General features: G+C 69.3%; 14 protein-coding genes, 1 tRNA gene and 1 pseudogene. 6 read left to right on the top strand and 10 right to left on the bottom strand.

Annotation, left to right across the window (positions count from 1 at the left end):
- Positions 1–28250 (top strand): non-ribosomal peptide synthase/polyketide synthase (locus D7Y21_RS15910; protein ID WP_147469296.1); only part of this gene is annotated, 28250 nt, incomplete at its 5' end.
- A 55-nt stretch (positions 28251–28305) separates the two neighbouring features.
- Here D7Y21_RS15910 and D7Y21_RS15905 read toward each other — a convergent pair.
- The 5 genes from D7Y21_RS15905 to D7Y21_RS15885 form a co-directional block, all read right to left on the bottom strand.
- Complete coding sequence (locus D7Y21_RS15905) at positions 28306–29043, bottom strand: SDR family oxidoreductase (RefSeq protein WP_120564167.1); 738 nt, start codon at positions 29041–29043, stop codon at positions 28306–28308.
- Positions 29040–30404, bottom strand: coding sequence for an FAD-binding oxidoreductase (locus D7Y21_RS15900; protein WP_120564166.1), 1365 nt, complete (start codon positions 30402–30404; stop codon positions 29040–29042). The genes D7Y21_RS15905 and D7Y21_RS15900 overlap by 4 nt, the downstream gene beginning before the upstream one ends.
- A gap of 13 nt (positions 30405–30417) precedes the next feature.
- On the bottom strand, positions 30418–31866 hold the full coding sequence (locus D7Y21_RS15895; RefSeq protein WP_120564165.1) for a UbiA family prenyltransferase: 1449 nt from the start codon (positions 31864–31866) through the stop codon (positions 30418–30420).
- 129 nt (positions 31867–31995) lie between these two features.
- Complete coding sequence (locus D7Y21_RS15890) at positions 31996–33378, bottom strand: di-heme oxidoredictase family protein (RefSeq protein ID WP_121714153.1); 1383 nt, start codon at positions 33376–33378, stop codon at positions 31996–31998.
- An 84-nt stretch (positions 33379–33462) separates the two neighbouring features.
- Positions 33463–34248, bottom strand: coding sequence for a hypothetical protein (locus tag D7Y21_RS15885; RefSeq protein ID WP_233612118.1), 786 nt, complete (start codon positions 34246–34248; stop codon positions 33463–33465).
- Between the two features lie 323 nt (positions 34249–34571).
- Between D7Y21_RS15885 and D7Y21_RS15880 the strand changes: the two genes are divergently transcribed.
- Both D7Y21_RS15880 and D7Y21_RS15875 read left to right on the top strand, forming a co-directional pair.
- Positions 34572–37568: a DEAD/DEAH box helicase gene (locus D7Y21_RS15880; protein ID WP_121714149.1), complete on the top strand. Its 2997-nt coding sequence runs from the start codon at positions 34572–34574 to the stop codon at positions 37566–37568.
- 135 nt (positions 37569–37703) lie between these two features.
- Positions 37704–38678 carry an NADP-dependent oxidoreductase gene (locus D7Y21_RS15875; protein ID WP_199724383.1) on the top strand — a complete coding sequence of 325 codons (975 nt, stop codon included), beginning with the start codon at positions 37704–37706 and terminating at the stop codon, positions 38676–38678.
- 3 nt (positions 38679–38681) lie between these two features.
- On the opposite strand, the gene D7Y21_RS15870 is transcribed toward D7Y21_RS15875, so the two are convergent.
- Complete coding sequence (locus tag D7Y21_RS15870) at positions 38682–38987, bottom strand: hypothetical protein (RefSeq protein ID WP_120564160.1); 306 nt, start codon at positions 38985–38987, stop codon at positions 38682–38684.
- A 491-nt stretch (positions 38988–39478) separates the two neighbouring features.
- On the opposite strand from D7Y21_RS15870, the gene D7Y21_RS43640 reads away from it, so the two are divergent.
- Positions 39479–43186 carry a kelch repeat-containing protein gene (locus D7Y21_RS43640; RefSeq protein ID WP_370038698.1) on the top strand — a complete coding sequence of 1236 codons (3708 nt, stop codon included), beginning with the start codon at positions 39479–39481 and terminating at the stop codon, positions 43184–43186.
- Positions 43187–43338: 152 nt separating this feature from the next.
- Positions 43339–43764 (top strand): annotated as a pseudogene (locus D7Y21_RS42705) (tyrosine-type recombinase/integrase); the annotation flags it as partial.
- A gap of 27 nt (positions 43765–43791) precedes the next feature.
- Here D7Y21_RS42705 and D7Y21_RS15855 read toward each other — a convergent pair.
- From D7Y21_RS15855 to D7Y21_RS15840, 4 genes are all read right to left on the bottom strand, one after another.
- Positions 43792–43877: transfer RNA gene (locus D7Y21_RS15855), tRNA-Leu, on the bottom strand.
- Between the two features lie 118 nt (positions 43878–43995).
- A complete protein-coding gene (locus tag D7Y21_RS15850; RefSeq protein ID WP_120564158.1) occupies positions 43996–45246 on the bottom strand; it encodes an Hsp70 family protein in 1251 nt (416 codons plus the stop codon).
- 96 nt (positions 45247–45342) lie between these two features.
- Complete coding sequence (locus D7Y21_RS15845; RefSeq protein ID WP_147443228.1) at positions 45343–45831, bottom strand: hypothetical protein; 489 nt, start codon at positions 45829–45831, stop codon at positions 45343–45345.
- Positions 45832–45877: 46 nt separating this feature from the next.
- Complete coding sequence (locus D7Y21_RS15840) at positions 45878–48751, bottom strand: hypothetical protein (protein WP_121714145.1); 2874 nt, start codon at positions 48749–48751, stop codon at positions 45878–45880.
- A 266-nt stretch (positions 48752–49017) separates the two neighbouring features.
- Between D7Y21_RS15840 and D7Y21_RS15835 the strand changes: the two genes are divergently transcribed.
- Positions 49018–51160: type I polyketide synthase (locus D7Y21_RS15835; protein ID WP_147469295.1), on the top strand; the 2143-nt coding region annotated here is incomplete at its 3' end.

Genomic DNA, 51160 nt, shown 5'->3' with positions numbered 1-51160 from the left:
AGCTCCCCATCGAGCGCCTCGTGGAGGAGTTGAAGCCCGAGCGCATTCCGGGCCGTACGCCCTTCTTCCAGGTGATGCTCACCTACCAGGCCTCCTTCCGCGGCTCCGCCTCCGTCGAGGGCGTCAAACTGGAGGCCCTGGAGCTCGACACCTTCTCCGCCAAGTTCGACCTCACCCTCCAGGTGCTGGAGACGGACGCCGGCCTCAAGGGCTACCTCGAGTACACCACTGACATCTTCACCGCCTCCACCGCCGCACGCATGGCCGAGCACCTGCGGGTGCTTCTCCAGGAGGCCGTCGCGCAGCCGGACCGCCGCGTGTCGTCGTTGCAGTTGCTTGCGGGACAGGAGCGCCAGCAGGTGCTGGTGGAGTGGAATACGACGCATGCGCCGTTCCCCGAAGCGTGCATGCACTCGCTCTTCGAAGCGCAGGTGCGCCGCGCTCCGGAATCGGTGGCCGCGATTTTCGAAGGAGCGCAGCTGACGTACGCGCAGCTGGACGCGCGCGCCAATCAGCTTGCGCATGCGCTGCGCCGTCGCGGCGTGGGGCCGGAAGTTCGAGTTGCTCTCAGCGTCGAGCGCTCTCTCGATATCGTCATCGGGTTGCTTGGCATCCTGAAGGCCGGCGGCGCCTGGGTGCCCGTGGATCCGCTCCTGCCTCGTGAGCGCCTGGCCTTCATGCTGGAGGACAGCGCGGCCCAGGTGCTCGTCACCCAGCAGCCTCTGGTGGACCGGTTCCCCGAAGCGTTGCATGCCCGCGCGCTCTGCCTGGATACGGAGCGCGGCGCTCTCTCCGCTGAGCCGACGGATGCGCCTGTAACGGGCGTGACGCCTGCCAACATGGCGTACCTGCTCTACACCTCGGGCAGCACGGGGACGCCCAAGGGCACGGCGGTGGAGCACCGCAGTGTCGCCAACCTCGTCACCCATGAAGCGGTGGCGTACGGCATCGGCCCTGGCAGCCGCGTGTTGCAGTTCGCCAGCCTCAGCTTCGACCTCTCCGTGGAGGAGATTTTCACCACGCTCTGCAACGGCGCCACGCTGGTGCTCGCACCGTTGGAGAAGCTGATGCCGGGCGCACCGCTGCCCGTGCTGTTGCGTGAGCAGGAGTTGAGCGTCGTCAGTCTTACCCCGGCGGCCCTGGCGGCCACGTCCTCCGAGGGGCTGCCGAAGGTGCGCACCGTCATTTCCGGCGGCGAAGCCCTGCCCGCGGACGTCGTCGCGCGTTGGGCTCCGGGACGGCGATTGCTCAACACCTACGGCCCCACCGAAGCCACCGTCATCGCCACCTTCGGTGAGGTGGTGGCGGATGGGAACGTGCCGTCCATCGGCAAGCCGCTGGCGAACGTGCGTGTCTATGTGTTGGACGCGCACGGGCAGCCCGTCCCCGTGGGTGTACGCGGCGAGCTGCACATTGGCGGCGTAGGCGTGGCGCGTGGGTACGCGGGACGGCCGGGACTCACCGCCGAGCGCTTCGTGCCGGATGCCTTCTCCGGTGAGGAGGGGGCTCGCCTCTATCGCACGGGCGACGTGGTGCGCTGGCGGGCCGACGGCCAGTTGGACTTCGTCGGCCGCATCGACGCCCAGGTGAAGGTGCGTGGCTTCCGCATCGAGCTGGGCGAAGTCGAGAACGCCCTGCGCGCCGCCCCTGCCGTGAAGGACGCCGTCGTGCTCGCCCGCGAGGATTCGCCGGGCGACAAGCGCCTCGTCGCCTACGTCGTGGGTGAAGCTCTCGACATCACGGCCCTTCGCGCGCACCTCAAGCAACTCCTGCCTGAGTACATGGTGCCTGCCGCCTTCGTCCCCCTGGACGCACTGCCTCTGACGTCCAACGGCAAGGTGGACCGCAAGGCCCTCCCTGCTCCGGATGCGAGCCTGCTTCGGGCATCGCACGCCTACGAGGCCCCGGCGACTCCACTGGAGGAGAAGCTCGCGGCACTCTGGAGCGAAGTGCTTCGTGTGCCCACCGTGGGCCGCACGGACAACTTCTTCGAGCTGGGGGGCCACTCCCTTCTCGCCACGCAGTTGGTGGCCCGCGTGCGCGCGGCGCTCGACGTGGAGCTGCCGCTTCGTGCCCTTTTCGAGGCCCCCACCATTGCCGCCCTGGCTGAACGCCTCCAGCGCGCCGCGACCGGCACGCGTCTGCCCTCCCTGACGCGCACGCGCACCGAAGGCCACCTGCCGCTCTCCTTCGCGCAGCAGCGCCTCTGGTTCCTCGACCAGCTGACCCCGGACGACGCCTCCTACAATCTGCCCGTCGCGCTGCGACTCCTGGGTCGCCTGGACGTGGAGGCCCTTCGCCGTGCCTTCGAAGCGCTCGTGGCGCGGCATGAAGCGCTGCGCACCACCTTCTTCGAGGAAGAGGGCCAGCCCTTCCAGCGCATCCATGCCCCGGCCGAATGGTCGCTCCCGGTCGAAGACCTCTCTTCCCAGGAGGAGTCCGCACGAGAGGAGCAGACGTTGCGGCTTGCCACCCGTGAGGCCCGGCAGCCCTTCAACCTCGTCCGTGGGCCGCTGCTGCGCACGGCCCTCCTCAAGCTCTCGGCCGACACCCACGTCCTCCTCGCGACGATGCACCACATCGTCTCCGACGGTTGGTCCATGGGCGTCCTCATCCGTGAACTGGCGAGCCTCTATGAGTCCTTCAGTGGCGGCCGGGCTCCCTCGCTGCCACCACTGCCCGTGCGGTACGCCGACTTCGCCCTCTGGCAGCGCCAGTGGCTCCAGGGCGAGACTCTGGAGTCGCAGCTCGGCTACTGGAAGCGCCAGTTGGCCGGTGCCCCCGCCGCGCTGGAGCTGCCCACGGACCGTCCTCGCCCCGCCGTGCAGTCCCGGCGCGGTGCCACGGTGCCCGTGCACTTCCCCTCGGAGTTGACGGACTCGCTGCGCAGTCTCGCTCAGCGTGAAGGTGCTACGCCCTTCATGCTGCTGCTCTCCGCATTCCAGTTGCTCCTCTCGCGCTACTCCGGCCAGGACGACGTCAGCGTCGGCTCTCCCATCGCCGGACGTACTCACGCCGAGGCCGAGGGCCTCATCGGCTTCTTCGTCAACACGCTCGTGTTGCGCGCCCATGTGCGCCCGGAGGACTCCTTCCGCCAGCTGCTCTCCCAGGTGAAGGCCACCACCCTCGCCGCCTACGAGCACCAGCACGTGCCCTTCGAGAAGCTGGTGGAAGTCCTCCAGCCCTCGCGCGACTTGAGCCGCAGCCCTCTCTTCCAGGTGATGCTCGTCCTGCAGAACGCACCCGCGGAAGCGCTGCGCGTGCCGGGCATGGCCTTCCAGCCCATTCCCCTGGAGGGCAACTCCTCCCGCTTCGATTTGGCCCTCACCCTCTTCGAGGTGCCCCAGGGCCTCACCGGCTTCCTTGAGTACAGCTCCGACCTCTTCGACGCCGCCACCGTCCAACGCCTCATGGGCCACTTCGGCGTCCTCCTCTCCTCCCTCGCCTCCCAGCCGGATACCCGTGTCTCCGCACTGCCCCTCATGACGGCTGCGGAGCAGCAGCAACTGCTCGTCGAATGGAATGAGACGGACGTCTCCTTCCCTCGCGACACCTGCGTCCACCACGTCGTTGCCGAGCACGCCCGACACACGCCTGACGCCGTCGCCGTGCGCATGGGGGAGCGAAGCGTCACCTACTCAGCCCTCGATGCCTGGGCTCACGGGCTGGCCGTCCAACTGCATGCGGCGGGTGTCTCCCGTGGCAGCCGCGTCGCTGTCCTCGCGGAGCGTTCCCCGGAGTTGGTGGCGGGCTTACTGGGCGCCCTCAAGGTGGGTGCCGCCTACGTCCCCATCTCTCCCGGTGTCCCGCCGGAGCGTCTGGCTTTCATGCTGGAGGATTGCGGCGCTTCCGTCCTCCTCACCCAGCAGCACCTGCGTGACTCGCTACCGCCCCTCGCCGCGCGCGTCCTCTCGTTGGAGACGGACTCCACCATGGAGTCCGCGCCGCTGCCGGTGGCTCCCGTGGGCCCGGAGGACCTGGCCTACGTCATCTACACCTCCGGCAGCACCGGCCGTCCCAAGGGCGTCGCCGTCCACCACCGCGCGTTGATGAACCTCGTCTCCTGGCACCAGCGCACCTATTCACTGTCTCCCCAGGACTCCACCGCACTCACCGCCGGCGTCGCCTTCGACGCTTCCACCTGGGAGGTGTGGCCCTCCCTCGCCTCCGGCGCCAGCCTCGTCGTCCCTCCCGACGCCGTGCGCGCGGAGCCCTCCCAGCTGCTTCAGTGGCTGGCCCGCGAAGCCATCACCACCTGCTTCATGCCGACGCCCCTGGCCGAAGCCGTGCTGCGCGAGGAGTGGCCCCGTCCCATGGCCCTCCGCGCCCTGCTGACGGGCGGAGATGCCTTGCACCACGGGCCGCCGCCTTCAGTGCCCGCCGCACTCTTCAACCACTACGGCCCCACTGAGAGCACCGTCGTCGCCACCTTCACCCCCGTCATGCGCGACGACGGTACGCGGCCTCCCATCGGCCGCCCCATCGCCAACACCCGCACCTACGTCCTCGACGCCCACTTGCAGCCGGTGCCCGTGGGCGTCCCCGGTGAGCTCTTCCTCGCCAGTGAAGGCCTTGCCTGGGGCTACCTGGGCCAGCCGGCCCTGAGTGCCGAGCGCTTCATCCCCCACCCCTTCTCCTCCACGCCGGGCGCCCGCCTCTACCGCACCGGCGACGTCGTGCGCTGGCGGGCCGACGGGCAGCTGGACTACCTCCAGCGCCTCGACTTCCAGGTGAAGGTGCGTGGCTTCCGCATCGAGCTGGGTGAAATCGAGGCCTCCCTCCTCGCTCACGCCACCGTGCACGAAGCTGTCGTCCTCGCCCGTGAGGACGCTCCCGGTGACAAGCGGCTCGTCGCCTACGTCGTGCCCGCCCAGGGCCAGCAGTTGGACACCTCGGCGGTGCGCACGTTCCTCAAGGAGCGGCTGCCTGAGTACATGGTGCCCGCCGCCTTCGTCCCCATGGAGGCCCTTCCCCTCAGCCCCAACGGCAAGGTGGACAGGAAGGCACTGCCCGTCCCGGATGCCTCGCCCCTCGCGGACTTCGTCGCTCCTCGCGACGCCACCGAGGAGAAGCTCGCGGACGTCTTCGCCCAGGTCCTGCGCGTGGAGCGCGTGGGCATCCACGACGACTTCTTCTCTCTCGGTGGCCACTCACTGCTGGCCACCCAGCTCGTCTCCCGCATCCGCGCGGCCTTCGGTGCGGAGCTGCCGCTTCGTGCCCTCTTCGAGGCCCCCACCGTCGCCGCCTTCGCCGAGCGTTTGCGCACCGCCTCCGCTGGGTCCCGGCTCCCGCCGTTCCCCGTCGCCACCCATGAGGGCCCGCCGCCCCTGTCCTTCGCGCAGCAGCGGCTGTGGCTGTTGGATCAGCTCCAGCCGGGCAGCGCCGCGTACAACATCCCCGCGGCCCTCCGCCTGAAGGGCCAGGTCGACGTCGAGTCCCTGCGCCGTGCCTTCGAGGCCCTCGTCGCCCGCCACGAGACGCTGCGCACCACGCTCGTCCAACACCAGGGCCAGCCCGCGCAGTGCATCCATGCGCCCGCGACGTGGACGCTGCCCCTGCTCGACGTGTCCTCGCTGCCGGAAGCGCAGCGGGAAGAAGAAGCGCGGCGCCTCGCGAACGTGGAGGCCCGTCGTCCCTTCGACCTGGAAGCCGGCCCGCTCCTCCGCACGTCCCTGGTGCGCCTGGGTGACGTGGAGCACCTGCTGCTGGTGACGATGCACCACATCGTCTCCGACGGCTGGTCCATGAGCGTCCTCGTCCGTGAGCTCACCGCGCTGTACGCGGCGTTCCACACGGATCACCTGCCCACCCTCGCGCCACTGCCCGTGCAGTACGCGGACTTCGCCGTCTGGCAGCGGTCCTGGCTCCAGGGCGAAACGCTGGAGACCCAGCTCGCATACTGGAAGGAGAAGCTCTCCGGAGCGCCCGCCGCGCTGGACCTGCCCACGGACCGTCCGCGTCCGCCCGTGCAGTCGCACCGTGGCGCCACGGTGGACATGCGCGTCCCCGTGCAGCTCTCCGAAGCCCTCAAGGCCCTGGCCCAGCGTGAAGGCGCCACGCCCTTCATGCTGCTGCTCGCCGCCTGGCAGTTGCTCCTGTCGCGCTACTCCACGCAGGACGACATCAGCGTGGGCACGCCCATCGCCGGCCGCACGCAGGCGGAGACCGAGGGCCTCATCGGCTTCTTCGTCAACACGCTCGTCCTGCGCGCCCACGTCCAGCCGCAGACAACCTTCCGCCAGCTGCTGGCCCAGGTGCGCGGGACGACGCTCGCGGCCTACGAGCACCAGCACGTGCCGTTCGAGAAGCTGGTGGAGACCCTCCAGCCCGTGCGCGACCTGAGCCGCAGCGCCCTCTTCCAGGCGATGTTCTCCCTGCAGAACACGCCCATGGAAGCGCTGCGCGTGCCGGGTTTGTCGTTCGAGCAACTGCCGCTCGAATCGAACTCCGCGAAGTTCGACCTGACGCTGACGATGCAGGACTCGCCCCAGGGCTTCGTGGGCGTCCTGGAGTACAGCAGCGATCTCTTCGATGCGTCGACCATGCAGCGCATGGTGGGCCACCTGGGCGTGCTGCTGGAGGCCATCGCCACGCAGCCGGACTCGATGCTCGCGAGCCTGCCCCTGCTCAGCGCTTCGGAACGCCAGCAGTTGCTCGTCGACTGGAATGGCCCCAGCGCGGAGTTCCCCCGCGACCTCTGCCTCCATGACGCCTTCAGCGCCCAGGCCCTTCGCACGCCGGAGTCCCTGGCCGTCATCTGCCGCGAGGAGCAGCTCACCTTCCGTGAGCTGGAAGCCCGCGCCAATCAGCTTGCGCACCGGCTGGTGAAGCTGGGAGTCGGCCCCGACGTGCGCGTCGTCCTCTGCGTGGAGCGCTCCGTGGAGGCCCTCGTCGGTATTCTCGGCACCCTCAAGGCTGGCGGCGCCTACGTCCCCATCGACCCCAGCTACCCGCGCGAGTGGCTTGCCCACGTCCTCTCCGACACGGGCGCTCCCGTCGTCCTCACCCAGCAGCGCCTGCGCGACTCGCTGCCCCCGCACTCCGCGCTCACCCTCTGCCTGGACTCCGACTCCGCGGACCTTGCTCTTGAGCCCCAGTGCGCTCCGGTGACGTCTGTCACGCCGGAGCACCTCGCCTACATCATCTACACCTCCGGCAGCACCGGCCGCCCCAAGGGCGTGATGATTCAGCACCGCTCCGTGCTCAATCTTCGTGTCGCCCTTGCCGCTACGGTGCACGCGGAGGCACGGCCGGGGGAGCGTGTCAGCGTCAACGCGCCGCTCTCCTTCGACGCCTCCGTCAAGCAGCTCATCCAGGTGCTCGACGGCCACACCCTCTGCATCATTCCCGACGAGGCCCGCGCTGACGTCGGTGAGCTCGTCAACCGCATCGAGAAGGACGCCCTCGACGTCCTCGACTGCTCCCCTGCGCACCTGCGCCTGCTCGTGGATGAAGGGCTGCTGGAGCGCAAGGCAACTCCCCGCCGCGTCCTCGTGGGCGGTGAGGCCGTGGACCCCGCCACCTGGCGTCACCTCGCCCAGGCCCCGCGCCCGCGCGTCTTCAACGTCTACGGCCCCACCGAGTGCACCGTCGACGCCACCGCCTGCGCCTTCGATGCGTCTCCCACGCCCACCATCGGCAGGCCCCTGCCCAACGTCCGCGTCTACGTGCTGGACGGCACGCTGCGCCCCGTGCCCGTCGGCGTCGCGGGCGAACTCTTCATCGGTGGTGAGGGCGTCGCGCGCGGCTACCTCAACCGGCCGGAGCTGACAGCGGACCGCTTCATCCCGGATGCCTTCTCCTCCACGCCTGGTGCCCGCCTCTACCGCACCGGCGACGTGGTGCGCTGGCGCGCCGACGGGATGCTCGACTACCTGGGCCGTGCCGACTTCCAGGTGAAGGTCCGCGGCTTCCGCATCGAGCTGGGTGAAATCGAAGCCGCCCTCCTCAAGCATCCCCAGGTGCACGCCGCCGTGGTGCTGGCGCGCGAGGACATCCCCGGCGACAAACGGCTCGTCGCCTACGTGGTGCCTCCCGAAGGCACGGAGTCCGCGCCCACGCCCGAAGGCATCAAGGACTGGCTCAAGCAGCTCCTGCCGGAGCACATGCGCCCCTCCGCGATCCTCGTGCTGGAGGCCCTGCCGCTCAACACCAACGGCAAGGTGGACCGCAAGGCCCTGCCCGCGCCCCAGGGCACCGCGCTCGCCACCACCTACGTCGCGCCGCGCACCCCGGCCGAGGAGCAGCTCGCGGCCCTCTTCACGCAGGTGCTGCGCGTGGAGCGCGTGGGCGTCCACGACGACTTCTTCTCGCTGGGTGGCCACTCCCTTCTGGCCACCCAGCTCGTCTCGCGCGTGCGCGCCACCTTCCGCACGGAGCTGCCGCTGCGGGCCCTCTTCGAAGCGCCCACCGTGGCCACGCTCGCCGAGCGGCTCCAATCCCAGACGCCGAGCCTCCGCCTCCCGCCGCTCACCCGGACCCAGGCGGACGGGCCTCAGCCCCTATCCTTCGCGCAGCAGCGGCTCTGGTTCCTGGATCAGCTCACGCCGGGCGATGCGTCCTACAACATCCCCACGGCGCTCAGGCTGACGGGCCAGGTGGACGTGGAGTCGCTGCGCCGCGCCTTTGAAGCGCTGGTGGCTCGTCACGACGCCCTGCGCACCACCTTCCGCGAAAGCGAGGGGCTGGCCACCCAGCACATCCACACGCCCGGCACATGGGCGTTGCCGCTCATCGATCTTTCCACGCTGCCCGAAGCGCGGCGCGAAGACGAAGCGCAGCGGAAGGTCGAAGCGGATGCACGGCAGCCGTTCGACCTGCGGAACGGTCCGCTGCTGCGCACCGCGCTCGTACGGCTGGCGGCGGAAGAGCACCTGTTGCTCGTGACGATGCACCACATCGTCTCCGATGGCTGGTCCATGGGCGTGCTCGTCCGCGAGCTGGTGGCCTTCTACGAGGCCTTCAGCACCGGTCAGGCGCCCGCCCTTGCTCCGCTGCCGGTGCAGTACACGGACTTCGCGGCGTGGCAGCGCGACTGGCTCCAGGGCGAGACACTGGACGCGCAGCTGGGCTACTGGAAGCAGCAGCTCGGAGGGGCTCCGGCCACCCTGGAGCTGCCCACGGATCATCCCCGCCCGGCCATCCAGTCCAACGCGGGTGCGACCCACGCCGTGAGGATTCCCCAGGCGACGTCCGAAGCGCTCAAGGCCCTGGCCCAGCGCGAGGGCGCCACGCCCTTCATGGTGCTGCTCGCGGCCTGGCAGGTGCTCCTGTCGCGCTACGCAGGCCAGGACGACCTCACCGTGGGCTCGCCCATCGCGGGCCGCACCCAGGCGGAAGCCGAAGGGCTCATCGGATTCTTCGTCAACACGCTCGTCCTGCGTACACACGTGACGCCGGAGGACTCCTTCCGCCACTTGCTCTCCCAGGTGCGCGGCACGACGCTCGCGGCGTACGAGCATCAGCACGTGCCCTTCGAGAAGCTGGTGGAGGTCCTCCAGCCCGTGCGGGACGCGAGCCGCAGCCCGCTGTTCCAGGTGATGTTCGTCCTCCAGAACGCCCCAGGGGAAGCGCTGCGCGTCCCGGGCCTCACCTTCAAGCAGGTCATCGCCGAGGGCCACTCCGCCAAGTTCGATCTCACCCTGACGTTGCAGGACTCCCCACAGGGGTTCACCGGCTGGATGGAGTACAGCACCGCCCTCTTCGAGCGGAGCACCATCGAGCGGATGGGCAGCCATCTGCGCACGCTGCTGGAGGCCGTGGCCGCGAAGCCCGAGCAGCCCGTGGCCGGGCTGTCCCTCCTCTCCGGCGAGGAGCGTCACCGCGTCCTCGTGGAGTGGAATGACACGGCCACCGTCAGCCCGACCGACGTGCCGGTCCATGTCCACTTCGCCCGGCAGGCACAGCGCACACCTGACGCGGTGGCCCTGGTGCTGGGAGATGACTCGCTGACGTATGCGCAGCTGGACGCGCGCGCGAACCAGCTGGCCCACCACCTGCGTGCCCTGGGCATCGCCCCGGGTGCGCGAGTGGGCCTCGCCGTCGAGCGGTCCTTCGAACTGGTGACCGCGCTCCTCGCCATCCTCAAGGTGGGCGCGGCCTTCGTCCCCGTGGACCGCAATGCGCCCGTGGAGCGTATCGCCGCCCTGCTGGAGGACGCGGACGTCAGCGTGACGCTCGCGCACCAGCCCTTCGCCTCCCTGCTGCCTCCTTCCGGCACCCGCGTCTGGCTGGATGCCCAATCCGCGCAGATTGCCTCGCGGCCCACGCATGCGCCCGACGTCCGCGTGGACGGTGAAGCCCTGGCCTACGTGATGTTCACCTCCGGCAGCACCGGCCGCCCCAAGGGCGTCGGCGTGCCGCACCGGGGAATCACCCGGCTGGTGCTCGGCGGCACCTTCATGCGCTTCGGGCCGGATGAAGTCTGGCTCCAGGCCGCCCCTGTTGCCTTCGATGCGTCCACGCTCGAAATCTGGGGCGCGCTCCTGCACGGCGCGAAGCTCGTCCTTGCTCCTTCGCACTCCCTCTCGCTGGAGGAGCTGGCCGCCCAGCTGCGTCACCACCGCGTGACGTCGCTCTGGCTCACCGCCGCCCTCTTCGAGCAGATGGCCCTGCACCAGGGCGAAGCGCTCGCGGGCGTGCGCCAGGTCCTCGCGGGTGGCGACGTGCTGCCCGCCTCCCGCGTTCGCGAGCACCTGGCCCGCCTGCCGGAAGGCGCCACCTTCCACAACGGCTACGGCCCCACGGAGAACACGACCTTCTCCACCACCTTCGCCATGCACCGCGATTCGGTGGTGGGCGGCTCGGTGTCCATCGGCCGGCCGCTCTCCAACTCCACGGTCTACGTGCTCGACGCGAGCCTGCGCCCGATGCCCGTGGGTGTCGCGGGTGAGGTGTACGTGGGCGGACAGGGTCTGGCCTGGGGCTACCTCCACCGTCCGGACCTGACCGCGGAGCGCTTCGTCCCCCACCCCTTCGCCTCCACACCGGGCGAGCGCCTCTACCGCACGGGCGACAAGGCCCGCTGGAAGCCGGACGGCACGCTCGACTTCCTGGGCCGCGTCGACTTCCAGGTGAAGGTGCGTGGCTTCCGCATCGAGCTGGGTGAAATCGAAGCCGCGCTGCGCTCCGCCACCGGCGTCCATGAAGCGGTCGTCGTGGCCCGGGGCACGGACGCGGACAAGCGACTGGTCGGCTACGTCACTGCTCGTGAAGGCCACGCGTTGGATGTGGACTCCCTCAAGGCAGGCCTCAAGCAGCGGCTGCCCGAGTACATGGTCCCCTCCGCGCTCGTCGTGCTGGACGCGTTGCCGCTCAACACCAACGGCAAGGTGGACCGCAAGGCCCTGCCGGAGCCGGAGGAGACCGCGCGCGCCGTCGCCTACGTCGCACCGCGCACCGCCACCGAGAAGCAACTGGCGGCCCTCTTCACCGAGGTCCTCCGGGTGGAGCGGGTGGGCCTCCACGATGACTTCTTCGCGTTGGGAGGCCACTCGCTGCTGGCCACCCAGCTCGTCTCCCGCGTGCGGGCCACGCTCGGGCTGGAGCTGCCCCTGCGGGCCCTCTTCGATGCGCCGACCGTGGCCGCCCTCGCGCTGAAGCTCGCGGACGCGCGGCCCGCGGCGGCCCGGGGGGCTCCTCCGCTGCGCCCCGCCTCACGCACGGGAGCCATTCCGCTCTCCTTCGCACAGCAGCGCCTCTGGTTCCTGGATCAGCTCACGCCGGGGGATGCGTCGTACAACATTCCCTCGGCGCTCCGGCTGAAGGGCCCGGTGGACGTGGCGTCGTTGCGCCGCGCTTTCGAGTCCCTGGTCGCGCGTCACGAATCCCTGCGCACCACCTTCCATGAGCATGAAGGGCAGGCCACGCAGCACATCCACCTGCCGGACGCGTGGACGCTGCCGCTCGTGGACCTGTCCGCGCTGCCCGTCGCGCAGCGCGAAGCCGAGGCCCAGCGCCGAATCACGAAGGAAGCGAACCAGCCCTTCCACCTGGAGCGCGGGCCGCTCTTGCGCACGACGCTGGTGCGGCTGGCGGAGGAGGACCACTTCCTGCTCGTGACGATGCACCACATCGTCTCCGACGGCTGGTCCATGGGCGTGCTCGTCCGCGAGCTGATCAGCTTCTACGAGGCCTTCACCTCCGGCCAGACGCCCACGCTGGCCCCGCTGCCGGTGCAGTACGCGGACTTCGCGGAACGGCAGCGCCAGTGGCTCCAGGGCGAAGCGCTGGACGCGCAACTGGGCTACTGGAAGCAGCAGCTTGCGGGCGCGGCTTTCGCGCTGGAGCTGCCCACCGACCATCCGCGTCCGGCCATCCAGTCCCACCAGGGCGCGGCCGTCTCCGTCCGGATTCCCCAGGCGACGTCCGACGCCCTCAAGGCGCTGGCCCAGCGTGAGGGCGCCACGCCCTTCATGGTGCTGCTCGCGGCCTTCCAGGTGCTCCTGTCGCGCTACTCCGCGCAGGACGACCTCACCGTGGGCTCGCCCATCGCGGGCCGCACCCAGGCGGAGACCGAGGGCCTCATCGGCTTCTTCGTCAACACGCTCGTCCTGCGCACGCGCGTGGCGCCGGAGGACTCCTTCCGGACGCTGCTCGCCCAGGTGCGGGGCACGACGCTCGCGGCCTACGAACACCAGCACCTGCCGTTCGAGAAGCTGGTGGAGGTCCTCCAGCCCGTCCGGGACGCGAGCCGCAGCCCGCTGTTCCAGGTGATGTTCGCCCTCCAGAACGCCCCGGCCGGAGACCTGCGCGTTCGCGGCCTCACCTTCCAGCAGGTCAGCACCGAAGGGCGCTCCGCCAAGTTCGACCTCAACCTGGCGATGCAGGACTCGCCCCAGGGCTTCGTGGGCTCGCTGGAGTACAGCACCGCCCTCTTCAAGCGCGGCACCGTGGAGCGGATGGCCCGCCAGCTGCTCACGCTGCTGGAGTCCGTGGCAGCCAGGCCCGAGCAGTCCGTGGCCGGGCTGTCCCTCCTCTCCAGCGAGGAGCGGCAGCGCATCCTCGTGGAGTGGAACGACACCACCGTCGCCAGTCCCACGGACATCCCCGTCCACGTCCACTTCGCCCGGCAGGCGCAGCGCGCGCCCGAGGCCATCGCCCTCGTCCTGGGGGACGCCTCGCTGACGTATGCGCAGCTGGACGCGCGAGCGAACCAACTGGCCCACCACCTGCGCGACCTCGGCATCGCGCAGGGAGCGCGGGTCGGCATCGCCGTCGAGCGGTCCTTCGAGCTGGTGACGGCGCTGCTCGCCATCCTCAAGGCGGGGGCCACCTACGTTCCCGTGGACCGCAATGCTCCCGTGGAGCGCATCGGGTCCCTGCTGGAGGACGCGGACGTCCACTTCGTCGTCACCCACCAGCCCTTCGCGTCACTGCTGCCCGACACCGGCACCCGCGTCTGGCTGGATGCACAGCGCGACGTCATCACCACGCGGCCCACCCACGCCCCCGACGTCCGCGTGGACGGCGAGGCCATGGCCTACGTGATGTTCACCTCCGGGAGCACCGGCCGCCCCAAGGGCGTCTGCATTCCGCACCGGGGCATCACGCGCATGGTGGTCGGCAGCACGTTCATGCGCCTCGGCGCGGACGAGGTCTGGCTCCAGGTCGCCCCCATCGCCTTCGACGCGTCCACGCTCGAAATCTGGGGCGCGCTGCTGAATGGCTCGAAGCTCGTCCTGTCGCCGCCGCACTCCCTTTCGCTGGAGGAGCTGGCCGCGCAGCTGCGCCACCACGGCGTGACGACGCTGTTCCTGACGACCGCGCTCTTCGAGCAGATGGCCCTGCACCAGGGTGAAGCGCTCGCGGGCGTGCGCCAGGTCCTCTCCGGTGGCGACGTGCTGCCCGCGGACCGCGTGCGAGAGCACCTGGCGCGCATCCCCGAAGGCGCCAGCTTCCACAACGCCTACGGCCCCACGGAGAGCACCACCCTCGCCACCACCTTCGCCATGGGGCATGGCTCGCGCGTGGAAGGCGCCATCCCCATCGGCCGGCCGCCCTCCAACTCCACCGTCTTCGTGCTCGACGCGCACCTGCACCCGGTGCCCGTGGGTATTGCCGGCGAGGTGTACGTCGGCGGCCAGGGCCTGGCCTGGGGCTATCTGCACCGCCCGGACCTGACCGCGGAGCGCTTCATTCCCCACCCCTTCGCCTCCACACCGGGCGAGCGCCTCTACCGCACGGGTGACCAGGCCCGCTGGCGGGAGGACGGCACGCTCGACTTCCTGGGCCGTGTCGACCTCCAGGTGAAGGTGCGTGGCTTCCGCATCGAGCTGGGCGAAATCGAAACCGCGCTGCGCGCCTTCACTGGCGTCAACGAAGCGGTCGTCGTGGCCCGGGGCACCGGCGCGGACAAGCGACTCATCGGCTACGTCACCGCGCGCGCGGGCCATTCGCCAGCGCCGGACACGCTCCGGGCAGGACTCAAGCAGCGGCTGCCGGAGTACATGGTGCCGTCTGCCTTCGTGGTGCTGGACGCGCTGCCCCTCAACGCCAACGGCAAGGTGGACCGGAAGGCCCTGCCGGAGCCGGGGAGCACGCCTCGGAGCACCGTCTTCGTCGCGCCGCGCACCGCCACCGAGGAGCAGCTGGCCACCCTCTTCGCCGAGGTCCTCCGGGTGGAGCGCATCGGCGTGCGGGACGACTTCTTCGCCATGGGAGGCCACTCGCTGTTGGCCACCCAGCTCGTCTCGCGCGTGCGCTCCACCTTCCGTGTGGAGCTGCCGCTGCGGGCCCTCTTCGAGGCGCCCACGGTCGAAGGACTCGCGCCGAAGATCGAGGAGGCCCAGACCACCGGGCTGCGCGCACCGCCCCTGCGGCCCATGCCGCGCGAAGGCGCCCTTCCTCTGTCCTTCGCCCAGCAGCGCCTCTGGTTGCTGGATCAGCTCCAACCGGGAGACATCTCGTACAACATCCCCACCGCCCTGCGGCTGACGGGCCCGGTGGACGTGGAGGCCTTGCGCCGCGCCTTCGAAGCGCTGGTGGAGCGCCACGAATCGCTGCGCACCACGCTCTCCACGTCGCAGGAGGAGCCGTCGCAATGCATCCAGGAGCCCTCCGACTGGGAGCTGCCCCTCATCGACCTGACGTCCCTGCCTGAGTCGCGGCGGGAGGATGAGGCCCAGCGCGTAGCGGCCACGGAGGCCCGGCGTTCCTTCGACCTCTCCACGGGCCCGTTGCTGCGCAGCACGCTGGTGCGGCTGGGACAGGACTCGCACCTGTTGCTGGTGACGATGCACCACATCGTCTCCGACGGCTGGTCCATGGGCGTGCTCGTCCGGGAGGTGGCGGCCTTCTACGAAGCCTTCAGCACCGGCCGCGCTCCCGTCCTCCCGCCGCTGCCCGTGCAGTACGCGGACTTCTCGATGTGGCAGCGAGGCTGGCTCCAGGGCGAGGCCCTGGACGCGCAGCTGGGCTACTGGAAGAAGCAGCTCGGGGGGGCACCTTCCGCGCTGGACCTGCCCACGGACCACCCGCGTCCGCCGGTGCAGTCGCGTCGGGGCGCCACGGTGGACGTGCGCATCCCGCTGGAGGTCTCCCAGTCCCTGAAGGCCCTGGCCCAACGTGAAGGCGCCACGCCCTTCATGTTGCTGCTCGCGGCCTGGCAGCTGCTCCTGTCGCGCTACTCCACGCAGGACGACATCAGCGTGGGCACGCCCATCGCGGGCCGCACCCAGGCGGAGACCGAGGGCCTCATCGGCTTCTTCGTCAACACGCTCGTCCTGCGCGCCCACGTCCAGCCGCAGGCGACCTTCCGTGAGTTCCTCGCGCAGGTGCGCCGCACGACGCTCGCGGCCTACGAGCATCAGCACCTGCCCTTCGAGAAGCTGGTGGAGGTCCTCCAGCCCGCGCGAGACCTGAGCCGCAGCGCGCTCTTCCAGGCGATGTTCTCCCTGCAGAACGCGCCCACCGAAGCGCTGCGCGTGTCCGGGCTGTCCTTCCAGAGCGTCCCGGTGGACACCCGGTCCTCCAAGTTCGACCTGACGCTCACCCTCGGCGAGTCGCCCCAGGGTTTCGTCGGGCTGCTGACGTACGCGACGGACCTCTTCGATGCCTCGACCGTGCAGCGCATGGCGGGCCACATGGGCGTGCTGCTGGAGGCCATCACCACGCAGCCGGACTCGACGCTCGCGAGCCTGCCCCTGCTCACCGCTCCGGAGCGGCAGCGGCTTCTCGTGGACTGGAATGGCCCCAGCGCGGAGTTCCCCCGCGACCTCTGCCTCCATGACGCCTTCAGCGCCCAGGCCCTTCGCACGCCGGAGTCCCTGGCCGTCATCTGCCGCGAGGAGCAGCTCACCTTCCGTGAGCTGGAAGTCCGCGCCAATCAGCTTGCGCACCGGCTGGTGAAGCTCGGCGTTGGCCCCGACGTGCGCGTCGTCCTCTGCGTGGAGCGCTCCGTGGAGGCCCTCGTCGGCATCCTCGGCACCCTCAAGGCTGGCGGCGCCTACGTCCCCATCGACCCCAGCTACCCGCGCGAGTGGCTTGCCCACGTCCTCTCCGACACGGGCGCTCCCGTCGTCCTCACCCAGCAGCGCCTGCGCGACTCGCTGCCTCCGCACTCCGCGCACACCCTCTGCCTGGACTCCGACGCCGCGGACCTTGCTCTTGAGTCCCAGTGCGCTCCGGTGACGTCTGTCACCTCGGAGCACCTCGCCTACATCATCTACACCTCCGGCAGCACCGGCCGCCCCAAGGGCGTGATGATTCAGCACCGCTCCGTGCTCAATCTTCGTGTCGCCCTTGCCGCTACGGTGCACGCGGAGGCACGGCCTGGGGAGCGCGTCAGCGTCAACGCGCCCCTCTCCTTCGACGCCTCCGTCAAGCAACTCATCCAGGTGCTCGACGGCCACACCCTCTGCATCATTCCCGACGAGGCCCGCGCTGACGTCGGTGAGCTCGTCAACCGCATTGGCCAGGACACCCTCGACGTCCTCGATTGCTCTCCGGCCCACCTGCGCCTGCTCGTGGATGAGGGCCTGCTGGAGCGCAAGGCCATCCCCCGCCGCGTCCTCGTGGGCGGTGAGGCCGTGGACCCCACCACCTGGCGTCACCTCGCCCAGGCCCCGCGCCCGCGCGTCTTCAACGTCTACGGCCCCACCGAGTGCACCGTCGACGCCACTGCTTGCGCCTTCGACGCGTCTCCCACGCCCACCATCGGCAGGCCCCTGCCCAACGTCCGCGTCTACGTGCTCGACCGCACGCTGCGCCCCGTGCCCGTCGGCGTCGCGGGCGAACTCTTCATCGGCGGTGAGGGCGTCGCGCGCGGCTACCTCAACCGGCCGGAGCTGACGGCCGACCGCTTCATCCCGGATGCCTTCTCCTCCACGCCCGGTGCCCGCCTCTACCGCACCGGCGACGTGGTGCGCTGGCGCGCCGACGGGATGCTCGACTACCTGGGCCGCACCGACTTCCAGGTGAAGGTCCGCGGCTTCCGCATCGAGCTTGGTGAAATCGAGTCCTGCCTGCTGAAACACCCTGCGGTGCATCAGGCCGTCGTCCTCGCCCGCGAGGACGTGCCCGGTGACAAGCGACTCGTCGCCTACGCCGTCACCGGGACGGGAGAGTCCCTGGACTCCACCGAGCTGCGCACCTTCCTCAAGCAGCACCTGCCCGAGTACATGCTGCCCTCCGCCTTCCTGGTGCTGGAGGCCTTGCCGCTCAACACCAACGGCAAGGTGGACCGCAAGGCCCTGCCCGCGCCCCAGGGCACGTCGCTCGCATCCACTTTCGTCGCGCCGCGCACGCCCGCCGAGGAGCAGCTCGCAGCCCTCTTCATGCAGGTGCTGCGCGTGGAGCGCGTGGGCGTCCACGACGACTTCTTCGCGCTCGGTGGTCATTCGCTGCTGGCCACCCAGCTCGTCTCCCGCGTGCGCGCCACGTTCCGCGTGGAGCTGCCGCTGCGGGCCCTCTTCGAAGCGCCCACCGTGGCCACGCTCACCGAGCGGCTCCAGACAGCCACGCCGAACCTCCACCTGCCCGCGCCCACCCAGACGCACGCGGACGGCCCTCGGCCGTTGTCCTTCGCGCAGCAGCGGCTGTGGCTGTTGGATCAGCTCCAGCCTGGGGACGCGTCGTACAACATCCCCACCGCGCTCCAGCTCTCGGGGCAGTTGGACGTGGAGGCGCTGCGCCGCGCCTTCGAAGCGCTCGTCCAGCGCCACGAGGCCCTGCGCACCACCTTCCACGAGCACCAGGACCAGCCCATCCAGAACATCCACGCGCTCAGCGGTTGGACGCTGCCGCTCGTGGACCTCTCCGCCCGGCCTGACGCACTCCGGGAAGAAGAGGCGCGGCGGATGGCCGACGAAGAAGCGCGGAGGCCGTTCGACCTCGCCAGGGGCCCGCTGCTGCGCAGCACGCTGGTGCGGCTGGGACAGGACTCGCACCTGCTGCTGGTGACGATGCATCACATCGTCTCCGACGGATGGTCCATGGGCGTGCTCGTCCGGGAAGTGGCGACCTTCTACGCGGCCTTCTCCACGGGCCAGTCGCCCTCGCTCCCGCCGCTGCCCGTGCAGTACGCGGACTTCGCGACGTGGCAGCGGAACTGGCTCCAGGGAGAAGCCCTGGACGCGCAGATCCACTACTGGAAGCAGCAGCTCTCCGGAGCGCCCGCGGCGTTGGAGCTACCCACGGACCACCCGCGTCCGCCCGTGCAGTCGCACCGGGGCGACTCGGTGGACGTGCGCATTCCCAAGCACCTCACGGATGCCCTCAAGGCCCTCTCCCAGCGGGAAGGCGCCACGCCGTTCATGACGTTGCTGGCGGCGTTCCAGGTGCTCCTGTCGCGCTACTCCGCACAGGACGACGTCAGTGTCGGTTCCCCCATCGCCGGCCGCACCCAGGCGGAGACTGAAGGCCTCATCGGCTTCTTCATCAACACGCTCGTCCTGCGCGCCCAGCTGAACCCGCGCGCGACGTTCCGCGAGTTGCTGGCCCAGGTGCGAGGCACGACGCTCGCGGCCTACGACCATCAGCACCTGCCGTTCGAGAAGCTCGTGGAGGCCGTGCAGCCCACGCGCGACCTGAGCCGCAGCCCGCTCTTCCAGGCCATGTTCGTCCTGCAGAACACGCCCACCGAAGCGCTGCGTCTGCCGGGCCTGTCCTTCCAGTCCCTGCCGCAGGAAGCGCACTTCGCCAAGTTCGACCTCTCCTTGGGTCTGCGTGAAGGCCAGGACGGGTTCGTCGGCACGTTCGAGTACGCGACGGACCTGTTCGACGCGGCGACCCTCCAGCGCATGGCCGGACACTTCGGTGTGCTGCTGGAGGCCATTGCGAAGAAGCCGGACACGAAGCTTGGCGACCTGCCACTGCTCACCGACACGGAGCGCAAGCAGGTCCTCATCGACTGGAACCTGTCTGCCTCGCAGATGCCGGGCGAGCCCAGCATCCCCGCGATGGTCGAGGCGCAGGTGCGTCGCACACCGGATGAGGTGGCCGTCATCACGCCCGAGCGGCAGCTGACGTACCGGGAGCTGGACGCGAAGGCCAATCAGCTCGCGCACCGTCTGCGTGGACTGGGTGTCGGGCCCGAAGTCCGCGTCGGCCTGTGCGTCGAGCGCACTGAAGACCTCGTCATCGGCGCGCTTGGCATCCTCAAGGCTGGTGGTGCCTACGTGCCTCTGGATCCCAGCTACCCGCGTGAGCGTCTGGGATGGCTGCTGGAGGACGCACAGGGCCCCGCCCTCGTCGCGCATTCGCACCTGCTCTCGGCACTGCCCGAAACCTCCACCACGCCCGTGTGCCTCGACTCGGACGCAGAGCTGGCGAAGCAGCCGACGACGGCGCCCACGGTGGACATCCACCCAGGCCACCTCGCCTACCTCATCTACACCTCTGGCAGCACCGGCCGTCCCAAGGGCGTCGCCATCTCCCATGGCAACGCCGTCTCCTTCCTTCACTGGGCCTTGGAGACCTTCTCGCCGGAGGAGCTGAAGGGCACGCTCGCCGCGACGAGCCTCAACTTCGACCTCTCCGTCTTCGAACTCTTCGCTCCGTTGAGCAGTGGTGGTGCGGTGGTGGTGGCGCGCAACGCTCTGCACCTGGCGGAGCTGCCCACCGCGTCCCACGTCACCCTCGTCAACACCGTGCCCTCCGCCATGGCGCAGCTGCTGCGTCTGGGTGCGGTGCCTCCGAGTGTGCGCGTCATCAACCTCGCGGGCGAAGCCCTGCCGGAGACGCTCGCCAAGCAGGTCTACGCGGTGCCCACCGTCGAGAAGCTCTACAACCTCTACGGGCCCTCCGAGGACACCACCTACTCCACGGCCTCCCTCGTCGGCCGTGACGAAGTGCCTCTCATCGGCCGTCCACTGCCCGCGACGCGCGCCTACGTGCTGGACGCCTCGTTGCAGCCGGTGCCCGTCGGTGTCGCAGGCGAGCTGTACCTCGCCGGCGAAGGTCAGGCGCGTGGCTACCTGCTGCGCCCGGAACTCACCGCGGAGCGCTTCGTCCCGGAGCCTTACGGTCCTCCCGGTGGCCGCATGTACCGCACGGGCGACCGCGTCCGTTACCGCATGGACGGGCGCCTGGAGTACCTCGGCCGCATCGACTTCCAGGTGAAGGTGCGTGGCTTCCGCATCGAGCTGGGCGAAATCGAAGCCGCTCTCCGTCGCGCGCCGGGCATCAAGGACGCCGTCGTCGTCGCCAGGGGTGAGGCCTCCGACAAGCGCCTCGTCGCCTACGTCACGCCCAAGGCGAATGCCTCGCTGGAAGTGGAGGCCCTCAAGACGCACCTGCGCCAGGGCCTCCCCGAGTACATGGTCCCCGCCACCTTCGTGGTGCTGGACGCGCTGCCCCTCAACTCCAACGGCAAGGTGGACCGCAAGGCCCTGCCAGAGCCGGAGGCGCCCCAGTCCGGTCACACCTATGAAGCGCCGCGCACGGAAGTCGAAGCGAAGCTGGCCTCCATCTGGGCCGAAGTCCTGCGCCTGCCCCAGGTGGGCGTGAAGGACTCGTTCTTCGAGCTGGGTGGACACTCGCTGCTGGCCACCCAGGTCGTGTCGCGGGTCCGCGCGGAGTTCAGCGTGGAACTCCCCCTGCGCGCGCTCTTCGAGTCCCCCACGGTAGAGGCGCTCGCCGGGCGGCTGCGCGGGAGCGCGACCTCCCAGGCTCCGAAGCTCACCCGCGTCTCGCATGACGGTCCGCTGCCGTTGTCTTTCGCCCAGCAGCGGCTGTGGCTGTTGGATCAGCTCCAGCCTGGGGACGCGTCGTACAACATCCCCACCGCGCTCCAGCTCTCGGGGCAGTTGGACGTCGAGGCCCTGCGCCGTGCCTTCGAGGCACTCGTTGCCCGCCACGAAGCCCTGCGCACCACCTTCCACGAGCACCAGGACCAGCCCATCCAGACCGTCCACGCTTCCAGTGGTTGGACACTGCCGCTCGTGGACCTCGCCACCCAGCCGGAAGCGCTGCGAGAGGAAGAGGCGCGGCGACTGGCCAACGCGGAAGCACGACGGCCGTTCGACCTCGCCAGAGGCCCGCTGCTGCGCAGCACGCTGGTGCGGCTGGCCGAGGACTCACACCTGCTGCTCGTGACGATGCACCACATCGTCTCCGACGGTTGGTCCATGGGCGTGCTCGTCCGGGAGATGGTGGCCTTCTACGAGGCCTTCTCCACGAACAGCACGCCGGCTCTCGCGCCGCTGTCCGTGCAGTACGCGGACTTCGCGGCCTGGCAGCGAAACTGGCTCCAGGGAGAGGTCCTGGATGCACAGCTCCATTACTGGAAGCAGCAGCTCGTGGGAGCCCCCGCGGCGTTGGAGCTGCCCACGGATCGTCCGCGTCCGCCCGTGCAGTCACACCGGGGCGCCACGGTGGACGTGCACATCCCTTCGGAGGTCTCTCACGCGCTCAAGGCCCTGGCACAGAGGGAAGGCGCAACGTCCTTCATGACGTTGCTGGCTGCGTTCCAGGTGCTCCTGTCGCGCTACTCCGCGCAGGATGACGTCAGCGTGGGCACGCCCATCGCCGGCCGCACCCAGGCGGAGACCGAAGGCCTCATCGGCTTCTTCATCAACACGCTCGTCCTGCGCACCCAGCTGAATCCTCGCGCGACCTTCCGCGAGCTGCTGTCCCAGGTCCGAGGCACGACCTTCGCGGCCTTCGAGCACCAGCACCTTCCGTTCGAAAAGCTCGTGGAAGCCGTGCAGCCCACGCGCGACCTGAGCCGCAGCCCGCTCTTCCAGGCCATGTTCGTCCTGCAGAACACGCCGAATGAGGCACTGCGTCTGCCGGGGCTGTCCTTCCAGGCGCTACCGCTGGAAGCACACTTCGCCAAGTTCGACCTCTCCCTGGGTCTGCGTGAAGGCCGGGACGGATTCGTCGGCACGCTGGAGTACGCGACGGACCTGTTCGACGCCGAGACCCTCCAGCGTATGGCCGGACACTTCGGTGTGTTGCTGGAGGCGATTGCCACGAAGCCGGACACAAGGCTTGGCGACCTGCCGCTGCTTACGGATGCCGAGCGCCAGCAGCTCCTCGTCGAGTGGAATCCCCCTGCATCACAGACGCCGCAGGAATCCAGCATTCCAGCCATGGTCGAGGCACAGGCGCACCGCACGCCGGATGCGCTGGCCGTCATCACGCCCGAGCGGCAGCTGACGTACCGGGAGCTGGACGCGAAGGCGAACCAACTCGCCCACCGCCTGCGTGGACTGGGCGTCGGGCCTGAAGTCCGCGTCGGCCTGTGCGTCGAGCGCACTGAAGACCTCGTCATCGGTGCCCTCGGCATCCTCAAGGCCGGTGGTGCCTACGTGCCGCTGGACCCCAGCTACCCGCGTGAGCGTCTGGGCTGGCTGCTGGAGGACGCACAGGGCCCCGCTCTCGTCGCGCATTCGCATCTGCTCTCCGCCCTGCCGGAGACCTCCGCCACGCCGGTGTGCCTCGACTCGGATGAGGAGCTGGCGAAGCAGCCGACGACGGCTCCGCCGGTGGACATCCACGCCGGGCACCTCGCCTATCTCATCTACACCTCCGGCAGCACCGGCCGTCCCAAGGGCGTCGCCATCTCCCACGGCAATGCCGTGAAGTTCCTCCATTGGGCCCTCGCCACGTTCTCTGCCGAGGAACTGAAGGGCACCCTCGCCGCGACGAGCCTCAACTTCGACCTCTCCGTCTTCGAACTCTTCGCTCCGTTGAGCAGTGGTGGTGCGGTGGTGGTGGCTCGCAACGCCCTGCATCTGGCGGAGCTGCCCACCGCACCCCACGTCACCCTCATCAACACCGTGCCCTCCGCCATGGCGCAGCTGCTGCGTCTGGGTGCGGTGCCTCCGAGTGTGCGCGTCATCAACCTCGCGGGCGAAGCCCTGCCGGAGACGCTCGCGAAGCAGGTCTACGCCGTCCCGACGGTGCAGAAGCTCTTCAACCTCTACGGCCCGTCCGAGGACACCACCTACTCCACGGCCTCTCTCGTCGGTCGTGACGAAGTGCCGCTTATTGGCCGCCCGCTTCCCTCGACGCGCGCCTACGTGCTGGACGCGTCACTCCAGCCGGTGCCCGTCGGTGTCGCAGGCGAGCTGTACCTCGCAGGAGAAGGCCAGGCGCGCGGCTACCTGCTGCGCCCGGAACTCACCGCGGAGCGCTTCGTGCCGGAGCCCTTCGGTCCTCCGGGCGGCCGCATGTACCGCACGGGCGACCGCGTCCGTTACCGTATGGACGGGCGCCTGGAGTACCTGGGCCGCATCGACTTCCAGGTGAAGGTGCGTGGCTTCCGCATCGAGCTGGGTGAAATCGAAGCCGCTCTCCGTCGCGCTCCGGGACTCAAGGACGCCGTCGTCGTCGCGAGGGGTGAGGCCTCCGACAAGCGCCTCGTCGCCTACGTCACGCCCAAGGCGAATACCTCCCTGGAAGTGGAGGCCCTCAAGGCCCACCTGCGCCAGGGCCTCCCCGAGTACATGGTGCCCACCACCTTCGTGGTGCTGGACGCCCTGCCCCTCAACTCCAACGGCAAGGTGGACCGCAAGGCCCTGCCCGAGCCGGAGGCGCCCCAGTCCGGCCACACCTACGAAGCGCCGCGCACGGAGGTCGAAGCGAAGCTGGCCTCCATCTGGGCCGAAGTCCTGCGACTGCCCCGGGTGGGCGTGAAGGACTCCTTCTTCGAACTGGGTGGGCACTCGCTGCTGGCCACCCAGGTCGTGTCGCGGGTCCGCGTGGAGTTCAGCGTGGAACTCCCCCTGCGCGCGCTCTTCGAATCCCCCACCGTGGAAGCGCTCGCGGTTCGTCTGGTGGGGCTGACCCGCACGAGCACTACTCAGCTCACCCGCGTCTCGCATGACGGTCCGCTGCCGTTGTCCTTCGCCCAGCAGCGGCTGTGGCTCATTGATCAGCTCGAACCGGGCAGCCCGCTCTACAACGTGCCCATCGCAGTTCGGCTGGAGGGCCACCTGCGCACGGGCGTGCTGGAGCATGCCCTGCAGGAAGTCGTGCGCCGACACGATGCTCTGCGCACCACCTTCACCCAGGTGGACGGAGAGCCGGTCCAGCGCATCCACTCCGACAGTCAGCTGCCCCTGGGGCTCGTGGACCTCTCGAACGTGCCGGAGGCGCAGCGAGAGTTCGAAGCGCGGAGCCAGGTGGAACAGGAGATGCGCCGGCCCTTCGACCTGCGCACGGGGCCGCTCCTCCGCACGCTGCTCTTCAAGCTGGCAGAACACGAGCACGTGCTCGTCGTCACCCTGCACCACATCGTCTCTGACGGCTGGTCGCTGGGAGTGCTTGTGCGGGAAGTCTCGGCCCTCTACGCGGCCTTCTCCGCCAGCCAGCCGTCGCCCCTGACTGCGCTGCCGGTGCAGTACGCGGACTATGCCTACTGGCAGCGCCGCACGCTCGCGGGCGAGACGCTGCGGCAGGAAATGGCCTACTGGGAAGTGAAGCTCTCCGGCGCTCCAGCCGTGCTGGAGCTGCCCACCGACTTCCCCCGCCCGGCCGTCCGGAGCACCGCGGGTGCAACCCTCGGCTTCACCCTGTCACGTGAGTTGACGGAAGCCCTGCGCGGACTGGCTCACCGTGAAGGCGGCTCGCTCTTCATGGTGCTGTTGGCCGCCTGGCAGGGCCTGCTTGCGCGCTACACGGGGCAGCAGGACCTCAGCGTGGGCTCGCCCATCGCCGGCCGCACGCGCGCGGAGACGGAGGGGCTCATCGGCTTCTTCGTCAACACGCTCGTCCTGCGTGCGAAGGTGGACGAGGGCCAGTCCTTCCGCTCGCTGCTCCAGCAGGTGCGCGCCACGGTGCTGGAGGCCTACGAGCACCAGGAGGTGCCCTTCGAGAAGCTGGTGGAAGTCCTCCAGCCGACGCGCAGCCTCAGCCACACGCCTCTCTTCCAGACGCTGCTCGCGCTCCAGAACGTGCCCACGGAGGACGTGCGGCTGCCGGACCTCCGGCTGCGAAGGCTGGAGACCACCCACTCGACGTCGAAGTTCGACGTGAGCGTCTTCTTCACGGAGACGTCCGAAGGGCTGCGAGGCACGCTGGAGTACAGCACCGCCCTCTTCAAGCAGAGCACCGTGGAGCGGATGGCCGCCCACCTGCGCACGCTGCTGGAGGCAGTGGCCGCGAAGCCCGAGCAGGCCATGGCCCACCTGCCGCTCCTCTCCAACGACGAGCGCCAGCGCCTCCTCGTCGAGTGGAACGACACCACCGTCACCAGCCCGATGGAGGTTCCCATCCACGTCCACTTCGCCCGGCAGGCGCAGCGCACACCTCACGCTGTCGCCCTCGTGCTGGGGGATGACTTGCTGACGTATGCCCAGCTGGATTCACGCGCGAACCAACTGGCCCATCACCTGTGGGCCCTGGGCATCGCCCCCGGTGCACGCGTCGGCCTCGCCGTCGAGCGCTCCTTCGAGCTGGTGACCGCGCTCCTCGCCATCCTCAAGGTGGGCGCGGCCTTCGTCCCCGTGGACCGCAATGCGCCCGTGGAGCGCATCGAGATGCTGCTGGAGGACGCGGACGTGGACGTGGTGGTCACGCACCAGCCCTTCGCTTCGTTGCTCCCCGCCACCGGCACCCGCGTCTGGTTGGACGCCCAGTCCGCGCAGATTGCATCGCGGCCCACGCATGCGCTGGATGTCCGCGTGGACGGTGATGCCCTCGCCTACGTGATGTTCACCTCCGGCAGCACCGGCCGTCCCAAGGGCGTCTGCGTGCCTCACCGGGGAATCACCCGCCTCGTGCTCGGCAGCACCTTCATGCGCTTCGGGGCGGATGAAATCTGGCTCCAGGCCGCCCCTGTTGCCTTCGACGCGTCCACGCTCGAAATCTGGGGTGCACTGCTGCACGGCGCGAAGCTCGTCCTCGCGCCGCCGCACTCCCTCTCCCTGGAGGAACTGGCCGCCCAACTGCGTCACCACCGCGTGACGTCACTGTGGCTCACCGCCGCCCTCTTCGAGCAGATGGCCCTGCACCAGGGCGAAGCGCTCGCGGGCGTGCGTCAGGTCCTCGCCGGTGGCGACGTGCTGCCTGCCTCCCGTGTGCGCGAACACCTCGCGCGCATTCCGGAAGGCACCACCTTCCTCAACGGCTATGGCCCCACGGAGAACACCACCTTCTCCGCCACCTTCGCCATGCAGCACGGCACGCGGATGGAAGGCGCCATCCCCATTGGCCGGCCGCTCTCCAACTCCACGGTGTACGTCCTCGACGCGCACCTGCACCCGGTGCCCGTGGGTGTCGCCGGTGAGGTGTACGTCGGCGGCCAGGGCCTGGCCTGGGGCTACTTGAACCGCCCCGAGCTGACCGCGGAACGCTTCGTCCCCCACCCCTTCGCCTCCACGCCGGGCGAGCGCCTCTACCGCACGGGAGACAAGGCCCGCTGGAAGGCGGACGGCACGCTCGACTTCCTCGGCCGCGTCGACTTCCAGGTGAAGGTGCGTGGCTTCCGCATCGAGCTGGGCGAAGTCGAAGCCGTTCTGCGCTCCGCCACCGGCGTCAACGAGGCCATCGTCGTGGCTCGGGGCTCGGACGCGGACAAGCGCCTCGTCGCCTACGTCACCGCGAGCGAAGGCCACTCGCTAAACGCCGACACCCTCAAGGCAGGCCTCAAGCAGCACCTGCCCGAGTACATGGTGCCGTCTACCGTCGTGGTGCTGGACAAGCTGCCCCTCAACTCCAACGGCAAGGTGGACCGCAAGGCCCTGCCCGAACCCGATGCCCACACTGTTGAAGCCCGGGACTTCGTCGCGCCCCGAGACGCGCTCGAAATGCAGCTCGCCCGCATCTGGGAGGACGTCCTCGGTGTCCGCTCCGTCGGCGTCCGCTCCAGCTTCTTCGAGTTGGGCGGCCACTCCCTGCTCGCCGTGCGCATGGTCGCCGCCGTGCGCGAGCACCTGGGCCAGTCGATTCCCCTCTCCGTCCTCTTCCAGCAGCCCACCGTCGAGCAGCTCGCCCAGGTGCTCCGCGACGACTCGCAGACCTGGACGCCCCTCGTCCCGCTGGAGCGAGGAGAACCCGGCCAGCGGCCCCTCTTCCTCGTCCACCCTGGCGGCGGCAACGTCCTGGCCTACTCGGAGCTGGCGCGCAGGCTGGGGCCGTCACTGCCCGTCTACGGCCTCCAGTCACGCGGCCTCGACGGGCGGCCCGTCGCCGAGTCCATCGAGGAGATGGCCAGCCTCTACATCGAAGCCCTCCGCACGGTGCAGCCGCACGGCCCCTACCAACTGGGCGGCTGGTCCCTGGGCGGAGTCATCGCCTACGAGATGGCCCGCCGCCTGCGCGAGGCTGGCGAAGCCGTGGAGCTGCTCGCCCTCATCGATGCCCACGTCCACGGCCTGACGAAGCCCGCCCAGGAGGCCACGCAGCTCGACTCCGAGGCCCGCGCGAGGCTCGCCTTTGCCCACGCCACCGCTACCGCCTTCGGCCAGGAGCTCTCCGCTTCGGACGAAGCGCTGGCACAGGGCGACGACGCGATGCTGGACCACCTGCTGAAGGAAGGGCTCCGGGCGCGCATCCTCGACGCTCAGTCCGGCCCCGCCCAGCTGCGTGCCCTCTTCAACGTCTTCCGGGCCAACCTCTTCGCCCATGAGAAGTACGTCCCCCAGCCGTACGACGGCACCGCCCTGCTGCTGAGCGCCAGCACCGTCGCCGCCGGGATTCCGCGTCACCGCGGCTGGGAGCCCCTGGTGCGTGGCGGGCTGGAGGTGCACGACGTGCCCGGCGGCCACCACGAGCTGATGCAGGACCCGCACCTCGGGTCCGTCGTCGAGCACCTGCGCCGGGCCCTGTCGTCCCTCACGCAGGCCGAAGCCACCGGCAGCTGAACCCTGCTCCCCTTCCGTGTCCGCGGCCCAGGCACGGAAGGGGCGACGACCGAAGCTAGAGCTTCAGCCGCTTGAACACGGGCTCCGGGATGCTGCGGATGATGAGCATGATGAGCGCCCAGAAGCCGGGCACGTAGACCTCGTTCTTGCGCCCGTCCGCGGCCTTCAGCAGGCCACGCGCCACCTGCTCCGGCGACGCGAAGAGCTTGTTCTTCGGCACGTGGGCCGTCATCGGCGTGTCCACGAAGCCGGGCTTCACCGTCACCACCGCCACGCCGGACTTCGCCAGGCGGTTGCGCAGGCCCTGGAGGAACACGGTCAGCGCGCCCTTGGACGCGCCGTACACGTAGTTGCTCTGCCGGCCCCGGTCTCCCGCCACCGACGAAATCACCACCAGCGTGCCGGCCTTCTGCGCCTCGAAGCGGTTGGCCAGCTCCGTCAGCAGCGACGCGGCGGAGAGGAAGTTCGTGCGCAGCACCACCTCCGCCGCCGCCCACGAGCGCTGGCTCTCCGCCTGGTCTCCCAGCACGCCATGCGCCAGCACGGCCCCATCCAGTCCGCCCAGGGCCTGCCACGCGCGCTCCACGAGGCTCGCGTGCGCTTCGCAGTCGTTCAAATCCAGCGCGCGGAACTCCACCTTCTGCGCGCCGCGCGTGGACGCGTCCCGGGCCACCGCCTCCAGGTTCGCGGCGTTGCGGCCCACCAGGTACAGCGACGCCCCGCGCGCGGCGAGCAGCCGCACCGTGGCCTGGGCAATGGCGCTCGTGGCGCCGAGGACGATGACTTTCTTCATGGGAGGGCGGCCTGACGGTCTTCCTGCGCGGGCAGGGGCAGCGGCACCGGGTTCACCCGGCGCCAGAAGGAGGACGAGAACGCGGGGTCGATGTACGCGGAGAACTGCTCACGCTTGGGGAAGTACGCCGCGAAGCTCTCCGGACTCATGCGCGCGTCCTTGGCCGGGTACACCGCCCCGCCCGCCTCGCGCGTCACGCGGTCCAGCGACTCCACCAGCCGCCACGTCTTCTCCCCCTGGTTGGCGAAGTCCAGGGCCAGCGTGTAGCCGGGGCGCGGGAAGGACAGCCACCCGGGCGAAGGCAGGTCGCCGAACGTCTTGAGCACGGACAGGAAGCTGGGCAGCCCACCCCGGGCGCTGCGCTCCAGCAGCTCCTTCAGCGCGTCGCGCGCGGTGGCGTGGGGCACCACGCACTGGAACTGGAGGAAGCCCCGGCGGCCGTAGATGCGGTTCCAGCCGTACACGCTGTCGAGCGGGTAGAAGAACGGATCGTAGTGCACGAGCCGGGGCGACGGCTTCATCCGCTCCCGGTGGTAGTACAGGAAGTTGAAGGCGGACACCGACAGCCGGTTGAGGCAGAAGCCCGGCAGGTCGATGGGCACCGCGAGCCCGCTGCCATGCGACAGGTGGCTCTTCGCCAGGGGCAGCCGCTCGAACTGCGTGGGCGCGAAGTTGCCCCGGTAGAACAGGCCGCGCCCCAGCTTGCGCCCGCGCGCCAGGCAGTCCACCCACGACATGGTGAAGTCGTGGTCGGCCTCGGACTCCGCGGACACGCGCATGAAGCCGTCCAGGTTCTCGAACGGGACGGTCTCCTGCACCACGAAGGGATTGCGGATGGGCGCAAGCTGCACCTCCGCCCAGGTGACGAGCCCCGTGAGCCCCAGGCCGCCAATCGTCGCGCCGAACCAGTCCGGGTTCTCGTCGGGCGCGCACATCCGGCGGCTGCCGTCCGAGCGCACCAGCTCGAACCTGCGCACGTGCCGGCCGAACGTCCCGGCCCGGTGGTGGTTCTTGCCGTGCACGTCGTTGGCGATGGCGCCGCCCACCGTGACGAACTTCGTGCCCGGCGTCACCGGCAGGAACCAGCCGCGCGGCACGGCCAGCCGCAAGAGCGTGTCCAATGACACACCCGATTCGCAGCGCACCACGCCCGTCGTCGGGTCGAAGTCGATGAGCCGGTCCAGGCCCGCGGTGAGCAGCACCGTGCCCCCGCCGTTGAGACACGAATCGCCGTAGCTGCGGCCCAGGCCATGCGGCAGCACGGGCCCATCCACCTGGGGCAGCGCGTCCGAGCGCCACGTCAGCGCGCGCGTCCGCTGCTCCACTCGGGGGAAGCGGCCCCAGGAATCCGACGTGCTCATCGCCATGCTCCCGTCACGTCGCCACCCACAGCACCAGCGCGGCGACCGCGCCCACGACGTAGCTGACGCGGTCCCTCAGCGCGAAGACGAGCGGGTCCTCGTTCACGAGCCCCCGGTGCGCCAGCAGCCAGATGCGCCCCACCCAGTACAGCATCACCGGGCACAGCAGCCACAGCCGCTCCGGGTGGGCATACAGCGCCGTCACCTCCTTGCTGGTGATGTAGAGGGCCAGCACCAGCACCGACACCTGGCCGGACGCCGCGCCCAGGCTCGCGAGCTGCTCTTGGTCCTGCGCCAGGTAGCCGCGCCCGTGGGCGGACGTCTCGTTGGACTGGCGCAGCCGCCGCACCTCGCTCAGCCGCTTGAGCAGGGCCAGCGACAGGAAGAGGAAGGTGCTGAACATGAGCAGCCAGCTCGACGTGGGCACGCCCACCGCCAGCGCGCCGCCGAAGATGCGCACCGTGTAGAGGCCCGCCAGCACCAGCACGTCCAGCATCACCACCTGCTTGAGGCGCAGCGAATACGCGAGCGTGAGCACGAAGTACGCGGCCAGCAGCCCAAAGAACGACAGGGGCAGCGTCGCCAGCGCCAGCGCCGCGGCGGCCACCAGCAGCAGCGGCGCCAGCACGACGCCCGCGCGCACCGGCAGGGCCCCGGACGCGAAGGGCCGCAGTGACTTGGACGGGTGCCGCCGGTCCGACGCCAGGTCCAGCAGGTCGTTGATGATGTACACGCTGGAGGCGCAGAGGCTGAAGGCGAGGAACGCCAGCACCGCGCGCGGCGCCATGCCGCCCTGGGTGGCCTTGTGCGCCGCCAGCACCGGCACGAAGACGAGCGCGTTCTTCGCCCACTGGTGCACCCGCAGCGCCTTCACCCAGGGGCGCAGCCCGCCAGGAGGGGCCTCGAAGACACGGTGCACGGGGCGGCCCAGGCCCTGGACCTGGCGCAACACGCCCGCCGGAGCATGCACCACGATGATCTGCCGGCACTCGCGCCACAGGTGCAGGTCCACCGCGTCGTTGCCCGCGTAGTCGAAGCGGCCCAGCAGCTCGCGCAGCCGCTCCAGCTTCCGCGCGCCGGACAGGTTCACCCCGCCTTCGCTGGCGACCACCGTGTGGAAGAGGCCCAGGTGGGCGGCCACCGCGTCGGCGATGCTCCGGTCCGCGGCCGTGGCGAGGACGAGCCGCCGCCCCCGGGCGTGCTCCTCGCGCAGGAAGGCCAGCACGTCCGCGTTGTAAGGCAGCGAGGTGACGTCCAGCGGAGCCCGGCGGGCCACCTCCGCCTTGAAGAAGGCCTTGCCCCGGAGCACCCACAACGGCACCAGCAGCAGCAGCCACGGCGCGTGCTTGAGGAGCACGAGCAGGTTCTCGTGCAGCGTGTCCGTGCGCACCAGCGTCCCGTCCAGGTCGACCGCGAGCGGGACGTCGAGGGCGTCATCGGAAATGGGAGCTTGAGGCTGCATGAAGGGGGCCCGCAGGGTAGCCCAAGGGCCCGGGGCGTCCACCGTTCCGTGCCCCCACGAAGGCCGAAGCCCCTCCAGGCGACGGTCCTCCTGGCCGCCGTCCGGACGGGAGGGGGTCCCGTCCGTGCCTCAGAGCGACTTCAGGAAGGCGAGCAGCGCGGACCGGTCCTCCCGGGGCAGCCGCACGTAGCGAGCCTGCGCGGGGGCCGCCTCCCCTCCGTGCCAGAGGACGGCCTCCTCCAGGGAGCGGGCCCGGCCGTCGTGCAGGAAGCGGGTGTGCCGGTTGACGGCCTCCACCAGTCCAATGCCCCACAGCGGCGGCGTGCGCCACTCGCTGCCCGTGGCCAGCCCGTCCGGGCGCCCGTCCGCCAGTCCCTCGCCCAGGTCGTGCAGCAGCAGGTCCGTGTAGGGGTAGATGACCTGCCGGGACACCTCGTCGAAGCCCTCCACCGGCCCCGTCTCCTGGGGCGTGTCCACGTGGCACGCCGCGCAGCCGATGGCGCGGAAGACGGCATGGCCCCGCTGGACCTCCGGCGCCTCCCAGTCGCGCCGCTTGGGCACGGCGATGAGGCGCATGTAGATCATCAGCAGGTCCATGTCGTCCTGGGACACCTCCGGTTCACCCGGGGTGTCCCGGCCCTGCTCCTGGCGGTAGAGCGTCGTGGTGACGCCCATGTCCGCGACGAGCGCATGCGCCACCTGCTGGCGCAGCGTGGGCTGATTGGCCTTCCACCCGAAGCGGCCCAGGCGCGTCTCGCCCGTCTCCACGTCGAGCACCCGGTTGACCCGGCCGGAGATGCCGTCCTGGTCGCGGTCCTCGGGGTCGGCGCGGGCCACGATGTCGGCCTCTGGCAGCGCCTCCAGCAGGCCCAGTCCGAAGTTCACGGGTGACACGCGGGCGGAGAACATGGCGCCGTCGCCCAGGGGGCCGTGCACCAGCCCCTGGAACTGGTAGCGCGGGCGCACCAGCGAGTACGGCTCACCGGTGGCGAAGGTGCCGCGCGTCTCCTCGAAGTCGACGCGGACGTGGCCCTCGGCGACCTGGCCCTCCACGGCGTGCGCGTCCAGCTGCATGCCGTACAGCGGGTGGGGACTGGCGCCGTCGGGCGCGCTCAGCTGGAACGCCAGCGAGACGGGCGCCTCCGTGGGGCTCGCGGGCGGCTGGCCCCGGCCGTCCTTCACGTGGCAGGTCATGCAGCCGGTGGCGCTGAAGAAGGGCCCCGCCACGGCGGGACGCAGGCGCGAGTCGCTCCAGTCGCGATCGAAGACGCCCTTGCCCGCGTAGAAGTCCGGCCAGCGCGAGCGCGGCATGTTCATGGGCGCGCGCCCGAAGGCATTGCGGCCGGTGTCCGTCACCGTGGTGGCACCGCCTGCCTGCTCCACGTGAGGCAGGACGACGGGGGGAAGCGCGCCCAGCACCAGGGGTTCGGGGCGGCGGACGACGGTGGCCCACGCGGCGCCGATGAGCAGCGCTCCGGCGGAGATGCCAGCGAGAGACCAGGGCACACGCATCGTCACGACTCCTCGATGGGAAGACACAGGCGGACAGACACCACCGGGCGGGAACGAGGCGCCCCCACCCGGTGGAGGAACAGCTTACTTCTCCTGGCCGAAGGACTCGCCCGTGACGAGGAAGTCCGTGGCGCTGGCGTTCACGTCGATGCCGGAGAAGTGGCGGTACGGGTAGGCACCGTCGCCAATCTCCTCGATGAACTCCACCGTGTCGCCGACGATGGCCTTGCCGTCCGCCCCCCTGAGGGAGAACGTCGTGCCCGGCGAGTTCAGGCGCCAGCCGCAGGCACCGTCGAAGCCGGAGTCCTGGGCGTAGACGGAGCGGTAGGAGAAGAAGTGCCAGTGCATGTTCCACCAGTTCACGAAGGACCACCAGTCGTAGAACGTGATGGAGAAGGACGCAGGCTGCTGCGTGGTGTTCACGAGCCGGCCGTCGCGGTACACGTTCATCCGGTAGTTGCCCGCGGGCGAACCGGTGAAGCCCGGCGTCACGGACACCTGGCGGTCGGCGCTGGAGGTGATGCTCAGCGTGCTGACGACCTGATCGCCGTCACGCGCGGACAAGGCGACGCTGCCCTTCTGGCTGCCCACGCGAATCTGGGCTTCCTGGGACCAGTTGATGGCGGCATTGAACGTGCTGGAGACGCCGTCCGTCTTCGCGTCCTTCAGCCCGTTGACCTGCACGCCCTTCTCGGAAGCGGCCAGGGACGCGTTGCCCTTGGCGCAGGTGGTGATGCCATCGAACCGCTGCACGCAATCCGCCTTGGCGGAGAGCGTCGCGGACTGCGAACCTTCGGGAGACTGCGTCGGCTCACCCTGGCAACCAGCCACCAGGCTCAGGAACGCAGCCGCCAGGAGGCGACTCGTCATCTGCAGATGCATGTGTGGGACCTCGACTGTGTGGGGGACACTGTCTGCTTCACTCACAACGGACGGAGACGCGGGCGCCCGGCAGGCGGATGCAGGGGGAGGCACCGGACGCGCGTTCCAGGTCCGTGTGTCTGCACCTGCCGCGCCACATCCCAAGATTTTGGGGCTTTCCTCGGAAGGCCTCGCTGCGGATGACACGGGTGTCGTGGCCGCTGTAGCGGCGCCGGTTACAGGAGCACGGCAGTGTGTGTCCCTCAGTGTCACAGCCACGCGCCCGGTGGCTTGCGCCAGACGCGGCACGGGGCTAGGGAATCGCCCCTCGTATGTCGGCGCTCGCGGAACTGCTCGAAGCCATCCGGGAGGAGTCAGGCCCGGCCACGTGGTCCGCCGGACAGGCCCTGTCTCGTGCGGGGGTCGTGTCGGTGCAGTCCGTGGACGAGGAAGAGGTCGTCCTGCGGGTCCGCATCCCCGGCCGCCCCACCCCGCTCACCACGACCCTCTACCCCGAGGATGAAATCTGGGAGTGCGACTGCCGGGGGAAGGTGGACCCGTGCGAGCACGTCATCGCCGCGGCCATCGTCCTGCGCCAGGCGGAAGGAAGGAAGGCCACGGCGGCGGCCTCTCCTGCCCGTCCGGGCCCTGCCGCCGCCGCGCCGCGCCCCGGCGCCACGCCGAAGACAGAGCGGCTGGTGTACCGCTTCAAGCGCGCGGACGGAGGCCTCCAGTTGGAGCGGCTGGTGGTCCGGCCGGACAACACCGCGCGGCTGCTGGCCCGGAGCCTCGCGTCCGTGCTCCAGAGCCCCGTGGAGGCCGCGCGCATCCACGTGGATCCGTGTGATCTGCTCGCGGACAAGCTGCTCGCGCAGCCCACCCGGGGAGCGCTGCCGCAGAGCAAGCTGGACGCCCTGCTGCACGTGCTGGAGAAGGCGCGCACCGTCCTCTTCGACGGAGCGCTCGTCTCCGTCTCCAACGAGCCGCTCCTCCCGCGAGTCACCGTCGAGGACCGGGGCGAGCAGACCGTGCTCAAGGTGGAGAAGGATCCGCGCATCAACGAGCTGGTGAGCCCCGGCGTCGCGCTGTGCGCGGGAGCGCTCTGCCGGCTGGGAGAACTATCCCTCACCGGCGCGCGGCTGGAGAACCTGCCCCAGGAGCGCGTCTTCGCCCCGGAGCAGCTGGCGGACCTGACGAGCAAGGTGCTGCCGGACTTCGCGAGGCGCATGCCGGTGGACGTGAAGAGCCGGCGGCTGCCGCCCATCGACCGGACGCTCAAGCCGCGCATCTCGCTGGAGTTGGACAAGCTGGACACGGGGCTCTCGGTGCTGCCCACGCTGGTGTACGGCTCACCGCCCACCGCGCGCATCGACAATGGGAAGCTGGTGTACCTCCAGGGCGCCGCGCCGGTGCGCGACGAGCCCACGGAGACGAAGCTCATCCACCAGCTGAGGGACGAGCTGAACATGGCGCCGGGCCGGCGCGTGACGGTCCATGGCAAGGAGGCCGTGCAGCTCGCGGACAAGCTGCGCAAGTGGCGCGGAGGCCTCACGGGGAACGCCGCGGGCGTGGTCAGCCCGGACGTGAAGCTCAGGCCGATGCTCACGCTGGACACGGCCGCCACCGACACGGGTGTGCCGCGAGTGGGCTTCTCGCTCGACTTCCAGGTGGAGGGCCTGGGCCCCGGAGAGAAGCGCACCGTGGACGCGGGAGCGGTGATGCGGGCCTGGGAGGAAGGCCTGGGGCTGGTGCCGCTGGAGGGCGGAGGCTGGGCGCCCCTGCCCACGGGCTGGCTGAAGGCCCACGGCCAGCGAGTGACGGACCTGCTGGCCGCGCGCGAGCGGGACGGCCGGCTCGCGAACCACGCCATCCCCCAGCTCACTGGCCTGTGCGAGGCCTTGGAGCACCCCGCCCCGCCCGTCATGGAGCGGCTCGCGCCCCTGGTGCAGGGCTTCGAGAAGCTCCCCGAGCCCCAGCTTCCGAAGGACCTCACCGCGACGCTGCGCCCGTACCAGTTGCAGGGCGTGAGCTGGCTCACCTTCCTGAGGCAGGCGGGCCTGGGAGGCGTGCTGGCGGACGACATGGGTCTGGGCAAGACGCTGCAGACCATCTGCACGCTGGGCCGGGGAACGCTGGTGGTGGCGCCCACGAGCGTGCTGCCCAACTGGGACGCGGAGGTGAAGCGCTTCCGCCCGTCGCTGAAGGTGTCTGTCTATCACGGCGTGGGGCGCACGTTGGACGAGTCCGCGGACGTGACGCTCACCACGTATGCGCTGTTGCGCCTGGACGCGGCCATCCTCGCGGCGAGGACGTGGGACACGGTGGTGCTGGACGAAGCGCAGGCCATCAAGAACCCGGACAGCCAGGTGGCGCGAGCGGCATACGAGCTGGACGCGGGCTTCCGCATCGCGCTCAGCGGCACGCCCATCGAGAACCGGCTCGAGGAGCTGTGGAGCCTGATGCACTTCACCAACCGGGGCCTGCTGGGCGGGCGCAAGGCGTTCGAGGAGCGCTGGTCCCGGCCGGTGTCGGAGAACCAGAAGGGCGCCGCGGAGGCCCTGCGCGCGCGCATCCGGCCCTTCGTGCTGCGCAGGCTCAAGCGCGACGTGGCGCCCGAACTGCCACCGCGCACGGAGGCCGTGCGGCACGTCACCCTCTCCGAGCAGGAGCGCGCCATCTACGACGCGGTCCACGCCGCGACGCGCGAGGAGGTGGTGTCGCAGCTCGAGGAGGGCGGCAGCGTGCTGAAGGCGTTGGAGGCGCTGCTGAGGTTGAGGCAGGCGGCCTGTCACCCGGCGCTGGTGCCGGGGCAGCAGGCGAGGACGTCCTCCAAGGTGCAGGCGTTGGTGGAGGCGCTCGGCACGGCGGTGGCGGACGGGCACAAGGCGCTGGTCTTCTCGCAGTGGACGTCGATGTTGGACCTCATCGAGCCCGCGCTGAGCGACGCGGACATCGGCTTCATCCGCCTGGACGGAAGCACAGCGAACCGGGGCGCGGTGGCGGCATCCTTCCAGGACGAGAAGGGAGCGCCCGTGATGCTCATCTCGTTGAAGGCGGGAGCGACGGGGCTCAACCTCACGGCGGCGGACCACGTCTTCCTGGTGGATCCGTGGTGGAACCCGTCAGTGGAAGCACAGGCGGCGGACCGGGCGCACCGCATCGGGCAGCAGCGGCCGGTGATGGTGTACCGGATGGTGTCCCAGGGGACGGTGGAGGAGAAGATCCTCCTCTTGCAGGAGAAGAAGCGAGCCCTCTTCGAAGCCGCGCTCGGAGGCGCCTCGGGAGGCGCCGCGCTCACGCGAGCGGACCTCATGCAGCTCTTGGATTGAGTCCATTCCGCGGCGGGGTGGAAGGCGGCAGTCCCCTCCCCCGCCGTGCCTGCGTGGGGCCGGTGACGCTGGACGTCACGAGGAGCATGCGCATCGTCTCGGAGGACAAGTTTCAATCCGAGAGGGAGTCACAGCATGCCAGCATCCATTCCCGAAAAGATGAGGGCCGCGGCGCTCGACCGCTTCGGCGGCCCGGAGGTCCTGGGCATCAAGACCATCTCCGTTCCCACCTGTGGCGACGACGAAGTGCTCCTGCGCGTCGCGGCGGCGGGAATCGGTGCCTGGGATTGGATGGAGCGCGAGGGCCAGATGGCCGAGATGATCCCAGGCGGCCCGAAATTCCCCTACGTGCCCGGAGCCGACGGCGCGGGAGAAATCGCCGCGGTGGGCAAGAACGTGAAGGACCTCAAGGTCGGCGACCAGGTCTACGGCTCCGCGTTCATGAGCAACAAGGGAGGCTTCTACGCGGAGTACGTCGCCGTGAAGGCGGACCAGGCGGCGAAGGTGCCCAAGGGGTTGAAGGTGGAGCAGGCGGCGGGGCTCGCCGCGGACGGACTCACCGGGCTCCTGGGCCTGGAGGAGCACCTCCAGCTCAAGTCAGGGCAGAAGCTGCTCATCTTCGGGGCCAGCGGAGGAATCGGACACATCGCCGTGCAGCTCGCGAAGAGGCTGGGAGCGAAGGTGCTGGCGGTCGCGTCCGGACAGGACGGCGTTGAATTGGCCAAGAGGCTCGGAGCGGACGCAGTCGCGGAAGGCCACCAGGAGGACCTGGAGAAGGTCTGCCGGGAATTCGCGCCAGACGGCTTCGACGCGGCGCTGGTGCTGGCCCGGGGAGACGCCGCCGAGCCCCTGCTCCGCAATGTCCGCAAGGGAGGGCGCATCGCCTACCCGAACGGCGTGGAGCCGGCGCCCAAGGGCCCGGAGGGAGTCGAAACCAAGGCCTACGACGGCATCCCCAATCCGCAAGTGATGAAGCGGCTCAACGAATTGATTGAGGCGGGGCCCTTCCATCTGGAGATTGGCCGGCTCTACGCGTTGGAAGAAGCCGCGAAGGCCCAGCAGGAGGTGCTCAAGCACCACCTGGGCAAGTACGCGATGAAGATCCAATGACGCTCAATGCGGTCCAGTGTCATCCGTGGGGGTGCTGAGCATCCGCACCGCCACGGAGCGGCATTCCGAGCAGACGACCCCGGTGCGCTCCCAGTGCACCTGCGCCTCCAGCTCACCGGGGTCCGCGGAGCCTTCATCCAGCCGTCGGACCAGCGCCGCGAGCGCCTCCGCGGGATTGCCCTCCAGGTCATCCGAAGGGTCGAGCAGGTCCTGCTCCCCTTCCAACACCAGACTGAAGCGGTAGTACACGGCGTGCGCGGCGATGACGCGTCCGCACGTCGCACAGGTCTTGGGGCGTGGGCCGGTCATGGTGACAAGGATAGCGGCGAAGAACCCTGACCGCTTGAATGAAAGCCAGACACCTGACGCGAATTCACTTGCACGAGCCGGGGATCGGACCCGGTGAGGTTACCCGTCATCCTTGCCTCCACGTCCACTGCCCACCAAACCAGTGCTGCACGGCCGCGTGCCCGAGCAGCGTCGTGGGCAGAACCTCCCCTTCCCTTTGAACAGGGGCCTCGACAGCTGGGAGGGCCTACGGAACCCCAGCAGTGCATCGTCGCGGAGGGCGTCACCCGGAGTCGGACACGCCGTTTCGGACGCTGTTCCCTCGGTGGACAATGACCTGGTCCCCGGGTGCGAAGCCCTCCGCCACCTGTGCCCGAAGTCCATTGCATTGCCCCAGCTTCACCGAGCGCAACTAGACTCAAACTGCGTCCGCAGGGGCAATAGGCAGTGCCTCCCGCGATCCCTGAGAGTGCCCTTCGTCCCAAGGGACTGGGAACGCCGGAGGCTGCCTCATGAGGAGAGCTTCAACTTCGCTGGTGCTGTCGCTCGGGCTGGCGCTGCTGCTGGGCTGCTCCGCATCCTCGTCCGACACCGGCTCGGCGCGGTTTGTCGTCGCCGTGCCTCAGGCCCTCTCCTCGGATATCTCGCGCGTCTCCGTCACCTCGAGCGGCCCGGACATCCCCTCCGTGACCGTGGACCTGGCCCCTACGGATGGCGCCTGGGGCGGCACAATCGGCAACATTCTCGCCGGCCCTGACCGCTCCTTCCTCGCCCAGTCCTTCGACGCCTCGGGCACCCTGCGCTTCGAGGGCTCCGTCACCGGCGTCACCATTTCCGCGAGCCAGACGACCCTGGTCGCCATCACCCTCCAGCAGGTCAATCGTCCGCCTCCGTTCGACAATGAGGCGCCAGTCATTGACTCCCTGGTGACGTCTGCCACCTCGGTGCCCATGGGCCGCCCCCTCCTGCTGGCAGCCACGGCGCACGATCCCAATCCTGGCGACACGCTCTCCTACGCGTGGAGCGCCACCGCGGGCGCCTTCTCCTCTCCCGCCGCGACCACCACCTACTGGATAGCGCCTGAATCTCCCGGCATTCAAACCCTCACTTTCACCTCGACGGACTCTCGCGGTCTGTCCTCGAGCATCCTCCTCGCCGTCAACGTGACCCCGAGCGGAGCAGAGGGAGATGCGAGGTTGTCCATCTCCTTCAACAGTTCTCCCCGGGTGACCTCACTCAGTGCCACCCCCACGCAGCTCGTGGTGGGGCAACCGACCTCCGTCTCCGTCGGCGCTTCCGATCCTGATGGAGAGAGCCTCTCCTACTCCTGGAGCGCGACCTGCGCCGGCTCCTGGGCCAACGCCTCTTCCAGCTCCGCCCAGTTCACGCCCTCGCTGCTGCCCGCGGGCGCGTGCAACAACTGCCACCTGACGGTCTCGGTCTCAGATGGGCGCGGCGGACTGACCACCGGCACTGTCGCGCTGTGTGTCCGCAACACGCCCCCCGTCAACCACCTTCCTCCCGTCATCGTTCGCTCCTACCGCTCCTCGGACACCGCCACCGCGGGCCAGGTTCTCACCTATGAGGTGGCTGCCAGCGATCCAGAGGGCTCTGCCCTCTCCTTCGCCTGGAGCACCAACACCGGCTCGCTGGGCTCGCCGGACACCAGCACCTCTCACAGCCGCATCACCTGGACAGCCCCCTCCTGCGTCAGTGCCAACACCCCTCCGACCATCGCCGTCACCGTCACCAATGCGTTCAACCTCACGGCCACGCGATCTTTTTCAGTGACGGGACTGCCAGCCTGCACCCCCTCGGGGGGATGGGCCGCGACGGGTTCCATGGCCGAGCCTCGATGGCGCCACACGGCGACGCTGCTGCCTGACAGCAGGGTTCTCGTCGCGGGGGGCGACAACTCGAGCGGCCTCTCCACGACGGTGGAGGTGTATGACCCGGCCTCGGGCACCTGGAGCGTGACCGGCTCCATGACCCAGCCTCGGGAGTTCCACACGGCGACGCTGCTGCCCAGTGGCAAGGTGCTCGTCGCGGGAGGACACGAGAACGGCGAGCTTGCGATGGCGGAGGTCTATGACCCTGCCTCGGGTGCCTGGAGCGCGACCGGTTCCATGGCCCAGCCCCGCTCGAACCACACGGCGACGCTGCTGCCCAACGGCAAGGTGCTCGTCACGGGGGGATTCAGCGTCAGCAGCACCCTCGCGACGGCGGAGGTGTATGACCCGGCCTCAGGTACCTGGAGCGCGACCGGCTCCATGGCCCAGCCTCGCGGCGCGCACACAGCCACGCTGCTGCCCAATGGCAAGGTTCTCGTTGCTGGAGGACAGAACTCCACCAGTAGCGAGCTCGCGACGGCGGAGGTGTACGACCCGGACTCGGGCACCTGGAGCACGACCCACTCCATGGCCGACCCCCGCACCCAACATGCGGCGACACTACTGCCCAACGGTAAGCTCCTCGTCCTGGGAGGAATCTCCTTCGCCAGTCGCCTCGCGACGGCGGAGGAGTATGACCCGGCTTCGGGCACGTGGAGCGCTGCTGGCTCCATGGCGTCACCTCGCAATCTGCCCACGGCAACGCTGCTGACCCGCGGTGAGGTCCTCGTCACAGGCGGAGAAAACCTCGGCGCGAGCCTCGCACTTGCTGAGATGTATGACCCGACCTCGGGCGCCTGGAGTTCGGCTGGCTGCATGGCCGAGTCTCGCGTTTTTCACACGGCGACGCTGCTGATCAACGGCAAGGTTCTTGTCGCGGGGGGAACTGGGATAGACGGCGAGCTCGCGACGGCGAAGGTGTACGACCCGACCTTGAGCGCCGGGCTCCCTCCCGTGATCACCCGCTCCTCGCAATCCTCGGACACGGCTACAGCAGGCCAGGAGATCACCTGCGAGGTGGTTGCCAGCGATCCAGAGGGCTCTGCCCTCTGCTTCTCCTGGGAGGCCAACACCGGCTCGCTGGGCCCCCCCACCAACGGAGCTTCCAACAGCCACGTCACCTGGACAGCTCCCACCTGTGTCAATGCCGGCACCTCCCCGACCATCACCGCCACCGTCACCAACGCCTTCAACCTCGCGGTCGCGCGGAGTTTTTCGGTGACGGGGCTGCCAGTCTGCCCATTCTCAGGAGAATGGACCTCGACGGACTCCATGGCCGAGCCTCGCCAGTCGCACACGGCGACGCTGCTGCCCAGCGGCAGGGTGCTCGTCGCAGGAGGAGCCAACTTGCTCGGGAGCCCCGCGACGGCGGAGGTCTATGACCCGGCCTCGGGTGCCTGGAGCGCGACCGGCGCCCTGGCGCAGTCCCGCTGGAGCCACACGGCGACGCGGCTGCCCGATGGCAAGGTCCTTGTCGCAGGAGGATTTGGCGGTAGCTTCTCCCTCGCGACGGCGGAGGTCTATGACCCGGCCTCGGGGACCTGGATCGCGACCGGCTCCATGGCACAGCCCCGCTGGCTCCACACGGCGACGCTGCTGCCCAATGGCAAGGTGCTCGTCACGGGGGGAGTCAGCGTCACCAGCACCCTCGCGGCCGCGGAGGTGTATGACCCTGCTTTGGGCACCTGGAGCGCGACCGGCTCCATGGCCCAGCCTCGCGGGGCGCACACAGCCACGCTGCTGCCCAATGGCAAGGTTCTCGTCGCGGGTGGAGGCGGCCCTAGCGGTTCCCCCGCGACGACAGAGATATACGACCCTGCCTCAGGTACTTGGAGCGGAACGGGCTCCCTGGCCCAACCTCGCTCCCAACACACAGCGACGCTGCTGCCCGCCGGCACGGTGCTCGTTGCGGGAGGCGACGGAGGTAATGGTCCCCTTGCGACTGCGGAGGTGTACGACCCGGCTTCGGGAGCGTGGAGCGCGACCAACTCCATGATCCAGTCCCGGGTGTTTCACACTGCCACGTTGCTGCCCAATGGCCTCCTCCTCGTTGCAGGGGGTACGGCGGGTAGCGCCTACCTTGCGACAGCGGAGGTGTATGACCCCATCACAGGCACCTGGAATACTGCCGACTCGATGGCTCAACCTCGCTATGCCCACACGGCGACGCTGCTACCCAACGGCACGGTGCTCGTCACGGGAGGGCTCAATTTCGGCACCCCTCTCCCGACAGCGGAGGTATTCAGCCCTGCCTCGGGCAATGTTGGGTTCCTGCGCCAGGATGTCCCCGTCAGCAGGACAGGGAGACGGCTCACGAACATCATGCGCTGAATGAGTTGATCACGACGAGAGAACGCGAATCCCCCGGTCATCACCGCCGCCGTCACCAACGCCCGCCACCTGACATCCGTCCAAAGCTTCATACTGAGGGAGGGGCCGGTCTGCTCGTCCTCCGGAACCCGGAGCCGGATCAGCCCCATGACCGAATCATCTGGCGCGGGGTGGAGGGATTGCCAAAGGGCGGACACGAGCGGGCGGTCGAATTGCTTGCATCCGTGGATGCCCTCAAGCCCCACCAGCACCTGCGGGGCCGCTTCGTGTTCCGCCAGGAGGGTGGCCGACCTCTCACCAAAGGCAAGATGGCGGCACCGCTGAGCCATGCTCTCCGAGCGGCAGGCGTCATCCGTGAAGTGGGGCAAATCGGCTGGCACGACCTGCGCCACAGCTACGGAAGTCATCTCGCCATGCGCGGCGTACCGCTGAAGGTCATTGAGGAGCTGATGGGCCATTCCACGATCGAGATGACGACGCGCGATGCCTACCTGAGCCCTGACACGCGGAGGGCGGCGGTCAGCGTCCTTGACCAGCCCCTTGCGCCAGCGTGCGACACAGGCGGAGGCAGCCACTAAATCACCTGTAACGACTGACCGAAGAAGTGCACGAGCCGGGGATCGAACCCGGACGACTCTTACGAGTCAGCGGATTTTAAGTCCGCTGCGTCTGCCAGTTCCGCCACTCGTGCGTCGTCCTGTTGGCACCTCCAGCTCCGTGCCCCGCCGTGTCCGGTCATGGAACCTACCAGATGCGAGAGGCGCCACGCAGCAAGAGCGGTTCCAGGATAGCGGAAAAACCGCGCCTGTTCACAGCGCGGCGGAGGCGCGTCCCAGGCCCTCGGCCACGGAGGTGAAGGCATCGCGGGTGCGCACGCGGCCCTCCCCGAAGCGTTCAATGTAGAGCCGACGCACGGCGGGGATCTGCGAGGAGCCGCCCGTGAGGAAGACCGCGTCCACCTCTCCGGCGCCCGCGCAGCGCTCCAGCAGGCCCTCGGTCACCTGGCGCAGTTCCTGAAGCAGCGGCTCGCTGGCAGCCTCGAAATCGGCCCGGGTGATGCGCTCGCGCAGGTGGATGCGCGCCTCGTCGAACTCCAGCACCGTCTCGTCCTCGGACGACAGCCGCACCTTGGCGGCCTCGATGGCCCGGAAGAGGCGGTAGCCCAGGTTCTCCATGACGAGGTCATACAGCGCCTTCGCCTCGTCGGGCTTGTCACTGGAGACGAGCATCAACTCCAGCAGCTCCTGGGTGGCCTTCTTGCGGATGAAGGACATTTCATGCCAGGAGAGCAGCTTGGCCATGACGTGCTGGGGCACGGGCAGCCGCTTGTCGCTCACGCCTCGCACCCGGTAGGTCGAGCCCGCGCCAAAACGCGGCAGCAGCGAGTGGCGCATGATCTCCGCGTCGAAGCGGTCACCGCCGATGCGCACACCGGTGGAACCAATCACATCCATCTTGCGGTCCGGCTGGCCTCGTCGCGAGGGCCCCAGCCGCATCAGCGTGAGGTCCGTGGTGCCGGCGCCGAAGTCGGCCACCAGCACCAGCTCGTCCTGGGTGAGCTGGGCTTCGTAGGAGAGCGCGGCGGCGATGGGCTCGATCAGGAACTGGACGTGGGTGAAGCCCGCGAGCTCCGCGGCCCGGCGCAGGCGCTGCTCGGCGAGCGCATCCGCCTCGGGGTCCGAGGAGAAGAGCGCGGGGCGGCCGAGCACGACACGCTCGGGAGCCCCGCCCATGTGGGGCGCCGCGGCTTCGCGCACCCGGCGCAACAACAGCGCCGCCAGCTCCTCGATGAGCCAGGTGCGCTCGTGAATCTGCGTGGCGCGGAAGGAGCTGCTGTGAAGGAAAGACTTCACGGACTGGATGAAGCGGCCCGCGGGGTCGTCCAGGTAGCGCGAGATGGCGGGGGCCCCCGTGTACGCGTCGCGCTCGTCCTCGGGAAAGAAGATGACGGAGCGGTAGAGGCGCGGGTCGCTGTAACCGGTAGAAACGGGCAGCACCCTTCCGTCAGGAAGGGCGAGGGCCGAATTGCTGGTTCCGAAGTCGAGTCCACAGACAGGCATAGGGCTCTTCCTCTACGTGCAAATCGCGGAGATGGATAGCGCCGAGTGCCAGTCCAACCCAGGCTCCAGTGCAGCCCCCGGCCCTCCCCCGGACGCTCAGAGAACGGCGAGAATCTCGATCTCGACATCGGGCTCGGAACAGCTGTCGCCCGGCACCTCCATGCGGGCGCCCGCCTTGCGTCCGATGAGCATCGAACCCGAGCCCAGCCCGCCCCGGTTGAAGACAATCTCGGTGCCGGAATAAGCGAAGGGCTTGTCCGTCTCCGAAGGAGGCGTGATCCACCGCCACTCCACGGCGTTCTCCCGCTCGTCCATGAAGCGCACCTGGACCAACGCACCCACGTCGATGGGCTCATCCGCCTGGAAGAGCCGCAGCCGCGAATTCCTCGCGGCCTCCAGCCCCAGGAGGAGCGTCTTGCGCCGCGCCTCCATGCCCTTCTCCAGAAAGGGACGGTTGTTCTCGCTCATCGTGGCCAGCAGGCTGTCGCGCTCGGCTTCGAGCCCCTCGAGCAGCGACTGGAATCGCTCGCCCCGCATCCCATGAATCTGGGTCTTGTCCTCGGAGGTCAATCTCTTCGCACTCATTTCAGGCACCCCATGTCTTGTATCGAGATGATTCCGCGTGTCCTCATCACCGCCGCGCCCCAGACACCTCACGCGACGGGCGGACGGCCTCCGTGAGCGGCAACTTCCAACCAGGAATGACGCTCGTCGCGCTCGTGGTGTCGAGGTGGCTCGCGATCTGGTAGAGGCGCCGCGCGTCCGGCAAGGGGACACTGAAGCGGTCGCGCAGGTAATACGGCGGGATGGCCTGATAGTGCAGCCGCGCGCGCACCCGCGCGTGGTGGGAGATGGCGGAGAGAGGCACGCGGTAGCTCACGACGTCACAGCCACAGGCGGCGGAGCCATCGGCGGGGTAGTCGGGATCGCCGTCGACCCCGTGCGGCGCGAGCCCCTCTGGCAGCTTGCCATTCTCCAGCAAGGGCTCGAAGGTGGACTTCCAGCCCGTTGGCAACAGCCGGTTGTCCTTGAGCGGTTGGTAGAGCCCCAGGAAGCTCGTGGTCAGCTTGCCGTTGGAATCCGCGATGCGCTCCTCGTAGATTTGCACCTCGTCCTCGCGGGTGATGACCTGGTGGTGGGGCTCGGGCGCGAGGGTGTCCAGCTCACTCGCGAGCACCTCGCCGTCATGTCCGATGATGGCGCCAGCGCCGTTGGTCCGGCCCGAGGCCCACAGCGTCCCGCCGCTGTCATCCTCGATGGAGACCTCGAGGAAGGCGCGGCGGAAGGCCACGCCCGAGGGCAGCTTGTGCCCAGCCTTGTTGGTGACCTTGACGGTGAAGTCGAGGTGGTCTCCGTTCACCGTGGGCACGCCGATCTCGACGGCCGCCGAGGCATCGGCGAAGGCGCGTCCGCTCAAGAGCGCGGTCTTCATCTGCAGGCGCGTCGGCTCGCCATGCTGGTTGGACATGTAATCGTAGTCGGCGAGGCCGAACACACGCGGGGCCTGCGCGAACATGCTGAGCGCGAACAGGTTGATGCCGTTGAGCTGGTGGCGCGAATAGGGCGTGCGCTCCACGAGCTCCACTCCCATGTGCACGTCAGGTGCTCCCGGGATGCTCGCCGTCGGGAAGTCGGTGTCCTCGATGCTCGCGATCTTCTTCTTGAGCGGACTGCCGGCGAAGCTCTTCGGCATATGGCAGTCCTGGCAGCGTTGCGGCGTCGCGCCAGCGTGCCCCTCGTCCTTGACGAACGCGTCGTTCACCCGATAGCTGCTGTTGCGCCACTCGAGGAACGTCGCCTGCTCGAAGAAGAAGCGCTCGTTGGTGCAGGAGCCGACCTTGCGCACGGGCAGCTTCACCACATGGCACGAGCCACAGAGCGCGGAGCTCTTCACCACCTGGCTCCGATCGCCCTCCCCCGACGGCGTCTTGCCTAGCGCGCGCTTCATCGGATCGGCACGTACATCATCGGAGAACGGCCCCTGCACGTCATCCGCTGCGGTCGGCGTCCAGTTGCCCGTGTAGCTGGCGGGCGTCCCCAGGTCCTTGCCACTCATCTGATGGCACACCGAGCAGGAGACACCGTCGCGCGCGAGTGCGCCGTATTTGCCGTCGGGGGCATCGGCGAGCGCGGAAACCATGGCGTGGTCGAACTTGCGTGAAGGCGCGTCCAGGCGCAGCTGCCGCTGACCAGCGGCGCCGTGACAGCTATAGCAGAGGTCGGTGATGTCGTCGGCGCAGTCCTCCCGGTGGTGGGCCTCCCACTCGCGCTGGGCACGGAAGATGGGATCGCGTCCCGCCAGGCCCATCATCGAAACCGACCATTCGCCGTAGGACGAGACATCGGCATAGCGGGGTGTGCCCTCGGCCAGCTCGCCGTCGCGCGCCAGCAACGAGCCGGCACCCGCCAACCCCTGCGCGATGTGGCCGACTCCCGAGTGGCAACTCCAGCATTGATCCGAGGTGAGGAAGGTGTCCGGCTGCTGCTGGGGGGCCTTGGCGAAGACATGATCGAAGAAGCGCGGGATGTCCTCGGACGGCGCGCTCTCGTCGGCCGGAAGGCCGTATTGCGCGACGAATTCCGGATTGGCGCCGCCGAGTGCCAGGGGAATCGTGTCACGATCCGGATGAGGCGCGATGTAGGTGCTGGCAGGCTGGTTCTTGTAATCGTCGTAGTGGTTGTCGGGATTCTGGGCATCCGCCTCGCGCCAGACGCGGCGATAGTCATAGATCGTCTGGGTGCGCGCACGCGTGCCGCCGGTGCTCGCCGGCAGGTGCGTGGTCTGCGCGAAGGTGAAGTCACGCTGCGATGCGTGGCAGCGCAGGCAGACCTGATAGCCGAAGCCGTTGAAGGGACGGCAGTTGTCGAGGCGAAGCGTCTCCGACGAAGTCCACGCCATCGGAGGTCTGCTGCACGCGACCACCCCGTGGCGCACTTCATCCTGGGCGATGTCGCTCCAGAACCAGCCATCGCGCGAGTCCTGGGGCCGGCGGATCATCGGCTGCCAGGCCACCAGCTTGAACACGCCGCCCTCCTCCTTGGCCTCGCCAATCGGCCGGAAGGTCTCCTTGATGATGATCGCCTGCTCGGGAACCTCTTTCTCTGGACGGCCTCGCTGGAGCCAGGCGCTCACCTCGGGGGAGTACCAGACACGCACCCAGCCGTGCGAACTCCCCTGGGTGGGTGTGCCCGTGAGGTGGACACCGTCCTCCCCACTCCAGCCGGGCAACTTGTAACACTGCCGCTCGAGGAAGGCCCGGAGCCGGTTGTTGAGCCCGGCCTCAAGCGGCAGATGCGGCGCCTCGAAGCTTGCGGGAGGCTGAGATGCGGTGATGGTCGCCGCGTCCTCGAACAGCGCCGCATGCAAGCGGCGACACTCCTCGGCGGTGCCGGGAATGTAGCCAGGCTCGTGGTCTGAAGGCACGGGGTCGGAGGAAGGGCTCGGGCTGCGGCAGCCAATGAGCAGCAGCACCAGAAAGACCAACTTCCCTGAGTGGATCGTCATCCCATCAACACTAGCGCACTTCGAGGCGCGAGCGGGTGGATTGGACAGACACAGCCTGAGGGGGCGCGGCCTGCACGGGTGCAGCAGCCGGGGAGATGAGTCCATTCCAACCTGGCCGCCTCCTCATTTCACCCTAACGGCAATATCCACAACAATAGAATCAACGTTTGACGCTCCGCTTCCAAGCCACCCGTCACCCTGGCGAGCCTTGGGCACCCCCACGCCTGGCTATTGACACGGTTCGCTTACCATGTTCAAAAACGGACATGGCAGAAAGTCCAGTCAAAATCGATAGATCGGTCGAAACTGGCGCCCCCAACGGACATGCCTTTGAGAACACTCTCAAGGCCCTGGTGCGGGACAGGAAGCTCTCCTCGGAGGTCCTGAGTGCGCTCTTGGAGGGATTGCGCAGTCGACCTGAGCGGGCGCAGCAAGCCCCACTGCCCTGCGAGATCGCGGTCGCGGGTATTGGCTGTCGACTGCCCCCCGATATCGACACACCCGCTCGCCTCTGGGAGGCCCTGCGCACGGGTCACTGCGGTATCCGGGAGACTCCTCAAAGCCGCTGGGACGTGGAAGCCTACTACGATCCCAATCCTGACCAGCCCGCAAAGACGTACACGAAGTACGGCGGGTACCTTGACCGCATCGACGAATTCGACCCCGCGTTCTTCGGCATCTCGGCCCGTGAGGCGGCCGACATGGACCCGCAGCACCGGCTGCTGTTGGAGGTCGTCTGGGAAGCAATCGAGGACGCGGGCCTTCCCATTGAGCGGCTGAGGCAGCTCAAGACCGGTGTCTTCATCGGGATGAGCACGGACGACTATTACCAGCTCACCGTGGACGACCGCCGGCTCGATCTGCTGACCGCCTACACGAGCCTGGGAACCAGTCGCAGCGTCAGCGCGGGCCGCATCTCCTATCTCCTGGGCTTCAATGGCCCGGCACTGCAGGTTGACACGTCCTGTTCGTCCTCACTGGTGGCGCTCCACCTGGCCGCGCAGAGCCTGCGCACGGGCGAGAGCGACATCGCCATCGTGGCGGGCGTCAACCTCATCCTCTCCCCCCTCAATCCCATCCTTCGCAGCCGCATCAGCGCGCTGTCGCCCACGGGCGTCTGCCGGGCCTTCGATGACTCCGCCGACGGCTTCGTCCAGGGAGAGGGAGTCGCCGCGGTCGTGCTCCGGCGGCTGCCGGAGGCCAAGGCTCATCAGGGCCGCGTCCGCGCCCTCCTGCGCGCCTCCGCCAGCAACCACAACGGTGGCGGCAATGGTCTCACGGCCCCCAATGGCAAGGCGCAGCATCAGCTCCTCAGCGACACCCTGAAGGCGGCGCGGCTCGGCCCGAACGATATCGACTACCTGGAGGCACACGGCACTGGCACCCGCCTGGGCGACCCGATCGAGGTCGAGGCCATCGCCACCACCTATGCCGGCCGCACCACCCCGCTGTTCGTCGGCTCGGTGAAGACCAACTTCGGCCACCTGGAAGCCGCCGCGGGCCTCTTGGCCTTCATCAAGACGGCGCTGGCCGTGGAGCATGGCGAGATCGCGCCTCAGCTCAACTTCTCCACGCCCAACCGGGAGATCGACTGGGAGCATGTTCCGATCCAGGTCGCGGATCGTCTCCTTCCCTGGCCGAGCACGGGGCGGCCCCGGCGCGCCGCGGTGAGTTCCTTCGGCATCAGCGGCAGCAACGCCCACTGCATCCTGGAGCAGGCCCCCGCGGAGCCGGAAGAGGACGCTGCCCCCGCGGAAGACGAGCCGGTGTGCATCGCGCTGTCGGCCAAGAACGACGCGGCGCTCAAGGAACTGGCCCAGCGCCACGCCTCGGCCCTCGCCTCCGGCTCCGCTTGCCCTCGCGACTGGGCCTACAGCACCTGCACCGGCCGCGCCCTCTTCCGCGAGCGCGGCGCCGTCGTGGGCCGCACCTCCCAGCAGCTCGCCCAGGGCCTGCTCGACCTCGCCTCCGGCCGCCTCTCCTCCTGCGTCCTGCGCGGCAGCGCCCCCTCCTCCGGCCGCCCACGCCTCGCCTTCGCCTTGAGTGGCCAGGGCGCCCAGTACGCCGGCATGGGCCGCGCCCTCTACCAGCGCTTCGCCTCCTTCCGCTCCGCCTTCGACGAGCTGGCCGCCCTTCACCGCGACTCCACCGCGGGCCAGTCCCTCACCTCCCTCGTCTTCGACTCCCCTGACGCCGCCCTGCGCGACACGGGCCTGGCCCAGCCCTCCCTCTTCGCCTTCCAGTACGCCCTGAGCCGCCTCTGGCTCAGCCTCGGCGTCTCGCCCTCCGCCCTCATCGGCCACTCCATTGGCGAGTACCTCGCAGCCCACCTCGCCGGCGTCCTCTCCCTTCACGACGCCTACCTCCTGGTGCTCGCCCGCTCCCGCGCCATGGCCTCGCTGCCTCCCG

It is taken from the genome of Corallococcus sp. AB045, assembly GCF_003668895.1.
Lineage (GTDB): Bacteria > Myxococcota > Myxococcia > Myxococcales > Myxococcaceae > Corallococcus > Corallococcus coralloides.
Note: the sequence above shows the minus strand (reverse complement) of the source record. Positions and strands in the feature narration are given on the sequence as shown.

Coding starts and splice junctions, on each gene's coding strand:
- D7Y21_RS15905 (WP_120564167.1), bottom strand. CDS start 29,043: ATGAAGAAAGTCATCGTCCTCGGCGCCACGAGCGCCATTGCCCAGGCC.
- D7Y21_RS15900 (WP_120564166.1), bottom strand. CDS start 30,404: ATGAGCACGTCGGATTCCTGGGGCCGCTTCCCCCGAGTGGAGCAGCGG.
- D7Y21_RS15895 (WP_120564165.1), bottom strand. CDS start 31,866: ATGCAGCCTCAAGCTCCCATTTCCGATGACGCCCTCGACGTCCCGCTC.
- D7Y21_RS15890 (WP_121714153.1), bottom strand. CDS start 33,378: ATGCGTGTGCCCTGGTCTCTCGCTGGCATCTCCGCCGGAGCGCTGCTC.
- D7Y21_RS15885 (WP_233612118.1), bottom strand. CDS start 34,248: ATGACGAGTCGCCTCCTGGCGGCTGCGTTCCTGAGCCTGGTGGCTGGT.
- D7Y21_RS15880 (WP_121714149.1), top strand. CDS start 34,572: ATGTCGGCGCTCGCGGAACTGCTCGAAGCCATCCGGGAGGAGTCAGGC.
- D7Y21_RS15875 (WP_199724383.1), top strand. CDS start 37,704: ATGCCAGCATCCATTCCCGAAAAGATGAGGGCCGCGGCGCTCGACCGC.
- D7Y21_RS15870 (WP_120564160.1), bottom strand. CDS start 38,987: ATGACCGGCCCACGCCCCAAGACCTGTGCGACGTGCGGACGCGTCATC.
- D7Y21_RS43640 (WP_370038698.1), top strand. CDS start 39,479: ATGAGGAGAGCTTCAACTTCGCTGGTGCTGTCGCTCGGGCTGGCGCTG.
- D7Y21_RS15850 (WP_120564158.1), bottom strand. CDS start 45,246: ATGCCTGTCTGTGGACTCGACTTCGGAACCAGCAATTCGGCCCTCGCC.
- D7Y21_RS15845 (WP_147443228.1), bottom strand. CDS start 45,831: ATGAGTGCGAAGAGATTGACCTCCGAGGACAAGACCCAGATTCATGGG.
- D7Y21_RS15840 (WP_121714145.1), bottom strand. CDS start 48,751: ATGACGATCCACTCAGGGAAGTTGGTCTTTCTGGTGCTGCTGCTCATT.